Annotated in this window: 40 protein-coding genes, 1 pseudogene and 2 riboswitches (2 of these 43 running past the window's edge); of the genes and pseudogenes, 19 read left to right on the top strand and 22 right to left on the bottom strand. The window is 64.4% G+C overall.

The genetic code is table 11. The features are described from left to right. On the bottom strand, positions 1-677 hold the 5' portion of the coding sequence (locus KI242_RS19200; RefSeq protein WP_011061949.1) for an FCD domain-containing protein. Its footprint begins 94 nt before the window's first position; the window shows 677 of its 771 coding nt (coding positions 1-677); its start codon is at positions 675-677; its stop codon lies off the left edge, out of view. Positions 678-1,075: 398 nt separating this feature from the next. Next, positions 1,076-1,351: a hypothetical protein gene (locus tag KI242_RS19195; protein WP_169893492.1), complete on the bottom strand. Its 276-nt coding sequence runs from the start codon at positions 1,349-1,351 to the stop codon at positions 1,076-1,078. Positions 1,352-1,551: 200 nt separating this feature from the next. On the opposite strand from KI242_RS19195, the gene KI242_RS19190 reads away from it, so the two are divergent. Beyond that, entirely contained in the window at positions 1,552-4,179 is a 2,628-nt protein-coding gene (locus tag KI242_RS19190; protein ID WP_212805454.1) for a glucosidase, read from the top strand. Here KI242_RS19190 and KI242_RS19185 read toward each other — a convergent pair. The 4 genes from KI242_RS19185 to KI242_RS19170 all read right to left on the bottom strand — a co-directional run bounded on the left by KI242_RS19185 (position 4,170) and on the right by KI242_RS19170 (position 10,703). Beyond that, on the bottom strand, positions 4,170-7,451 hold the full coding sequence (locus KI242_RS19185; protein ID WP_212805453.1) for an AAA family ATPase: 3,282 nt from the start codon (positions 7,449-7,451) through the stop codon (positions 4,170-4,172). The genes KI242_RS19190 and KI242_RS19185 overlap by 10 nt on opposite strands. 186 nt (positions 7,452-7,637) lie before the next feature. After that, a complete protein-coding gene (locus KI242_RS19180) occupies positions 7,638-9,365 on the bottom strand; it encodes a hydrogenase maturation protein (RefSeq protein WP_053152498.1) in 1,728 nt (575 codons plus the stop codon). 261 nt (positions 9,366-9,626) lie between these two features. After that, positions 9,627-9,941: an SCP2 sterol-binding domain-containing protein gene (locus KI242_RS19175; RefSeq protein WP_011061945.1), complete on the bottom strand. Its 315-nt coding sequence runs from the start codon at positions 9,939-9,941 to the stop codon at positions 9,627-9,629. Positions 9,942-9,992: 51 nt separating this feature from the next. Beyond that, positions 9,993-10,703, bottom strand: a complete 711-nt coding sequence (locus tag KI242_RS19170) for a histidine phosphatase family protein (RefSeq protein ID WP_019094330.1) — start codon at positions 10,701-10,703, stop codon at positions 9,993-9,995. A 203-nt stretch (positions 10,704-10,906) separates the two neighbouring features. Here KI242_RS19170 and sohB point away from each other — a divergent pair, with 203 nt between their 5' ends. Beyond that, on the top strand, positions 10,907-11,941 hold the full coding sequence (sohB, locus tag KI242_RS19165) for a protease SohB (protein ID WP_053159294.1): 1,035 nt from the start codon (positions 10,907-10,909) through the stop codon (positions 11,939-11,941). A gap of 311 nt (positions 11,942-12,252) precedes the next feature. On the opposite strand, the gene KI242_RS19160 is transcribed toward sohB, so the two are convergent. Continuing rightward, the gene (locus KI242_RS19160) at positions 12,253-12,747 is read right to left on the bottom strand and encodes a DUF934 domain-containing protein (RefSeq protein ID WP_011061942.1); all 495 of its coding nucleotides are present in this window, start codon (positions 12,745-12,747) and stop codon (positions 12,253-12,255) included. Beyond that, the gene (locus KI242_RS19155) at positions 12,731-14,389 is read right to left on the bottom strand and encodes a nitrite/sulfite reductase (RefSeq protein WP_011061941.1); all 1,659 of its coding nucleotides are present in this window, start codon (positions 14,387-14,389) and stop codon (positions 12,731-12,733) included. The genes KI242_RS19160 and KI242_RS19155 overlap by 17 nt, the downstream gene beginning before the upstream one ends. A 596-nt stretch (positions 14,390-14,985) precedes the next feature. Between KI242_RS19155 and KI242_RS19150 the strand changes: the two genes are divergently transcribed. Further along, positions 14,986-16,071 (top strand): ABC transporter substrate-binding protein, encoded by a 1,086-nt coding sequence (locus tag KI242_RS19150; RefSeq protein WP_011061940.1) that lies wholly within the window; start codon positions 14,986-14,988, stop codon positions 16,069-16,071. 7 nt (positions 16,072-16,078) lie between these two features. Here the strand turns inward: KI242_RS19150 and KI242_RS19145 are convergent, their stop codons facing one another. Together KI242_RS19145 and metH are read right to left on the bottom strand one after the other, a co-directional pair. Continuing rightward, complete coding sequence (locus KI242_RS19145; RefSeq protein ID WP_015636084.1) at positions 16,079-16,300, bottom strand: DUF2970 domain-containing protein; 222 nt, start codon at positions 16,298-16,300, stop codon at positions 16,079-16,081. Positions 16,301-16,439: 139 nt separating this feature from the next. After that, on the bottom strand, positions 16,440-20,150 hold the full coding sequence (gene metH / locus KI242_RS19140; protein ID WP_212805452.1) for a methionine synthase: 3,711 nt from the start codon (positions 20,148-20,150) through the stop codon (positions 16,440-16,442). A 154-nt stretch (positions 20,151-20,304) separates the two neighbouring features. Here metH and KI242_RS19135 point away from each other — a divergent pair, with 154 nt between their 5' ends. Further along, positions 20,305-22,596, top strand: coding sequence for a fatty acid cis/trans isomerase (locus tag KI242_RS19135; protein ID WP_161467272.1), 2,292 nt, complete (start codon positions 20,305-20,307; stop codon positions 22,594-22,596). 142 nt (positions 22,597-22,738) lie between these two features. Then, positions 22,739-23,323, top strand: coding sequence for a Fe-S biogenesis protein NfuA (gene nfuA, locus KI242_RS19130; RefSeq protein ID WP_011061936.1), 585 nt, complete (start codon positions 22,739-22,741; stop codon positions 23,321-23,323). 173 nt (positions 23,324-23,496) lie between these two features. Here the strand turns inward: nfuA and cobM are convergent, their stop codons facing one another. From cobM to KI242_RS19110, 4 genes are all read right to left on the bottom strand, one after another. Then, the gene (gene cobM / locus KI242_RS19125) at positions 23,497-24,243 is read right to left on the bottom strand and encodes a precorrin-4 C(11)-methyltransferase (RefSeq protein WP_103289998.1); all 747 of its coding nucleotides are present in this window, start codon (positions 24,241-24,243) and stop codon (positions 23,497-23,499) included. A gap of 82 nt (positions 24,244-24,325) precedes the next feature. Then, on the bottom strand, positions 24,326-24,739 hold the full coding sequence (locus tag KI242_RS19120; protein ID WP_011061934.1) for a cobalamin biosynthesis protein: 414 nt from the start codon (positions 24,737-24,739) through the stop codon (positions 24,326-24,328). Continuing rightward, a complete protein-coding gene (locus tag KI242_RS19115) occupies positions 24,736-25,437 on the bottom strand; it encodes a CbtA family protein (RefSeq protein WP_041118891.1) in 702 nt (233 codons plus the stop codon). Before KI242_RS19115 ends, KI242_RS19120 begins: the two co-directional genes overlap by 4 nt. Before the next feature lie 11 nt (positions 25,438-25,448). Continuing rightward, the gene (locus KI242_RS19110) at positions 25,449-25,637 is read right to left on the bottom strand and encodes a CbtB-domain containing protein (protein WP_011061932.1); all 189 of its coding nucleotides are present in this window, start codon (positions 25,635-25,637) and stop codon (positions 25,449-25,451) included. 95 nt (positions 25,638-25,732) lie between these two features. Continuing rightward, a riboswitch (cobalamin riboswitch) is annotated at positions 25,733-25,960 on the bottom strand. Between the two features lie 141 nt (positions 25,961-26,101). Continuing rightward, positions 26,102-26,314, top strand: a riboswitch (cobalamin riboswitch). Between the two features lie 97 nt (positions 26,315-26,411). Between KI242_RS19110 and cobW the strand changes: the two genes are divergently transcribed. The 12 genes and pseudogenes from cobW (at position 26,412) to KI242_RS19050 (ending at position 42,439) form a co-directional block, all read left to right on the top strand. Continuing rightward, the gene (gene cobW / locus KI242_RS19105) at positions 26,412-27,482 is read left to right on the top strand and encodes a cobalamin biosynthesis protein CobW (protein ID WP_011061931.1); all 1,071 of its coding nucleotides are present in this window, start codon (positions 26,412-26,414) and stop codon (positions 27,480-27,482) included. A gap of 3 nt (positions 27,483-27,485) precedes the next feature. Next, positions 27,486-31,258: pseudogene (gene cobN, locus KI242_RS19100) on the top strand (cobaltochelatase subunit CobN). A 127-nt stretch (positions 31,259-31,385) separates the two neighbouring features. Continuing rightward, positions 31,386-32,393: an ATP-binding protein gene (locus KI242_RS19095; protein ID WP_041752348.1), complete on the top strand. Its 1,008-nt coding sequence runs from the start codon at positions 31,386-31,388 to the stop codon at positions 32,391-32,393. Positions 32,394-32,446: 53 nt separating this feature from the next. Next, entirely contained in the window at positions 32,447-33,043 is a 597-nt protein-coding gene (locus tag KI242_RS19090) for a VWA domain-containing protein (RefSeq protein ID WP_026020114.1), read from the top strand. A gap of 182 nt (positions 33,044-33,225) precedes the next feature. Beyond that, complete coding sequence (locus tag KI242_RS19085) at positions 33,226-34,872, top strand: phospholipase D-like domain-containing protein (protein WP_212805451.1); 1,647 nt, start codon at positions 33,226-33,228, stop codon at positions 34,870-34,872. A gap of 84 nt (positions 34,873-34,956) precedes the next feature. Continuing rightward, on the top strand, positions 34,957-35,859 hold the full coding sequence (locus tag KI242_RS19080) for a LysR family transcriptional regulator (protein WP_065364340.1): 903 nt from the start codon (positions 34,957-34,959) through the stop codon (positions 35,857-35,859). A gap of 161 nt (positions 35,860-36,020) precedes the next feature. Then, positions 36,021-37,133, top strand: a complete 1,113-nt coding sequence (locus KI242_RS19075) for a tartrate dehydrogenase (protein WP_210483745.1) — start codon at positions 36,021-36,023, stop codon at positions 37,131-37,133. 4 nt (positions 37,134-37,137) lie between these two features. Continuing rightward, positions 37,138-38,586, top strand: a complete 1,449-nt coding sequence (locus tag KI242_RS19070) for an aldehyde dehydrogenase family protein (RefSeq protein WP_077934423.1) — start codon at positions 37,138-37,140, stop codon at positions 38,584-38,586. Between the two features lie 48 nt (positions 38,587-38,634). Then, the gene (locus KI242_RS19065; RefSeq protein ID WP_011061923.1) at positions 38,635-39,393 is read left to right on the top strand and encodes an SDR family oxidoreductase; all 759 of its coding nucleotides are present in this window, start codon (positions 38,635-38,637) and stop codon (positions 39,391-39,393) included. 192 nt (positions 39,394-39,585) lie between these two features. Then, complete coding sequence (locus KI242_RS19060) at positions 39,586-40,560, top strand: cyclase family protein (RefSeq protein WP_053159283.1); 975 nt, start codon at positions 39,586-39,588, stop codon at positions 40,558-40,560. 81 nt (positions 40,561-40,641) lie between these two features. Continuing rightward, positions 40,642-41,154, top strand: a complete 513-nt coding sequence (locus KI242_RS19055) for a hypothetical protein (protein WP_072449957.1) — start codon at positions 40,642-40,644, stop codon at positions 41,152-41,154. A gap of 109 nt (positions 41,155-41,263) precedes the next feature. After that, a complete protein-coding gene (locus KI242_RS19050; protein WP_015636069.1) occupies positions 41,264-42,439 on the top strand; it encodes an acetyl-CoA acetyltransferase in 1,176 nt (391 codons plus the stop codon). A gap of 22 nt (positions 42,440-42,461) precedes the next feature. On the opposite strand, the gene KI242_RS19045 is transcribed toward KI242_RS19050, so the two are convergent. The 4 genes from KI242_RS19045 to KI242_RS19030 form a co-directional block, all read right to left on the bottom strand. Then, on the bottom strand, positions 42,462-43,673 hold the full coding sequence (locus KI242_RS19045; protein ID WP_019094340.1) for a hypothetical protein: 1,212 nt from the start codon (positions 43,671-43,673) through the stop codon (positions 42,462-42,464). Positions 43,674-43,790: 117 nt separating this feature from the next. Continuing rightward, the gene (locus KI242_RS19040) at positions 43,791-45,203 is read right to left on the bottom strand and encodes an amino acid permease (RefSeq protein WP_212805450.1); all 1,413 of its coding nucleotides are present in this window, start codon (positions 45,201-45,203) and stop codon (positions 43,791-43,793) included. Between the two features lie 160 nt (positions 45,204-45,363). Then, positions 45,364-46,425, bottom strand: coding sequence for an ornithine cyclodeaminase (locus tag KI242_RS19035; protein WP_212805449.1), 1,062 nt, complete (start codon positions 46,423-46,425; stop codon positions 45,364-45,366). 58 nt (positions 46,426-46,483) lie between these two features. Further along, the gene (locus tag KI242_RS19030) at positions 46,484-47,512 is read right to left on the bottom strand and encodes a histone deacetylase family protein (RefSeq protein WP_026020116.1); all 1,029 of its coding nucleotides are present in this window, start codon (positions 47,510-47,512) and stop codon (positions 46,484-46,486) included. A gap of 121 nt (positions 47,513-47,633) precedes the next feature. On the opposite strand from KI242_RS19030, the gene KI242_RS19025 reads away from it, so the two are divergent. Further along, positions 47,634-48,134, top strand: a complete 501-nt coding sequence (locus KI242_RS19025; protein ID WP_174394966.1) for an Lrp/AsnC family transcriptional regulator — start codon at positions 47,634-47,636, stop codon at positions 48,132-48,134. Between the two features lie 172 nt (positions 48,135-48,306). On the opposite strand, the gene KI242_RS19020 is transcribed toward KI242_RS19025, so the two are convergent. From KI242_RS19020 to KI242_RS19005, 4 genes are read right to left on the bottom strand one after another with little or no spacing between them, the layout of a single operon-like run. Next, complete coding sequence (locus KI242_RS19020) at positions 48,307-48,960, bottom strand: response regulator transcription factor (RefSeq protein ID WP_011061914.1); 654 nt, start codon at positions 48,958-48,960, stop codon at positions 48,307-48,309. Positions 48,961-49,017: 57 nt separating this feature from the next. Then, positions 49,018-52,170, bottom strand: coding sequence for a hybrid sensor histidine kinase/response regulator (locus tag KI242_RS19015; RefSeq protein ID WP_244868140.1), 3,153 nt, complete (start codon positions 52,168-52,170; stop codon positions 49,018-49,020). 5 nt (positions 52,171-52,175) lie between these two features. Further along, on the bottom strand, positions 52,176-53,450 hold the full coding sequence (locus KI242_RS19010) for an EAL domain-containing response regulator (protein ID WP_212805448.1): 1,275 nt from the start codon (positions 53,448-53,450) through the stop codon (positions 52,176-52,178). Between the two features lie 2 nt (positions 53,451-53,452). Then, complete coding sequence (locus KI242_RS19005) at positions 53,453-56,290, bottom strand: hybrid sensor histidine kinase/response regulator (protein WP_212805447.1); 2,838 nt, start codon at positions 56,288-56,290, stop codon at positions 53,453-53,455. Positions 56,291-56,539: 249 nt separating this feature from the next. Here KI242_RS19005 and KI242_RS19000 point away from each other — a divergent pair, with 249 nt between their 5' ends. Further along, on the top strand, positions 56,540-57,671 hold the 5' end (the start) of the coding sequence (locus KI242_RS19000; RefSeq protein WP_212805446.1) for an autotransporter outer membrane beta-barrel domain-containing protein. It continues 1,886 nt past the right edge of the window; only the first 1,132 of its 3,018 coding nucleotides appear in the window; the start codon lies at positions 56,540-56,542; its stop codon lies off the right edge, out of view.

Raw genomic sequence — 57,671 nt, 5'->3', positions numbered from 1 at the left:
ATCAGCTGGCGTACTGCGCGTTCATCTTCGGCGCGCAAGGCCAGCAGCAAGCGTTTGTGGTAATCCAGGTTGGCGGCGTCGAACTGCTTGCGCTTGGGCTTGTAGGCCTTCTTCAGCACCACCAGGTCGCGCAGCAAATCGTTGAGAAACTGCGCCATGAAACTCAGCAGCGGGTTGGGGCAGGCCCGCCCCAGCAAATTGTGGAACTCCAGCTCGGCGATACGCTGCTCGCGCTGACCGGCCTCGCTGTCCTCGGGGTGGCTGCAGAAGTCGATGTTGTCCTGCAGGGCCTTGAAATCTGCCTCGCTCAAGCGCCCGATCACCGACACCGCCAGCTCCACCTCGATCACCTTGCGCAGCTGATAGACCTGCTCGCCGTCCATGTGCTGAAAGTGCAGGTAGTTGCGCAGCGCGCGGCTGGCTGGCTCGGTGCCGGCCTGGTTCAGGTAGGCGCCGCCGTTTGGCCCGGTGCGAGTGTTGACCAGCCCCTCCACCTCCAGCGCCTTGAGCGCCTCCCGGGCCGAGCCCTTGGAGCATTGGAAGCTTTCCATCAACTCCTTCTCGGTGGGCAAGCGATCCCCGGGGCGCAGGGCATCGGTGACGATGGAACGCTTCACCGACTCGACAATCACGTCGGAAAGCTTCTGGCGTTTGCGGCGAACGGGGCGTTTCAGCATGGGCGGCTATTTATCGTATTAATGCGGATAAATAGTAATAAATAGAGATGAGGGCGGCGCGTCAACCGCCTGGGGTCAGGGGGTGTCGTTTTTGGTGTTGAGGGGTCGTAGCTGGATAACCGAGCGGCCTCCACCCCCGTCCAACCCTCACGAAACCCGCAGGAGCTGGCTTCAAGGTTTGCACAAGGCCTCAGGGCCTCTTCGCCTGCAGGCCGGTCCCTACGGAATTTTGCGCGATGCCGGACGCTTGTGTAGGAGCTGGCTTGCCAGCGAAGGCGGTCGCAAGGCTTGCACAAGGCTGCGGGCCACTTCGCCGGCAGGGCAGGACTTCCTGAGTTTGCTGTAGGACTCAGGAGCGCGAGTGTGGATCAAGCGCGTCGCAGGTTTAATGGCCGGGCTCAGTCGAAGTCGATGATTGAACTGTGGCGGGTTTCGCGGTCGTGCAACTGGTCGATATTGGTTTCGTAGGTGCATTGGCCGCTGCAATGGTGCTCGTAGCTGATGCCTGGCTTGAATTGCAGTTTGAAGGTGGGCATGTCGCTCTGGGGCGCCGGGGTCTGGATGGGGGTGGCCGGTAACGGGGGCTGCGGGTAGCTCAGGTCAAGGCCTTCAGCCTGGGTCGAGAAGGCTGCCGCGAGCAGTGCGCCCGGGAAAAACGCTTTGCAACTGAACATCATTGAATCCGCATTGCCATAAAAGGGTTGCCGATTATAACGAGCCAGGGGCGAAAAATTTAGCCGTAATGGCTCTGGCCCGGATGCCTCGTGGGTTTTTAGGCACCTCGGGCCTTCGTACCGTGAAACATTTGTCACGGGGCAGCGAGACGGGCTGCTCCTACACTGCAAGTCACCTCCATGGTCAAGGACACTCCCCGATGCCGGCAAAATCCACCACCAGCATTCTCGATACGGTTGAGGGCCGGCGCCTGCAAGGCAGTGAGGGCGAGCACTGGCGCCAGTGGGGGCCGTACCTGAGTGAACGGCAGTGGGGCACGGTGCGCGAGGATTACAGCGCCGATGGCGATGCCTGGAGCTACTTCCCCCACGAACATGCCCGCAGCCGCGCCTACCGCTGGGGCGAGGACGGGCTGGCAGGGTTCTCCGACAAGGCCCAGCACTGGTGCCTGGGGCTGGCGCTGTGGAATGAACACGACAGCATTCTCAAGGAGCGTCTGTTCGGCCTGAACAACGCCGAGGGCAATCATGGCGAGGACGTCAAGGAGCTGTACTTCTACCTCGACGGCGTGCCCAGCCATGCCTATATGCGCATGCTCTACAAGTACCCCCAGGCGGCTTTCCCCTATGCCGACCTGGTGGCGGAAAACGCCCGTCGCGGCCTGAACGACACCGAGTACGAGATCCTCGATACCGGGGTCTTCGAGGACAACCGCTACTTCGATGTGACGGTGGAATACGCCAAGCACACGGCCGATGACATTTTCATGCTCATCACCGTGCACAACCGCTTCCACCAGCCGGCGCGGCTGCGGGTGCTGCCCCAGGTCTGGGCGCGCAACACCTGGAGCTGGGGCGGCGACGCACCGCGGCCGAGCCTGCGCCTGGAGGGCGACAAGGTGCTGGCGCGGCATGGGCAACTGCCCGAGCGGCAGATCACCGCCTGGGGGGCCGAGCCCTGCCAGTGGCTGTTCTGCAACAACGACAGCAATTTCCCCAAGCTGGACGGGCTGGCGTCACCCGGGCCGTTCAAGGATGGTTTCAACGACTACCTGGTGGATGGACAGGCCAGTGCGGTGAGTTTCGATGGCGGCACCCGGGTGGCGGCGCACTTCGTCCTGGATCTGGCGGGCGGCGAGAGCAAGCGCCTGTTCCTGCGCTTTGCCCCGGCCGGTAGCGAACCGGTCAGCGCCCGCCACCTGTTCGAGCAGCGCCGGCGCGAGGCCGATGAGTTCTACGCGGCGCTGCAGCAGGGCATAGAAAGCGCTGATGCGCGCAACGTGCAGCGTCAGGCCCTGGCCGGGCTGCTGTGGTCCAAGCAGCTGTATTACTTCGACGTCAACCAGTGGCTCGATGGTGATCCCGGGCAGCCGGCACCGCCGACGGAGCGCGAGCACCTGCGCAATACCCATTGGCGCCATCTGTCCAACTGCGACATCGTTTCCATGCCCGATACCTGGGAGTACCCCTGGTATGCCTCCTGGGATCTGGGGTTCCAGGCAGTGGCCTTTGCCCTGATCGATCCCGGCTTTGCCAAGCAGCAGTTATTGCTGCTGGTGAAAGACCGCTTCATGCACCCCAACGGTCAGTTGCCGGCCTACGAGTGGCGCTTCGACGACGCCAATCCGCCGGTACACGCCTGGGCCTGCTGGCGGGTCTATCAGCAGGAAAAGTCCCTGACTGGCGTGGGTGACCTGGATTTTCTCGAACGCATTTTCCACAAGTTGCTGCTGAATTTTTCCTGGTGGGTCAACCGCAAGGACGCCGAGGGTCGCAACCTGTTCCAGGGCGGCTTTCTCGGCCTGGACAATATTGCCCTGTTCGATCGTTCCGCACCGTTGCCTGATGGCTTCACCCTGGATCAGGCCGACGGTACGGCCTGGGTCGCGGCCTATGCCCTGGACCTGATGCGCATCGCCCTGGAGCTGGCCAAGCGCAATGGGGTGTACGTGGACATTGCGGTGAAGTTCTTCGAGCACTTCCTGTATATCGCCGGTGCCATCAACCGGGTGGATGAAAGCGCCGAAGGGTTGTGGGATGAACAGGACCAGTTTTTCTACGACGTGCTGCACCGCCCTGATGGGCAGAACGAGCCGCTGCGCCTGCGCTCCATCGTCGGCCTGATGCCGCTGTTCGCGGTGCAGGTGCTGGAGCAGCACGAGCACCAGAACCTGCTGGGACTGGCTCAACGTCTGCTGGGTTTTTTGCATCATCGTCCGGACCTGGCGAGCCTGGTGTCGCGCTGGTACGAGCCGGGCAAGGGCAACCGCATGCTCCTGGCGCTGTTGCGCGGCGAACGCACCAAGGACCTGCTCAAGCGCATGCTCGATGAAAGCGAGTTCCTCTCGGACTTCGGTATCCGCTCCCTGTCCAAGGCCTTCGAGCAGCCGTTCGCCATGCAGGTGGACGGCAAGCAGTTGTGCGCCCGCTACGAGCCGGCGGAGTCCGATTCACGGTTGTACGGCGGCAACTCCAACTGGCGCGGGCCGTTGTGGATGCCGATCAACTACATGCTGATCGAATCCCTGCGCGAGTTTCACCGCTATTACGACGTCAACTTCTCGGTGGAGTACCCGCGGGGCTCCGGGTATCTGGCGTCCCTGGAGGAAGTGGCCGACGGCTTGAGCCAGCGCCTGACGCGACTGTTTCTGCTGGACGAGGACGGGCGCAGGCCGTCCATGAGCGGCTACCCGCAGTTGCAGGTGGAGGCCGAGGACCGCGAGCTGGTGCTATTCCATGAATACTTCCATGGCGAAACCGGGCGCGGCCTGGGGGCTAGCCACCAGACCGGCTGGACGGCGCTGGTGGCGTTGCTGCTTCAGCGCTGATTTTTACGCAGCAATGCTGTGCGCCGAATGTTCTGAGTGACGTGATTGTCGCAGTTGTGCATGCAAGCTAGATCCAGCAGACGTAGGGCTTCCTCAGGATTGTTCAGCTTCTCCATTTGGTAGCTCGCTTCATCTGCGTATAGCACCGGATCGCGAGTGCCTGCTTTGATTCTGGTCATTCGTAACGAGGAAGCTTCTGTGCCACGATTCAATTTCTCAAGCACCTTGCCACGAATGTTCTCGATGTAGTTATCAGGGATGCACTGGTGTTTGTTAGCAAGATCCAAAATGCGCAGAGCTTCTTCAGCGTCATTGCATTGGTCCAATTGGTATTGGGCTTCGTCGTTATAGATCACGGTGTTCTTGCTGCCACTGTCGATAACCTGACGACGTTGATCGGAGGCTTCTGCGGCACGATCTAGTTTCTCTAGCACTTTGCCCCGAAGGGTAATGCTGTAATCGTTGGAGCACTGGTGTTTGTCGGCAAGATCCAATAGGCGCAGTGCCTCGTTGGCATCATTGCATTGTTCCAACTGGTATCTGGCTTCTTCGTTGTAGAAAGCTGGGTTTTTGCTGCCATTGTTTATGGCTTGGCGGCGTTGAAGTGCTGCCTCATTCTCATCCCCTACCAGCTGCTGGCAGCGATTCTGGATGGACTGAACGTGGTGGTCGATTGCTTCCGGGTAGGCTTCTTGGTGCTCCTCAAGGCGTCGCAGGAACTCCTCAGCGCCACTTTTGCCTCGACCCAGAAGGAGTTTGCCGAGATTGGCCAGATAGGGCGGGAATTGTGGGCTGAGCTCCAGCGCACGTTCGAAAGCCTGTAAGGCTTCGTTGCAGCTTTTGCCCTTGGTCTTCTGCAGGCATTCGCCAAGGAAGCGCTGTGCCATGTGTTCGCGAGGATGAATGTTGGTCAGTAGCTGCAAGACTTCCTGCTGCCTTTCAATCGACTCATTGGCATTGCGACGACGGTGGTAGATGGCCCAAAGAGCTTCGTTGCTCCAGCCTGTATCCTTTCCGACCAGGTGATCGATCCACTCCTCGATGTTTCCCAGTTCGTTGCAACATAGCAGGTGGTAAAAGGTTTCATTGGCACGTTGGAAATTGATTTGCTCTTTCTGACGACCGATCTGACGTTGCCAGCATTGGGCGATCAATAGATGCATTTGCGCTACATTCTCCGGAATGTTTTCTGCGTAGTCGGGAGTGAGCTCTGCGTCTTTGATCGCCATTTTTTTTTGCCGCGTCCAACTGGCGATGAATCCATGAAGGTAGTGGTCTTTGTTGTTGTCGAGAGGAAGCAGGCCACGCCTTCTCAAGTTTTGCCAAGCGTCTTTGATACAAAGACGGTCTTCAAGATAGTCGGCATGGTCCTGTGGAATTGAGTTGCGGTAGAGGGCTAGTACCTTCAGCAATTGCTGCTCGGCACCACTGAGTACTTCATCGTGAATAATGCTCAGCAGCTTTTCATCCAGGCGTTCGATGACTTCCTGGCGAAGGTTTTGGTAGACCGCCAAGGGCGAGCTTTTCCTTTCTATCGCGATTGTGGCGAGCAATTCGATTGCCAAGGTATGGGCGGTGCCTCCTTGACCGCCACCTAGCCACTGGTAGAGCGCTTTCAAGTTATTGCCGGTATAAGTCCATTCGGCTTTTTTTTCATTGGGAGCCCTGGCTGCCAGAAGGGCTGCGAGACCTGCCCGGTCGAGTCCTGGTATTTCCTGTATCGTGCAATCGCGACCGAAGCTGCCTTCTTCCGGCTTTTCGCTGAGCTCATAGGCCCACCGCCAGTCAGGAAAGGCTTGCCTCAAGGCTGCTAGCAGCGTGTGAATCTGTGGGTTACGCCATTGCGCATTTTCAAACAGCAAATGGGCGCCATTGATCCAGATGAACGCAGTCTGGGCATGGGGATACAGTCGTTTGAGCTCTTTCGCCTGTTCCTCGACGCTTCCACTGGGTGGCTGTGGATCTTCACGTCGGTTACTCAGTGCGTCCAGCAAACGACGAAACAGTTCGCCGGCGGTCATCTGACGGCTTGAATGAATATCTACAAAAACGGTTCTTTGAAATGCTGCTTGCCGGTGCAGTGCTTTAATCAGCGTGGTCTTGCCGTTACCACTAAGACCGTGCAGCGCAATGCAAGGCTTTTCCTTGAGTGCTGTGGTGAGACTGGCGATCAGCTTGTCACGACCGAATAACTCCGTCGGCTTTGGAGATTCTTCAGCTGGAGGATTTTCCGGGGTGGGCAATGGCGGCGTTTCCGTGCTGTCCGAAACCTCTGAGCTCGGAGCTACCAGGGCCGAATGCTTGAAGTGCCAATGCCCGTCTTCCGCCATATCGGCAACCGTTTGTACCTTCCAGCCGTTCTTGTATTCGAACAGATGGGCGACTCCGCTGCCCTGTTGCAGGTCGAGACTGACAAGATTGAAGCCGAACTGGTCATCGGTATCGGCACCAATGGCGCCTGCTTCCAGCTTGATCAACCGTTGCCCAGGCTCGAGCCAGGGATTATGGCTATGTCCATGCAACCAGAACTGGAAGTCATGGGCCTTGCGCTGTTTGATGATCTGGGTTTCGGCCTGATTGAACCAGTCTCGGGGATGATGAATTAGACCGATTTTCAGGTCTGCGCCTTCCAGGGCTCCATGCATGTGGTTGAACTGCCATTCTGCTCCCAGCCACATCTGCCCTTTATCGCTGTCGTTGAAGCAGCTCCATGCGGAGTTGAAGCCTGCAATTCCGACCTTGATGCCATTCACCGTGACCTGCCGCGCGTAGAGGTGTCGCACGGGATCATGCTGATGCGGCAGGTACTCGGCGACAAAGACGCCATAGTCCTCCATTCGCCGCATGTCCTCTTTGAACTCTGCAGACAGGCTGGCAAATCGGGAACTGATTTCCCGGGTGTACTGCACGGGGTTTTTGGCCATTTCCCACAGGTGACGCTGTTGGCCCTGGAGTACTTTCTTGCGGTTCACATCATGATTGCCGGGTACCACGAACAGTCGATCCCGCTCCAGGCCGCAAAGAGCCAGCAACTGATCGAAGAACTGCTTTGCCGGCTGGTACTGCTCGGCCATTGGACAATCCGCTGTCTGCCCAAATGCGATATCGCCGGTGCAGAAAATCAACTGCGGCTTTGGCAGATCGTTGGCTTGGAACTTGCGCTCCAAGAAACTCAGCAGCCTGCTGTGGGTGTGGTTATCGGACCAGGCGGTATTTTTATGAAAGTGGATATCTGACAGATGCAGCCAATGCAGTTTGTTTTGGGTTGGCATAGTTTTGAGCAGGTAGAAGGAAGTTGATAGACGCTAGCATAGCTACGCAAGATCATGGGGCTCAATGCGCATCAGAGTCGCTGAACCATTGGCTGTTGCTGGTGGTGTTTGTGTTGCGTTTCATGTGACCGCACGCCACGCAGCCTTTGCGGCTGCGTGGCGTGAGTGGACGAGCAGATCCGACGGCTAGGCTGATCGGACGATCAAAGTGGCGGGCTGCGGCAGCGCCCAGGCTTCGATCAACCGCTCCGGGGTGCAGCAGGTCTTGCGCTTGTAGACGAAGTTGCTGCACTTCTCGGCGAAGCCCTTGCGGTTCTGCACCATGTCCATGTGCATCTCTTCCAGCTCGGCGTTGCGGCAGTGCTGCATCAGTTGCGGGTCGGCATCCAGCTTGCGCTGGCGCAGGTGCTGGTAGCGCGGGTCGTTGAGAACGCCGTTGGCCCGTTGCAGCAGCCACAGGCCGAACTCGTCCGGGCAGCGCGGGCCGATTTCCTGGACCATGCCCATCTGCAGGGCCTGGAGGGCGCTGATGGGCAGGCAGGCTTCGGTCAACTGCTTGGCCATGGCCTGGCCGACGGTGCGGGGCAGGCTGTAGGTCCAGTACTCGGAGCCGTACAGGCCCATGCTCTTGTAGTGGGGGTTGTACACGGTGTCGGCGCGGGCCAGGACCACGTCCGCGGCCAGGGCCAGCATCAGGCCGCCGGCGCCGGCATTGCCGGTCAGGCCGCTGACCACCAGTTGGCGGGCGGTGAGCAGTTCCAGGCAGACGTCGTCGATGGCCTGGATATTGGCCCAGGCCTCCAGGCCCGGTACTTCGGCGGCCTGGATCACGTTGAGGTGCACGCCGTTGCTGAAGGCGCCGCGGCCGCCACGCACCAGCAGCACCTGGGTGTCCCGAGCCTTGGCCCAGCGCAGGGCGCTGACCAGGCGCTGGCACTGCTCGGTGCTCATGGCGCCGTTGTAGAACTCGAAGGTCAGTTCGCCGACCTTGCCCGTTTCGCGGTAGCGGATAGGTTGGTAGGCCTCGGTGCTGAACGGGCTGTTGGCCACCGACCAGTCCAGCACCGGGACATCGGCCAGGCGCTCGCCGAGCACGTGGCGGGCGGGGCGCTTGAAGGTTTCTTCGCCAGGCTGGGGCTTCTGGCGCAGGGAGCCGATCCACACGCTGTGATCGCCACAGGCCACCAGTACTGCGTCGTCGTGCACCGCCAGCAGTTGCCCGGGCATGCCGGTGCGTGAATCCAGGTGGGCGTCGTAGACGTAGTACTGGCCGCCGGCGAGGCTGGCCAGGACGCCGGGCTGACCGTCGGCGGCATCGATGCTGCGCTTGATGAACTGGGCGCTGTCGTGCCAGCTGAAGGTGCGGTCGGATTGCTTCATGTTCGGTTGCAGGCGCCCGAGGACCGAGGGTTTGTCGTAGTCCAGGGGCTGGGGGGTGTAGCCGTTGCGGAATTTCTCCACCACGTCGCGGATACAGTGAATCGCCGCGTCGCTCACCAGGCCGTTGTACAGCTCGGACTTGCGCAGCCCGGCGGGCAGGTTGAATTCGTGGGTCGACCAGATCGGCCCGGCGTCCATTTCTTCCACCGCCTGCAACGCGGTGACGCCCCAGCGCTTGAGTTCCTTGCTGATGGCCCAGTCCAGGGCGCTGGCCCCACGGTCGCCGACGATACCCGGGTGGATGATCACCACCGGGCGCTTGGGATGGCTCCACAGTTGCTGGGGGACCCGGTCCTTGAGGAACGGGCAGATCACCAGGTCGGCCTCGGCCTCTTCGATCTGCCGGCAGACCTCTTCTTCGCTGGTGAACAGCACCACGCTGGGGCGGTGGCCGGCCTGGCGCAGGTCGAGCCAGGCGCGTTGGGTCAGGCCGTTGAAGGCGGTAGACAGCAGGATGATCTTCAGTGATCGCATAATGCAGACTCTTCCGTGAGTGATGGCGGTATGGCAGGTGGCTCCGGCTGAGCCGTCCCTGGCCGCGATGGAAGGCGCAAGAGTAGAGGGGCGTTGCGGGGTGGGAACTGACCGAGATCAATCAAGCGTCTCGCCTGAAATGCCAGCCGCCCAGCGGTATTGATTCAGGGCAAAGGCACGGGCCAGAGCGGTTGCGGCAGCCAGAAACGACGAATCCCGCCACAGGGGCGGGATTCGGGTACAGCCGGACCTTGCGCGGTCTTAGGCTGGGAACAGCTCGCTCAGTTTCATGGCCAGCATCATGTCGCCTTCGGCGCGCAGCTTGCCGCCCATGAAGGCTTGCATGCCGTCGGTCTCGCCGCTGACGATGCCGTCCAGGGTCTCGCCGTCCATCACCAGGGTGACCTGGGCGTCCGGGTTCTCGCCTTCCTTGAGTTCGCAGGTGCTGTCCTTGACGACCAGCGAGAAGTGCTTGGAGTCATCGATGCGGAAACCGAAAACCAGGTCCAGGCCGGCAGCGGCAGCTGGGTTGAACTTGGCTTGCATGGCTTGTACGGCGTCAGCTACGGAGGTCATGGTTCGATCCTTTTATGGGGTGGTTACAGCAAGGGTCACAGTAAGCCGGGCTCAACGGAAGGTGATGAGCTCCGGGGCCTTCAACAGTTGCAGATGGGCATGACCGTTGAAGGAAGCCAGGGACACCTCGCGACCGCGGAACTTCAGCTGGTTGAGCGAGGTGTTGACGATTTGCCAATTGAGTTCGAAAGCCTGCTGGGCGGGCATCCGGGTAATCAGGTGGAGCAGGGCGGTTATGGTGCCGCCGGAGGTGAACACGGCGATCTTCTGCTGGTTGTTGGCTGCTTCGAGAATCCGTTGCAGGCCGCCCTGGACGCGTTCGACAAAACCCAGCCAGCTTTCCAGGCCCGGCGGGTCGTAGGTGCCGGCCAGCCAGCGCTGGATGATCAGGGCGAAGATACGCTGGAACTCACCGCGGTTCTGCGCGGCGTTGCGCAGGATGTTCAGGGCTTCGGGTTCCTGGGGCAGCAGGTCGGGCAGCAGGGCGCGGATGATGGCGTCGGCATCGAATTCGTTGAAGGCGGAATCTATTTCCAGGGCCGGGCTGTCAAAGCCTGCGGCGCTCATCTGTTCCAGAGCGGCCTGGGCGGTGTGCTGCTGGCGCCGCAGATCGCCGGACAGACAGCGATCGAAGCCGATGCCCAGCGCTGCCAGGTGTTCGCCGAGCACCGCCGCCTGGCGCACGCCAGTGGCCGACAGCACGTCGTAGTCGTCTGCACCGAAGGAGGCCTGGCCATGTCGAATCAAGTAGATGCTGCCCACGTCCGCGTCATCCCGGTACGTTGAAAGTTTTGCGAGGTTATGAGGATGCCGGTGAGCTGTCAATGAAAAAACATACGCTTGTTTGAAATGATTGTTGGAGCTTGGTTACACAAGGTTTCCCGACTGGTGGCCGACCAGTCGCGCCGGTATGCTTTAGCCCATTACGCCGCTCGTTGGCAGCGGTCCATGTTTGAGGAGTCCCTGTGGAGTTTATCGCCGAATATGCCAGTTTCCTGGCCAAGACCGTGACCCTGGTGGTCGCCATCCTGGTGGTGCTGATCACCGCCGCTGCGCTGCGCAGCAAGGGGCGGCGCAAGGGTGTGGGGCAGTTGCAGGTCAGCAAGCTGAATGATTTCTACAAGGAACTGCGCGAGCGCCTGGAGCAGAGCCTGCTGGACAAGGATCAGCTCAAGGCCCTGCGCAAGGCCAAGAGCAAGAGCGAAAAGAGCCAGAAGAAGCACAAGAAACAGCCGGCCGAGGCCAAGCCCCGGGTCTTCGTGCTGGACTTCAATGGCGACATCAAGGCTTCGGCCACCGAAGGGCTGCGCCATGAAATCACTGCCCTGCTGAGCCTGGCAACGCCCAAGGATGAAGTGGTGCTGCGCCTGGAGAGCGGTGGCGGCATGGTCCACAGCTACGGGCTGGCTTCGTCGCAGCTGGCGCGTATCCGCCAGGCTGGCGTGCCGCTGACGGTGTGCATCGACAAGGTAGCGGCCAGCGGCGGCTACATGATGGCCTGCATCGGTGAAAAGATTATCAGCGCGCCGTTCGCCATCCTCGGTTCCATTGGCGTGGTGGCCCAGTTGCCCAACGTCAACCGCCTGCTGAAGAAGCACGACATCGATTTTGAAGTGCTCACCGCCGGTGAGTACAAGCGCACCCTGACGGTATTTGGTGAAAACACCGAGAAGGGCCGGGAGAAGTTCCAGGAAGACCTGGACGTGACCCATCAACTGTTCAAGAACTTTGTGTCCCGCTATCGCCCGCAATTGGCCATTGATGAAGTGGCCACTGGTGAAGTCTGGCTGGGCGTGGCGGCGCAGGAAAAACTGCTGGTGGACGAGCTGCAGACCAGCGATGAGTACCTGGCCGACAAGGCCAAGAATGCCGAGGTTTTCCACCTGCACTATGCCGAGCGTAAGAGCCTGCAGGAGCGCGTAGGCTTGGCGGCCAGTGGTTCCATCGATCGCGTGTTGCTGACCTGGTGGAGCCGTCTGACCCAGCAGCGCTTCTGGTAACCCCCCGGCCTTGTAGGCGCTGGCTTTTTGTAGGAGCTGGCTTTGTAGGAGCTGGCTTGCCAGCGAAGGCGGTTGCAAGATTTGTACAAGGCCTGAGGGCCTTTTCGCCGGCAAGCCGGCTCCTACAGGAGTGTGTCGTTTGCGGGCGTCTGCTGTAGGAGCTGGCTTGCCAGCGAAGGCGATCGCAAGATTTGCACAAGGCCCGAGGGCCTCTTCGCCGGCAAGCCGGCTCCTACGGTGAGAGTGGCAGGTCTGCACAAAAAAGCCCTGAACCGGTTTCCCGGTTCAGGGCTTTTTGTTGGCGCCAGGGCTTAGCGGCGACGGAACAGCGGCAGCGGTTCGTCGGTGGCGGCCTGGTAGGTCACCGAGAAGTCCTTGAGGCTTTCCAAGGCTTCGTAGGGGTCCTTGTCGGCCCGCAGTGCATAGGCGTCGAAGCCGCAGCGGTGCAGGTAGAACAGCTGGTCGCGCAACACGTCGCCAATCGCTCGCAACTCGCCCTTGTAGCCGTAGCGGTCACGCAGCAGGCGGGCGTTGGAGTAGTTGCGGCCATCGGTGAAGGCCGGGAAGTTCAGGGCAATCACCTGGAACTGCTCGACGTCGTCACCGATTTCCTCGGCTTCTTCGTCCGCATCCAGCCATACACCCAGGCCGCCATCGCGGGCCTTGAGGGCGTGAGCATGCTCGCGCCACAGGGCCAGTGGCACGATCAGGTCGTCGCAGTTGGAAATGCCGTCGAGGGTCGCGTCCTTGGGCAGCAGGTGCCAGGTTTCGTCGATGACCTCGTTGTTCTTAATGATTCGCTGCATAGACGCGCTCCTTGAAGAGGTCGATGCCAATACGTTGATAGGTGTCGATGAAGCGTTCGTCTTCGGTACGTTGTTCCACGTACACGTCGATCAGCTTCGAGATCACGTCGGGCATGTCGTCCTGGGCGAAGGACGGGCCGAGGATCTTGCCCAGGCTGGCGTCGCGGCTGGCGCTGCCACCCAGGGACACCTGGTAGAACTCCTCGCCTTTCTTGTCCACCCCGAGGATGCCGATGTGGCCCACGTGGTGGTGGCCGCAGGCGTTCATGCAACCGGAGATGTTCAGGTCCAGTTCGCCGATGTCGAACAGGTAGTCCAGGTCGTCGAAACGGCGCTGGATGGATTCGGCGATCGGGATCGACTTGGCGTTGGCCAGGGAGCAGAAGTCGCCGCCCGGGCAGCAGATGATGTCGGTCAAGAGGCCGATGTTCGGCGTGGCGAAGCCGTTCTCCCGCAACTCGCCCCACAGGGTGAACAGTTGGCTCTGCTCGACGTCGGCGAGAATGATGTTCTGCTCGTGGGAGGTGCGCAGCTGGCCGAAACTGTAACGGTCGGCCAGGTCGGCGATGGCGTCGAACTGCTTGTCGGTAACGTCTCCCGGCGCTACGCCGGTGGGCTTGAGCGACAGGGTCACGGCCACGTAGCCCGGCTTCTTGTGGGCCAGGGTGTTGCGCGTGCGCCAGCGGGCAAAGCCCGGGTGCTGCTGGTCCAGGGCGGCCAGTTCGGCGTCTTGGTTGCTCAGGGTCTTGTAGTCCGGGTCGACGAAGTGCTTGGCCACGCGATGCACTTCGGCATCGGTCAGGGTGGTCTGGCCGCCACGCAGGTGGGCCATCTCGGCCTCGACCTTCTCGGCGAACACTTCAGGGGTCAGGGCCTTGACCAGGATCTTGATCCGCGCCTTGTACTTGTTGTCACGCCGGCCGTAGCGGTTGTAGACCCGCAGGATGGCGTCGAGGTAGCTCAGCAGGTCCTGCCAGGGCAGGAACTCGTTGATGAAGGCACCGACCACCGGGGTACGGCCCAGGCCGCCACCCACCAGCACGCGGAAACCCAGCTCACCGGCGGCGTTGTACACAGGCTCAAGGCCGATGTCATGGACTTCGATGGCCGCGCGGTCAGAGGTCGAGCCGTTGATGGCGATCTTGAACTTGCGCGGCAGGTAGGCAAATTCCGGGTGGAAGGTGGTCCACTGGCGGACGATCTCGCACCAGGGGCGCGGGTCGATCAGCTCGTCGGCGGCAACACCGGCGAACTGGTCGGTGGTGACGTTGCGCAGGCAGTTGCCGCTGGTCTGGATCGCGTGCATCTGCACGGTGGCCAGTTCGGCGAGGATGTCCGGGATGTCTTCCAGGGCCGGCCAGTTGAACTGCACGTTCTGCCGGGTACTGATGTGCGCGTAGCCCTTGTCGTAGTCGCGGGCAATCTTGGCCATCATCCGCGCTTGGCGCGAGGTCAGTTGGCCGTAAGGCACGGCGACCCGCAGCATCGGGGCAAAACGTTGGATATAAAGGCCATTCTGCAGGCGCAGGGGGCGGAATTCTTCTTCGCTCAGCTCGCCTGCCAGATAGCGTCGGGTCTGATCACGGAACTGCTTGACGCGGTCCTCGATGATCCGCTGATCGTACTCGTCGTATACGTACATATAGGTCCAGTTCTCAGGCTACAGGCGGCGCTCAAGCGCACTTGGCAAATACTGCGGTGAACGGCTTCGGTACGCTGCTCGGACTGGCGTCCAGCGCGGTTTTCGCCGGTCTCACCTCGTCTTGCCTTCGTTCACGCTTCACGCCACCCATGTAAGCAAATCTGCGCGCACGGCCGCGCACTCCCAACGGAGCCGCCGAACGATACCAGTTTGCGGTTATGCGCAAAAGTGATGTTTGAGTATATGCACAGAACCAAAACGACTAACGGTAGGGGCGTGAGAGTAACCCCATTTGTGGTAGGGGCAATCCTGGTCTTAACTGTGGACGAGTCTTTGAGCAGTCACCGACAAAATCTACTAGAGGCGATGCTATGAGCCATCCAACCAAAGTAAGGAAAAGTGACAGTAGCGTTGATGCTTGGGCCATTCTCTTTCTGATCATACTGGTCGTGGGTACGGCCGTGTTCTGGGTCAGTCACCAGTAGTCGAGCGATAAAAAAGAGCCTGAATTGTCGGACAATCATGACAATTTGCCGCCGTTGGCCAGCACTTTGCCAGTTATACTGCCTGGGCGAAATTCTGGGGCTCTTCTCGTAATGTTCAAGCGTCTGTGCAAGTGGCTGTTGTGCCTGAGTCTGCCGTTCTGGGCGGTCGCTCATGCCACATCGGTGGTGTTTCTCAATCCCGGCAATTCCACGGAGACCTTCTGGGTCAGTTATTCGCAGTTCATGCAGGCCGCGGCCCGGGACCTGGGGCTTGACCTGCGCATCCTCTATGCTGAGCGCGATCCGCAGAACACTCTGCAGCAGGCCCGGGAGCTGTTCCAGGGCCGCGACAAACCCGATTACCTGATGCTGGTGAACGAACAGTACGTGGCTCCGCAGATCCTGCGTCTGTCCCAGGGTTCCGGGATCAAGCTGTTTATCGTCAACAGCCCTTTGACCCTGGACCAGCGGGAACTGATCGGGCAGAGCCGGCAGAACTATTCGGACTGGATCGGCAGCATGGTGGGCGACGATGAGGAAGCCGGCTACCGCATGCTCAAGGAGCTGCTGCACAAGCTTGGGCCGGTCCCGGCAGGGCACGGCATCGAACTGCTTGCATTTTCTGGGCTCAAGGTCACGCCTGCGGCGCAGTTGCGCGAGCGCGGCTTGCGCCGGGCCCTGGCCGAACATCCGCAGGTGCATTTGCGTCAGTTGGTCTATGGCGAATGGAACCGGGAGCGCGCCTACCGCCAGGCGCAACAGTTGCTCAAGCGCTATCCGAAAACCCAACTGGTCTGGTCGGCCAATGACGAAATGGCCCTGGGGGCCATGCAAGCGGCCCGGGAACTGGGCCGCAAGCCGGGAACGGATCTGCTGTTCAGTGGAGTCAACAGTTCGCCCGAGGCCTTGCAGGCCCTGATCGACGGCAAGTTGTCGGTGCTGGAGGCGGGGCACTTCACCCTGGGGGGCTGGGCCCTGGTGGCGTTGCACGATGATGCCCTGGGGCTGGACGCCCGGCGCCTGGGCGGGCCGGATTGGCAGCTGTCGCTGTTCCAGGCATTGACCCCGGCCCAGGCCCGGCAGTTGTTGCGCCTGGGGGATCAGGTGGGCACCAGGGTCGATTTTCGCGGGCTGTCCGCCCAAGGCAAGCCGGACAGCTACCGCTATCCCTTCGGTTTGCAGCTGTTGCTGCGCTGACGCCGCTTCAGACCCCCGCCAGGTGCATCGCCAGGTTGGCGATGCCCAGCAGCACCAGAACAAACAGGGTGGTGAACAGAATGCCCAGCACGATGAAGTGGCTGGGCTTGCCGTGGCTGAAGTCGCGGGCGCGGTTCTTCCCGCTCTGTACGCCGAAGGCGGCGGCCAGCACGCTTTGCAGCATCTGCAGGAAGGTCGGAGGCTGATTGTCCTTGCTTGGATCGTCCATAAATCCCTCGACACGATTGGGTGTCAACAGAGCATAGACAATGCCGCCCGGGGTGGCGGGCGGTTGCAGGAATGGGCTTGCCAGCGAAGAGGCCCCGGGGACCGCCTTCGCCGGCAAGCCGGCTCCTACCGCGTCTGGGTCAGTTGTCGTAGCCCAGGTTCGGTGCCAGCCAGCGTTCGCTCACGGCCAGGTCCTGGCCCTTGCGCTCGGTGTAGCTCTGGACCTGGTCCTGGTCGACCTTGCCCACGGCGAAGTACTGCGCCTGCGGGTGAGCGAAGTACCAGCCGCTGACGGCGGCCGCCGGGAACATGGCGAAATGCTCGGTAAGGAACACGCCGCTACGGCCGGCACGGCCTTCGCTGGCCTCGGGGTCAAGCAGGGCGAACAGGGTGCTCTTCTCGGTGTGGTCCGGGCAGGCCGGGTAGCCCGGGGCAGGGCGGATGCCGCTGTACTGCTCCTTGATCAGCGCCTCGTTGTCCAGTTGTTCGTCCTTGGCATAACCCCAGTACTCCTTGCGCACCTGCTGGTGCAGCCACTCGGCGCAGGCTTCGGCCAGGCGGTCGGCCAGGGCCTTGACCATGATCGAGTTGTAGTCGTCGCCGGCATCCTGGTAGGCCTTGGCCACTTCTTCGGCGCCGATTCCGGCGGTGGTGATGAAGCCGCCGACGTAGTCGGTGACGCCGCTGTCCTTGGGCGCGACGAAGTCGGCCAGGGAGAAGTTCGGCTTGCCATCGGTCTTGATGATCTGCTGACGCAGGTGGTGCAGGCGCGCCAGGGGCTGGCCGTCATCGCCGTAGACTTCCAGGTCGTCGTCCTGCACCTGGTTGGCCGGCCAGAAACCGAACACGGCGCGGGCGCTGATCAGCTTTTCGTTGATCAGCTTGTCGAGCATCTCCCGGGCGTCTTTGTACAGCGCGGTGGCAGCTTCGCCCACCACTTCGTCTTCGAGGATGCGCGGGAACTTGCCGGCCAGGTCCCAGGAGATGAAGAACGGCGTCCAGTCGATGTATTCGGCCAGCACCTTGAGGTCGATGTTGTCCAGCACCCGGGCGCCGGTGAAGGTCGGTTTGACCGGCTGGTAGCTGCTCCAGTCGAACTGCGGCTTCTTGGCGATGGCCGCCGGGTAGCTCAGGCGCTCGGTGCGGGCGCTGCGGTTGGCGGTGCGCTCGCGCACTTCCACGTATTCCTCGCGGGTCTTCTGCACGAAGCCGGCCTTGAGTTCCTTGGACAGCAATTGGGTGGCCACGCCCACCGCGCGGGAGGCGTCGGTGACGTAGACCACCGCGTCATTGCTGTATTTAGGCTCGATCTTCACCGCGGTGTGGGCCTTGGAGGTGGTGGCGCCACCGATCATCAGCGGCAGGTGGAAATCCTGGCGCTGCATCTCGCGGGCGACGTGGACCATCTCGTCCAGGGACGGGGTGATCAGCCCGGACAGGCCGATGATGTCGCACTTCTGCTCCTTGGCCACCTGGAGGATCTTCTCCGCCGGCACCATCACCCCGAGGTCGACGATGTCGTAGCCGTTGCAGCCCAGGACCACGCCGACGATGTTCTTGCCGATGTCGTGCACGTCGCCCTTGACCGTGGCCATGAGGATCTTGCCCTTGGCTTCCGGCTTGTCGCCTTTTTCCAGCTCGATGAAGGGAATCAGGTGGGCCACCGCCTGTTTCATGACCCGGGCGGATTTAACCACCTGGGGCAGGAACATCTTGCCGGCGCCGAACAGGTCGCCGACCACGTTCATGCCGGACATCAGCGGGCCTTCGATCACCTCGATCGGGCGGCTGAAGCTCAGGCGCGACTCTTCGGTGTCTTCGACGATATGGCTGGTGATGCCCTTGACCAGCGCGTGTTCCAGGCGTTTGTTGACCTCCCAGCTACGCCATTCCTCGGTTTCGGCTTCCTTGACGCTGCCATCGCCCTTGAACTGGTCGGCGATGGCCAGCAGGGCATCGGTGCCATTGGGTGTGCGGTTGAGTACCACGTCTTCCACGGCATCGCGCAACTGCTGCGGGATCTGATCGTAGATCTCCAGCTGGCCAGCGTTGACGATGCCCATGGTCAGGCCGTTGCGGATCGCGTACAGCAGGAACACCGAGTGGATCGCCTCGCGCACCGGGTTGTTGCCGCGGAACGAGAACGACACGTTGGACACACCGCCGGAGCTCAGGGCATAGGGCAGCTCGTCGCGGATGTAGGCGCAGGCGTTGATGAAATCAACGGCGTAGTTGTTGTGTTCCTCGATGCCGGTGGCCACGGCGAAGATGTTCGGGTCGAAGATGATGTCTTCCGGCGGGAAGCCCACTTCATTGACCAGGATGTCGTAGGAGCGCTTGCAGATTTCCTTCTTGCGCGCCTCGGTGTCGGCCTGGCCGACCTCGTCGAAGGCCATTACCACCACGGCGGCGCCGTAGCGCTTGCACAGTTTGGCGTGGTGAATGAACTGCTCGACGCCTTCCTTCATGCTGATGGAGTTGACGATGCCCTTGCCCTGGATGCACTTGAGGCCGGCTTCGATCACTTCCCACTTGGAGGAGTCGATCATGATCGGTACGCGGGAGATGTCCGGCTCGCCGGCGATCAGATTGAGGAAGGTCACCATGGCCTTCTTCGAATCCAGCATCCCTTCATCCATGTTGATGTCGATCACCTGGGCGCCGGCTTCCACCTGCTGCAGGGCGACTTCCAGGGCCTCGGTGTAGTTGTCCTCGCGGATCAGCCGGGCGAACTTGGCCGAGCCGGTGATGTTGGTGCGTTCACCGACGTTCACGAACAGCGAGCTGCGATCGATGGTGAAGGGCTCCAGGCCCGACAGGCGGCAGGCCTTGGGAATGTCCGGGATCTGTCGCGGGGCATAACCGGCCACGGCTTTGGCGATGGCGCCGATATGCCCCGGGGTGGTGCCGCAGCAGCCGCCGACGATATTCAGGAAGCCGCTCTGGGCGAATTCCTCGATGACCTTGGCGGTTTGTTCCGGCAGTTCGTCGTATTCGCCGAATTCGTTGGGCAGGCCGGCATTGGGGTGCGCCGAGACGTGGGTGCTGGCCTTGTTCGACAGCTCTTCCAGGTACGGGCGCAGTTCGCTGGCGCCCAGGGCGCAGTTCAGGCCCACCGAGATCGGCTTGGCGTGGGCCACGGAGTTCCAGAAGGCCTCGGTGGTCTGGCCCGACAGGGTACGACCGGAGGCATCGGTGATGGTCCCGGAAATCATGATCGGCAGCTCGACGCCCAGTTCTTCGAACACGCCCTGTACGGCGAAGATCGCCGCCTTGGCGTTCAAGGTGTCGAAGATGGTCTCGATCAGGATCAGGTCGGCACCGCCTTCGATCAGGCCCTTGGTGGCCTCGGTGTAGTTTTCCACCAGTTCATCGAAGGTGACGTTGCGGTAGCCGGGGTTGTTGACGTCGGGCGACAGCGAGCAGGTACGGCTGGTCGGTCCCAGGACGCCGGCGACGAAACGTGGCTTGTCCGGGGTCTCCTGGGTCTTGGCGTCGGCGATCTTGCGCGCCAGGCGTGCGCCCTCTACGTTTAATTCGTAGGCCAGTTCTTCCATGCCGTAATCGGCCATGGAAATGCGCGTGGCGTTGAAGGTGTTGGTTTCCAGGATGTCGGCGCCGGCATCCAGATAGGCTTTTTCGATGCCACCGATCACGTCCGGACGGGTGATCACCAACAGGTCGTTGTTGCCCTTGACGTCGCTGGGCCAGTCGGCGAAGCGCTTGCCACGGTAGTCATGTTCTTCGAGCTTGTAGCTCTGGATCATGGTGCCCATGCCGCCATCGAGAATCAGAATGCGCTCTTTGAGGGCTTGCTGGAGGGCGTGGAGGCGAGCACTGCGATCGGACATGAGAACTACCTGGTAAGGCCATTACGAAGGGCGGCGATCATAGCAAACCTGCATGGTTTTGCGGCATGCGTGGTTTTTGCATGAATATCGCTCATGTTGGTCGAGGGGTGAGACCGGTAGAATCGCGGCGTTTTTTTCTTTCGGGACCAGGGACATGCCGTTTCGTTTTATCGTCAGCAGCGCGCTGCTGCTTCTGAGTTCAGTGTGCCTGGCACAAGGTCCGGCGCCGGCGATTTCCTATACCCGCGACATCCAGCCGATCTTTACCGAGAAATGCGTGGCCTGTCATGCCTGTTACGACTCCGCCTGTCAGCTCAACCTGGGCAGTGGTGAAGGGGCCAGCCGCGGTGCTTCGAAGATTCCGGTGTACGACGGCGAGCGCAGCAAGGCCCAAGCGCCTACGCGGCTGTTCTATGACGCCACTGGCCAGCGTGCCTGGCAGCAGAAGGGCTTCTATTCGGTGCTTGACGCCCAGGGCAGCCAGGCGGCGCTGATGGCGCGCATGCTGGAACTGGGCCATCGCACCCCGCTGCAACCCAACGCCAAGTTGCCCAGCGAGATCGCCCTGGGCCTGAGCCGCGAGAACATGTGCCCGCAGCCGGCGGAGTTCGACGCCTATGCCGGGGCTCACCCCAAGGAAGGCATGCCCCTGGCGGTCACCGGCCTGACCGATCAGCAATACCTGACCCTGCAACGCTGGCTGGCCTCGGGCGCGCCCATCGACGAGCAAGGCCTGGCCCCCAGTGCCCGGGAAAGCCTGCAAGTGGCTCAGTGGGAAAACCTGCTCAACGCCCCTGGCGCCCGGGAGAGCCTGGTGGCGCGCTGGCTCTATGAACACTTGTTCCTCGCCCATCTCTATTTTGAAGGCGGCGAGCCGGGGCATTTCTTCCAGTGGGTGCGTTCCCGTACCCCCAGTGGCCAGCCCATCGACCTGATCAACACCCGTCGCCCCAACGACGACCCGGGCACCCAGGTGTACTACCGCCTGTGGCCGGTGCAAGGGGTGATCGTGCACAAGACCCATATCACCTACCCGCTGAGCGCGGCGAAGATGGCCCGGGTCAAGACCCTGTTCTACAGCGGCGACTGGCAGGTCACGGCCCTGCCGGGCTACGGGCCGGCGCGCCGGGCCAACCCGTTCGAGACCTTCGAGGCGATTCCGGCCAAGGCCCGCTACCAGTTCATGCTGGATAACGCCGAATACTTCGTGCGCACCTTTATCCGTGGCCCGGTGTGCCGCGGGCAGATCGCCACCGACGTGATCCGCGACAACTTCTGGGCGCTGTTCCAGGCCCCCGAACATGACCTGTACATCACCGACCCGGCCTATCGCGGCCAGGCCACGCCGTTGCTGGCCATGCCCGGGCAGAACGACGACGTCGGCAGCGTGCTCAGCCTGTGGCTGGCCTATCGCGACAAGCGCAACGAGTACGAGGCCCTGCGCCGCGATTCCTATGCCGATTCGCCGGCGCCCAGCTGGTCGACCCTGTGGGCCGGCAACGACAACGCGCTGCTGAGCATCTTCCGCCACTTCGACAGCGCCTCGGTGACCAAGGGCCTGATCGGCGAAGTGCCACAGACGATGTGGCTGTTCGACTACCCGCTGCTGGAGCGCACCTACTATCAATTGGCGGTGAACTTCGACGTGTTCGGCAACGTCTCCCACCAGGCCCAGACCCGGTTGTACTTCGACCTGATCCGCAATGGCGCGGAGCAGAACTTCCTGCGCCTGATGCCCGCCGGCACCCGCGAGGATTTCCTCGACGATTGGTACCAGAACAGCGGCAAGTTCAAGATGTGGCTGGATTACGAGTCCATCGACGACGACAAGCGCAGCGCGCTGAAGCTCGACCTCAAGGACCCGAAAAAGGACTTCGCCAACCAGTTGCTGGCCCGCTATGGCGACCTCAACGCCAAGCCGGATCCGATCAACCGCTGTGACAGCGCCTACTGCTCACGCCCGAACATCGACCCGGCGCTGCAGGATGCCGAGCAGGCCCTGAGCCGCCTGGCATCGCGCCCGGCGGCGGGCCTCAAGGTCATCGAACAGTTGCCGGAAGCGACCCTGCTGCGTGTCCAGACCGCCAGCGGCAAGCGCGAGTTCTACAGCATGCTGCGCAACCGCGCCCACAGTAACGTGGCCTTCATGCTCGGCGAGTCGCTGCGCTATCAGCCGGGGCTGGACACCCTGACCATATTCCCGGGGATTCTCAGCAGCTATCCGAACTTCATGTTCAACGTACCGGCCGGGCAAGTGCCGGAGTTCGTCGACGCCATGCAGGCGGCCCGGGACGCCGCCAGCTTCGAGAGGATCGTCGAGCGCTGGGGCATCCGCCGCAGCCATCCGCAGTTCTGGCAGTACTTCCATGACCAGACCCGCTACCTGCAGGAAACCGACCCGGTGGAAGCCGGGGTCCTGGACATGAACCGTTACGAAAACCTCTGACATAGAGCTGTCATCGCCCCCGGACTGCGCCTTGGCGCGGCCCGGGGACGCTCTATACCAAAGTCTATCCCGACAAAAATACTAGGACTTTGTCAGCGGCTTGGATTGGCGTAAACTGCGCCCACGTCTGCGAGGAACCACCATGAGCGCCATAACCATTACCGACGCCGCCCACGATTATCTGGCTGATCTGCTATCCAAGCAGAACACCCCGGGGATTGGCATCCGCATCTTCATCACCCAGCCAGGGACTCAGTACGCCGAGACCTGCATCGCCTATTGCAAGCCGGGCGAAGAGAAACCCGAAGACAAGGCCCTGGGCCTGAAAAGCTTCACCGCCTACATCGACGCCTTCAGCGAAGGTTTCCTCGATGATGCGGTGGTCGACTACGCCACCGACCGCATGGGCGGCCAGCTGACCATCAAGGCGCCCAACGCCAAGGTGCCGATGGTCAATGCCGACAGCCCGGTCAACGAGCGCATCAACTACTACCTGCAAACCGAGATCAACCCGGGGCTGGCCAGCCACGGCGGCCAGGTCAGCCTGATCGACGTGGTCGAGGACGGCATTGCCGTGTTGCAGTTCGGCGGCGGTTGCCAGGGCTGCGGCCAGGCCGACGTGACCTTGAAGGAAGGCATCGAGCGCACCCTGCTCGAGCGCATTCCGGAGCTCAAGGGCGTACGTGACGTCACCGACCACACGCAGAAAGAAAACGCCTACTACTAAGGCGTTCGCTGCGACTTGAAAAAACGGCGCCCCGTGAGCGCCGTTTTTTTATGCCCCCAAGCCAGCTCCCCCCAAAAGCCTCCGTAGGAGCCGGCTTGCCGGCGAAAGGGCCCTAGAGCCTTGCACCAATTCCCAGATCGCCTTCGCTGGCAAGCCTGCTCCCGCAAAGGGAGTCAAGGGCGGTAGAGGTGTGCGTGCCCGGCGCGGTACAGCGACGATTCGCTGAATGCATCCGTGGCCAGCACCCGGCCCACCAGGATCAGTGCCGTGCGCCGAAAACCCTTGGCCGCCACCTGATCGACGATGTCCGCCAGGGTTCCCAGGGCCCAGTCCTGATCCGGCCAGGTGGCGCGGTGCACCACTGCAATCGGGCAGTCTGCGCCGTAGTGGGGCAGCAACTCGGCAACGATCTTCGATAGGTGATTGACCCCCAGGTGGATGGCCATGGTGGCGCCGTGGGCCGCCAGGCTGGCGAAATCCTCGCCGACAGGCATCGCGGTCTTGTCCGCGTAGCGGGTAAGAATCACGCTTTGGGAGACGTCCGGCAGGGTCAGTTCGGCCCCCAGCAGGGCAGCGCAGGCGGCGGTGGCGGTGACCCCGGGGATGATCTCGAAGGGGATGCCCAGCTCCCGCAGGCAGCGGATCTGCTCGCCGATGGCGCCATACAGGCTCGGGTCGCCGGAATGCACCCGGGCCACGTCCTGGCCCCGGGCATGGGCCTGCTTGATGGCCTCGATGATCTGCTCCAGGTGCAGTTCGGCGCTATTGATCACCCGCTCCGCGCGGTGCCCGTCGAGCACTGCCTGGGGGACCAGGGAGCCGGCGTAGATGATCACCGGGCAACGATGGATCAGGCGCTGGCCCTTGACGGTGATCAGTTCCGGGTCGCCGGGGCCGGCGCCGATGAAATAGACAGTCATGGCTGTGTCCTGTGAAAAAAGGTCGGGAGCCGTGCTTCAGATGAAGATTGCTCATGATCGAAGGCGGGGATTATCGGGGATTCTACCGGGCGGCGACCAATGCCAGGGTGGCTTGGGCGTATTTTTGCCGGGGAACAAGCAGTGTGGCCGGGCCGGGTGACAGCTGTTCGGCCAGGGCCAGGGCGGCACTTTCGGCCACGCCGTAGCAGCCGGTACGTTCGAAGGCGATTTGCGAGCGGTGGCTCAGGCGCAGGGCAAAGGGGGCGAGCTGGCCGCTGCTGAAACAGGTCAGCGGCAGTTCCAGTTGCTCCGCCAGTTGCAGCAGGCCGGGTTCGTTGCGCTTGAGGTCGATGCTGGCCAGGGCCAGGACCTGCCGGGCCTGCCACTGGTGCGCCGCCAGGACCTGGTCGAGCAAGGCGCGCAGCGTGGTCACCGGGCAGCCTTTCTGGCAGCCCAGGCCGACCACCAGGGTCGGCGCTGCGCTTACTTCGATCATGCCGAGTACTGATCCGTGTTCCTGCGCCGGAACAACCAGGCGCTGATTAGCCCGAGGGCCAGCCAGAAGGCGGCGTTGGTCAACTGTGAGGCGATTTTGAATTGTGCCTCCAGTTCTTCCGGGGCCAGCATCGAATGCACTTCCGGTTGTGGCGCGCCGATCACGTGAGGCACGGCGATGATGGCCGCGCCCAGCAGTTTCAGCAGCCAGTTGCCGGCGAACACGATCAGGGCAAGGCCCACGGCGGTGGAGGCGGCGGTGCCGACCCACCAGATCTGCCGCTGTGCCAGGTCGGCTGCGGCGGTGCCTGGCAGTTCCGGCGGCAGGCCCAGGGTCGGCGCCAGGCAGAAGGTGGCGTAGCCGGCCAGGCCCCAGAGCAGCCCCTGGGACGTGCGGTTCGGCGCGCGCAGGGTGTAGAGGCCGGCCAGCATCAGGGCGAAGCCCACGGCCACCACCAGATTGCCTCCGGTGGTGGACAGCACACGCTGCCAGCCGTCTTCCGGCTCCCAGGCTTCGGCATCGTGGCTGTGGGCGGCCATGGCGCCTTCGGCGTGCTCATGGACTTCGGCCGCTGGGGCCTTTTCATAGGTTTCCGCCTGCAGGATCAACGGGGCGACCCAGAAGCTTTGCAGCAGGGTCAGCAGCAGGGCGGCCAAGAGGCCGGTGAAACCTGCGGTTTGCGCGATACGCTTGATCATGTCGGCAGGTCTCAATGGCAAGGGAAGGCGGCGCTGTGGCGGGTGTCGTGGGCCGCGTTGTGCACCGCCTCGATGTGGGAGAAGCCGGCGAAGTACACCAGGCACGCGCCGAGGATCGAGGCGCCGATGGCGGCCACCAGGCGCTGGCTCAGGGTGGAGGTCGTGCTGGCGGAGTGGCTGGTGCTGCTGATGATCGACATGGCGCTTCCCTCTGGAGTGTCAGCGGGGTAGAGGCGCAGGAAAACCCCGCGTGATGGCCACGCAGGGTTTGCAACAGCGCCCGCCCACCGCGGGTTGTTATGTAAGTGTTGCGGGCCGGTCTCCGGGCTTGCGAGGGGCAGGGCTGTGTCATGCCGTGCCGGCAAGTGTCGCCTTCCCATGCCTTGGCACAGTGGATCTGACACTTCGCTCGCTTACCGTTGCGGGGGCAGCACCGGACTGGCCACGGCTTTTGTAGTAAAGCACGTGATTCACCGGTTTCCCGTTTCACCCTGTAAGGGGCACCCGTAACAAGGTGTGTAGGAGATCATGGGCGGGGCAGGGGCGTCAATTGCCGTGACCGCTGCGCAGGTGTGCGCCGCGCTCGTGCAAGGTTCAATGGCCCTTTCGCCGGCAAGCCGGCTGCTACGGGCGCATTGTCGATTGACCGTCCCCCTGGCTCTGCGTAGCCTTGCGCTTTCGAGGTTCTTCGGCCACGGGTCGAAGCTAAGAAGGGAACGCGGTCGATGCCGCGGCTGCCCCCGCAACTGTGAAGGGTTCGATTGCTGCAAGGCCACTGCATGGGCGTCGACGACGCCGGTGGGAAGGCGCAGCAATCGCCGGTCCGACGACTGGCAAGCCCTCAGCCAGGAGACCTGCCTCGATCCAAGATTCTCACTACAACCGGGCGGGGTGATCCGGTGGCGAAATCTCCGCGCGCCCGGCGTTGCGGTTCTCGTCCCGTTTGCCCGCCTCCTTTTGCCAAAGGGCATCCGATGAAAACACTGGCCAAACTTCCCGTCACCATCGTCACCGGCTTCCTCGGCTCGGGCAAAACCACCCTGTTGCGGCACATGCTGGACAATGCCCAGGGCCGGCGCATTGCGGTGATCGTCAACGAATTCGGCGAACTGGGCATCGACGGCGAAATCCTCAAGCAATGCGCCATCGGCTGCACCGAGGAAGAGGCCAGCGGCCGAGTCTACGAGCTGGCCAACGGTTGCCTGTGCTGCACCGTGCAGGAGGAGTTCTTCCCGGTGATGCGCGAACTGGTGGCGCGCCGCGGCGACCTGGACCACATCCTCATCGAGACCTCCGGCCTGGCGCTGCCCAAGCCTCTGGTCCAGGCCTTCCAGTGGCCGGAAATCCGCAGTGCCTGCACCGTCGATGCGGTGATCACCGTGGTCGACAGCCCGGCCGTGGCCGCCGGCACCTTCGCCGCCTTCCCCGATCAAGTGGACGCCCAGCGCAAGCTCGACCCCAACCTGGACCACGAATCGCCGCTGCATGAGCTGTTCGCCGACCAGCTGTCCAGCGCCGACCTGGTGATCCTCAACAAGACCGACCTGATCAGCCCCGAAGACCTGGCCAAGGTGCGCCTGGAAGTGGCCGAGGAGCTGCCGCCGGCGGTCAAGGTCATCGAAGCCAGCAGCGGTCGCCTGCCCCTGGATGTGCTGCTGGGCCTGGGTGCCGGTTCCGAGGAACACATCGACGGCCGCCACAGTCACCACGACCATCACCATGACGGCGATGACGATCACGACGACCACGATCACGACGCCTTCGATTCCATCTCCATCGAGCTGCCCCAGGCCGACGAAAGCCTGCTGCTGGACGCCCTGACCCAACTGGTGGTCAAGCACGGCATCCTGCGGGTCAAGGGTTTCGCCGCCATCCCCAACAAGCCGATGCGCCTGCTGATCCAGGGCGTGGGCACCCGTTTCGACAAGCACTTCGACCGCAAGTGGGGCGCCGACGAGGCCCGTACCACGCGCCTGGTGCTGATCGGCCAGGAACTGGACGCCGCCCAGCTCGAAGCGCAACTGCGCGCCGCACTCAGCGTCTAAGCCATGCATCTGCTCAGGACCCAGCCCGGCGGTTTCGTGTCGGATGACAACATTGCCGACCTGGGACAAACCCCCGCCGAGCTGGTGATCCTGTGCAGCGGCGATTCCAGCCTGGCGCTGCTGGCGGACGCCGCCGAGCAATTGCCCGAGGACTACCCCAGCTTTCGCCTGGCCAATCCGATGCAGGTGCAGAACCACGCCTCGGTGGACCTGTATGTGGACCAGGTGCTGCGCCACGCCAAGGTCATCCTGATTTCCCTGCACGGTGGCATCGCCTACTGGCGCTACGGCGTCGAGCGGCTGGTGGAGCTGTCCCAGCGCGGGGTGCAGTTGATCCTGGTGCCGGGGGACGACCGCCCCGACCCGGAACTCGGCGACCTGAGCACCGTGGGCCCCATCGAGCGTGATCGCCTGTGGCAATACCTGCGCCAGGGCGGCCGCGATAACGCCTTGAACTTCTACCGCTGCCTGGCCAGCGGCCTGTTGGGGCGCGACTACCCCTGGAGCGAACCGCAGGCCCTGCCACGCACGGCGATCTACCACCCGCACAAAAGCCAGGCTGCCCTCAGTGACTGGCAGGCCGACTGGCAGCCGGGGCAAGCCGTGGCAGCGCTGCTGTTCTACCGCTCCCACCTGCAGGCGGCCAACACCGGCTTTATCGACCTGTTCTGCCAGCGCTTGCTGGCGGCGGGCCTCAACCCCTTGCCGATAGCGGTGGCCAGCCTCAAGGAGCCGGGCTGCCTGAGCCAGGTGGAAGACTGGCTGGATGAAACCGCGGCCGGGGTGATCCTCAACACCACCGGCTTTGCCCAGTCCAGCCCCGAAGCCCCGCACCTGCGGCCGTTCCGCCGCAATATCCCGGTGATCCAGGCGATCTGCGCCCAGGACAACGAACCGGGCTGGCGTGACAGCGAGCAGGGCCTGGGGCCGCGGGACCTGGCCATGCACATCGCCTTGCCGGAACTGGACGGGCGCATCATCAGCCGGCCCATCAGCTTCAAGGACCTGGCCTGGCGCAGCGAGCGCAGCCAGTCGGACGTGGTCTGCTATCGCGGCCAGCCCGAACGCATGGATTTCGTCGCCGAACTGGCCCGGCGCTGGGTCGAACTGGGGCGCCTGGACAACGGCCACAAACGCGTGGCCCTGGTACTGGCCAACTACCCGACCCGGGACGGGCGCATCGGCAACGGTGTAGGCCTGGACACCCCGGCGGCGGCGCTGAACATCCTCAAGGCACTGCACGCCGAAGGCTATCCGCTGCCGGCCGAACTGCCCGCCAGCGGCACCGAGTTGATCCAGCAGTTGCTGGGTGGGGTGAGCAACGACCTGGACAGCCTCGACCAGCGCCCCTGCCAGCAAAGCCTGGCCATGGCCGACTACCTGACGCTGTTCCAGGCCCTGCCCGAAGCCAACCGCCAAGCGGTGCTGGCGCGCTGGGGCACGCCGCAGCAGGACCCGATGTGCCGCAACGGGCGGATGATGATCGCCGGCCTGCGCTTTGGCCTGACCTTCGTCGGTATCCAGCCGGCCCGGGGTTACCAGGTGGACCCCAGCGCGGTCTACCACGACCCGGACCTGGTGCCGCCCCATGGCTACCTGGCGTTCTACTTCTGGCTGCGCCAGGCCTACGGCGCCCACGCGCTGATCCATGTCGGCAAGCACGGCAACCTGGAATGGCTGCCGGGCAAGGGCGTGGGCCTTTCCGAGCAATGCTGGCCGGATGCGCTGCTGGGGCCGTTGCCGAACATCTATCCCTTTATCGTCAACGACCCGGGGAGGGCGCCCAGGCCAAGCGCCGCACCCAGGCGGTGATCATCGATCACCTGATGCCGCCCCTGACCCGCGCCGAGACCTATGGCCCGCTGCGCAACCTGGAACTGCTGGCGGACGAATACTACGAAGCCCAGTTGCTGGACCCGCGCCGGGCCCGGGAGCTGCAGCGGGACATTCTCAAGCTGGTGCGCGAGACCCATATCGACCGCGAGCTGCAATTGGGCGAACAGCTCGACAGCGACGCCGACGCCGCGCTCTGGCTGCCGCGCCTGGACACCTACCTGTGCGACCTCAAGGAATCGCAGATCCGCGATGGCCTGCACCTGTTCGGCGAGTCCCCCGAGGGGCGCTTGCGCATCGACACCCTGCTGGCCCTGCTACGCATTCCCCGGGGCGACGGCAAGGGCGCCCATGCCAGCCTGCTGCGGGCCCTGGCCAAGGCTTTCGGCCTGGGCTTCGACCCCCTGGACTGTGCCCTGTCCGAGCCCTGGACCGGGCGCCGCCCGCCCGTGCTGCAACAGTTGAGCGAGGCGCTGTGGCGCACCGCCGGTGACGTTCGCGAGCGCCTGGAGCTCTACGCCGCCGGGTTGATCGAAGCGGCGCTGCAAGGGCCCGTCCCACAGCTGGACGAACCCGGCTGGGAGCCGGTGCAGAGCATCATCGACGGCCTGCGCGAGGTGGTCGCACCGCGTCTGGACGCCTGTGGCCCGGCGGAAATGCGCGGCCTGCTGGACGCCCTGAACGGGCGTTTCGTGCCTGCCGGCCCCAGTGGCGCGCCAAGCCGCGGGCGCCTGGACGTGCTGCCCACCGGGCGCAACTTCTACTCGGTGGATGTGCGCAACCTGCCCACCACCACCGCCTGGCGCATCGGTTTCCAGTCGGCCAACCTGATTCTCGAACGCCACTTGCAGGATCACGGCGACCACCTGCTGCAATTGGGCCTGTCGGTCTGGGGCACCGCCACCATGCGCACCGGTGGCGACGACATCGCCCAGGCCATGGCCCTGATGGGGGTACGCCCGGTGTGGGCCACCGGCAGCCAGCGGGTCGATGACTTCGAGATCCTGCCCCTGAGCCTGCTGGACCGGCCGCGGGTCGATGTGACCCTGCGTGTTTCCGGGTTCTTCCGCGATGCCTTCGCCAACCTGATCCGCCTGTTCGATGCGGCGGTGCAGGCGGTAGCGGCTCTCGATGAACCCGAGGACTTGAACCCGCTGGCGGCCAGGGTGCGTGCCGAGCGCGCGGCCCTGGAGGCGTCGGGGCTGGATGCCGACGCCGCCGCGCGCCAGGCCGGTTGGCGGATCTTCGGCGCCAAGCCGGGGGCCTATGGCGCCGGGGTCCAGGGCGCCATCGACGGTCGCCTGTGGCAGAGCCGCGAGGACCTGGCCGAGGTCTACCTGAACTGGGGTGGCTACGCCTATGGTGGCAGCGACGAAGGCACTGCCGCCCGCGAGCAGTTCGCCACCCGTCTGAGCCGGGTGCAGGCGGTGCTGCAGAACCAGGACAACCGCGAGCACGACCTGCTGGACTCCAACGACTACTACCAGTTCCAGGGCGGCATGCTGGCGGCGGTGGAAAGCCTCAGCGGCAACCAGGCCGCCAGCTACCACGGCGACCACAGCCAGCCGGACCTGCCGAAGATCCGTACCCTCAAGGAAGAACTGAACCGGGTCATCCGTTCCCGGGCGGCCAACCCGAAGTGGATCGAAGGGGTCAAGCGCCATGGCTACAAGGGCGCCTTCGAAATGGCCGCGACCCTGGACAACCTGTTCGCCTTCGACGCCACCACCGAACTGATCGACGATCACCAGTACGCCTTGCTGGCCGATGCCTATCTGCTCGATGGCTCGACCCGCGAGTTCGTCCGTCAGCATAATCCCCACGCCCTGCGCGACATGACCGAGCGCCTGCTGGAAGCTCAGCAGCGTGGCCTGTGGCAAGAGCCTGGCGATTATCGTGAAGCCCTGGAACACCTGCTGCTGGATATAGAAGAAGATTCCTGAGGCGGCGAGTGCTGCGCACTCGATCGCCAGCAAGCTCGCTCCTACAGGGCTGGCATTGCCGTTGTAGGAGCGAGCTTGCTCGCGAAAGCGTCCTGCGGACACCCCCCGACCCAAGCGAGACCCTGACATGAGCGACACCCCACATTTCCCGCTGTCCGCCGTGGTCGGCGCCGAAGCACTGAAACTGGCCCTGTGCCTGACCGCCATCGACCCGAAGATCGGCGGCGTGCTGATCGAAGGCCCACGGGGCATGGCCAAGTCGACCCTGGCCCGGGGCCTGGCGGACCTGTTGGCCAGCGGGCAGTTCGTCACCTTGCCCCTGGGCGCCACCGAAGAGCGTCTGGTGGGCACCCTGGACCTGGACGCCGCCCTGGGCCAGGGCCGGGCGCAATTTTCTCCGGGGGTACTGGCCAAGGCCGACGGCGGCGTGCTCTACGTCGATGAAGTCAACCTGCTGCCTGACCACTTGGTGGACCTGTTGCTGGACGTGGCCGCCAGCGGCACCAACCTGATCGAGCGCGACGGTATTTCCCACCGCCATTCGGCGAAGTTCGTGCTGATCGGCACCATGAACCCGGAGGAGGGCGAACTGCGTCCGCAACTGCTGGACCGTTTTGGCCTCAACGTCGCCCTCAGCGGCCAGCCCGCGCCCCAGGAGCGCGGGCAGATCATTCGCCGCCGCCTGGATTTCGACAGCGATCCCCAGGGCTTCTGCGCCCAGTGGGCCGAACCCCAGGCGGCATTGCGCGAGCGCTGCCAACAGGCGCGGGCCGCGCTGGCCAGCATCCCGCTGGACGACCAGGCCCTGGCGCTGATTACCGAGCGCTGCTTTGCTGCTGCCGTGGACGGCCTGCGCGCCGACCTGGTCTGGCTGCGCGCGGCCCGCGCCCATGCCGCCTGGCGTGGCGCCCCGGCGATTGCCGAGGAGGATATCGATGCCGTGGCCGAGTTCGCCTTGCGACACCGGCGGCGGGAGACACCGCCCAGCGCGCCACAGTCCGGGCAAAGCCCCCAGGCACCGGCGCCAGCCAACGCCAACCCCAGCGAAGGCCAGGGCCAATGGGGCGAAATGCCGGCCCAGGCCCTGCCCACCGGCGCCCGTCGTGAAGTGCCCAGCTGGCCAAAAAAGCCCTAGGCATCCGCCCCCGCACTGACCGGGGGGCGGATGCCAAGCCCCGGGCGGGGCACCTGGATCACGGCCGGCAAGGCAAAAGCCGCGAGGCCAGCGCCGGTTCGGTCAACTGGCCCGGCACCTTGCTCAAAGGCCGTCCACGGTTGCGTGCAGACCTGCTGTTTCGCTTGCGCAGCCGCTCGCCCCATGAGCTGTGGCTGGTGATAGTCGACGCGTCGGCCTCGACCCGCCGGCACAGCGCCCTGAGCGATGCCAAGGGCCTGCTGGCGCAACTGTTCGACGACGCCTACCGCCAGCGTGCACGCCTGGCCCTGCTCACTGCCAGCGGCCGTGCGCCGAGCTGGCAGGTCCAGGGCCTGAAGGCCTCCAGGGACCTGCGGCACTGGCTCGACGGCCTGGGTGCCGGCGGCGGCACGCCCTTGCCCCAAGCCCTGAACGAAGCGGCCCAGTGGCTGGAACAACGCCAACGGCGCCTGCCGGCGGAGCAGCAGCGCGTGCTGCTGATCACCGATGGCCGGCTGAAGAACCTGCCACCGCCCAGGCCCCTGAACTGCCCGACCTTGCTGCTCGACATCGAACGAGGCCCGATCCGCCTGGGCCGCGCCCGCGAACTGGCGACTCTCCTCAACGCTGTCTACCAGCATATCGACTGACTACCTCCCCGACACACCGCACATCCCCCGTAGGAGCTGGCTCGCCAGCGAAAGCGTCCGGCCTGGCGGTGCAAGTCTTCAAGGGCCTCTTCGCCGGCAAGCCGGCTCCTACAGGGATTTGCCTTGGCATGCCGGAGCGGGAAGCGGCTACGCTTTGCGCTGTCTTTCACAGGAGTGACTTCATGCGGGTACTGGTGCGTAACGACAAGGACGATTTCCGGGTCAAGGCCTATGCCGGAACCAACGGGGTGCTGCTGGCCATGGACCTGGATGCGTCGCGGCGCCAGGGCCTGTTGGGTTTTGCCATCGAAAAACAGACCGGCAGCAAGCCCTGGCTGTTTCTGTTCAACAGCCTGACTTTCCCCGGCAAGGCCCATACCTTCCCCCAATACAACGCCACCTCCAGCGATCAGGCGCCCCTGCAGAAATTCCGCTGGGCCGACTACGCGGTCAACCCCGGTGCCACCCTCAACTACCGGGTGCACCTGGCCTATGGCAGCCCGGACGCGCCGCAACTGGGCGAGTCCCTGCAGTTGAGCATCACCGCCGACAACGGCCAGCCTCCCGGCCAGCGGGTGATCTTCAACCGTGCGGTGGCTGCCAGCCAGGCGTTCTCGCGCAAGTTTCCCGAGCTCGATGCGTTGCTCAGCGCCAACAAGAACCTGCCCATCGAAAAGTGGCCGGACGCGCCCCGCCAGTGGCTGGAAAACGGCCTGCTGGAGGCGCTGCTGGGGTTCATTCAGCGCGCCACGGACGCCAGCTGGAGCCTGGACATCGCCATCTACGAGTACCAGTTGCAGGCGATCATCGATGCCGTCAACGCGGCTTTCGACCGCGGCGTACAGGTGCGGGTGCTGTACCACGCCGCCCCCGGCGATGCCGACACCACGATGAACCAGGCCAGCCTGCAGCACCTGCCCGAGGCCAATAAGTGCGGGCGGGTGACCCACGCGATCTTCCACGACAAGTTCATCGTCCTCGGCCGCCTCGACGCCGCCGGCCAGCGCCAGCCGCAATCGGTGCTGTGCGGCAGCACCAACTTCACCGCCAATGGTGTCTACCGTCAGGCCAACGTGTTGCACAGCCTCGACCACGTGGACATCGCCACGCGCTACCTGGAGGTGTTCGAGCAGGTCTGGGCGACGCCGGCGGATGTCGGCGCCACGCGCACCTGGCTGACCCGGAACAACCCGATGCAGCCGCAGGCGCCGCTGTTCGCCGGGTTTTCCCCGCGCAGCGGCCAGGGCGACCTCGCGGAGTTCGTCGATATCATCAACGGCGCCCGCCGCGACCTGCTGTTCGTCACCGCCTTCGCCTTGCCCGACAGCATTCTCGATGCCTTGCTCGGCCAGCCCCACGACGATGTGTTGCGCTACGGCCTGCAGAACACCGCCAGCCGCATCACCGGTTTTCACGCCGACCGCACGGCCGAGTTCGCCGCCACCGCCTTGCTCAACAATGGCCTGGAGGGCTGGCTCAAGGAGGGGCTCAAAGGCCAGAAGGGCAACCTGCTGGTGCACACCAAGGCCATCGTCACCGACTTCACCAGCGAGGCGCCGGTGATCATCAGCGGCAGTCACAACCTCAGCGTCGGCGCGAGCCAGAGCAATGACGAGAACTTCCTGATCATCCGCGGCGACACCGACCTGGCGGACCGCTACGGCCTGGAGCTGCTGCGGTTCTACGAACACTACCGCTTCCGCTACTTCGCCAGGCAACTGGCCCTCAAGCAGGTCCAGCCCCTGGCGGTGGACGACAGCTGGAGCAACGCCTACTACCTGGAAGGGGATCTGCGCCAGCTGTCGCGGCTGCGTTTTTCCGGGCGCTGACCGGGGCTGCGAGCAGCCGCCACAAGGTTGGACAGGGCGCGCCCGACTGGGTAGTTTTCACGGACCGCGCACAAGGACCCTGCCATGGCCCCGGACCTGACCTCCATCGAGCTGTTTCTCAAGGCCCTGACCCTGGGCAACCTGTCCCGGGCCGCCGAGCAGTCGCACCTGTCGCTGTCCGCCGCGAGCCGGCGCCTGTCGCTCCTGGAGCAGCATTTCAAGGTGGCGCTGCTGACCCGCACCTCCACCGGGGTATTGCCGACGGCGGCGGGGCAGGCCCTGGCCGAGCACGCGCGAAGCCTGCTGCGGGCGGTGGATGTGATGCACGCCGACCTGGCCGACTTCGCCAAGGGTGCCACCGGCCGGGTCAGCCTGTACGCCAACAGTTCGGCCATGAGCCAGGAACTGCCCCGGCAATTGACCCAGTGGAGCGACCTGCACCCGGGCATTCGCGTGGACATCCGCGAGGAGCGCAGCCGCGAGATCCTCCTGGCGGTGCGTGACGGCGTGGCCGATGTGGGCATCGTCACCACCCGGCCACGGGGCCAGGACCTGCATTTCATCCCTTATTGCCGCGACCGGTTGTGCCTGATCGTGCCCCAGGACCACCCGTTCAAGATGAGCCGCGCGCGCTTTCAGGACCTGTTGGGCTATGACTTCGTCGGCCTGGAGGACAACGCCGCGATCACTCCCCTGATCAGCGAGGCGGCCGCGGCGGTGAGCATGCCCTTGCGCCTGCGGGTGCAGGTGCGCAGCTTCGAGGCCGTGTGCCGGCTGATCGCCGCAGGGCAGGGCGTGGGGGTGCTGCCCCAGGGAGCGGTGCAGATCTTTCGCAAGGAGATGGCCTTGCGTTTTATCGAAATCGACGACCCCTGGGCCGACCGCCAGATGTACCTCTGCCGGCGCCAGGAACAGCCGTCCCTGGCCAGCCGCGAGCTGTTCGACTACCTGGCCGGTTGCGAGCAGGCCGCGGCAGCCGCGGGCTAGCCGCCGGTCATGGCAGGACTCTTCCCGCGTGCCTTCGAATTTTGCGAAGGCGGTTTCCATAATGAGCAATTCCCACTGATCCCGCGCTGTGGCCAGAATGGGCTCGCCCGTGCGCTTGACCTGCCTCCATAACAACAACACGTCAGACCAGGAGAGACGGCTTGTCCAGGATCAATCCCGCTGTAAAACCTCCCCATCGCATTGCGGTGATCGCCGGTGACGGCATCGGCCGCGAAGTGGTCCCCGAAGGCCTGCGTGTGCTGGAAGCCGTCAGCCGGCGCTTCGGCATCGCCTTGCAATTCGATCATTTCAACTGGTGCAGCGAGCACTACCAGGCCCATGGCAGCATGATGCCCGACGACTGGGCGCAGCAGATCGGTGGCCACGAGGCGATCTTCTTCGGCGCCGTGGGCGCGCCGGAGATCGTGCCCGACCATATTGCGGTCTGGGATTCGCTGCTGAAGATCCGCCGCCAGTTCGACCAGTACGTGAACATCCGCCCGGTGCGGCTGATGCCCGGGGTGCCGTGCCCGCTGGCCGGGCGGGCGCCCGGGGACATCGATTTCATCGTGGTGCGGGAAAACACCGAGGGCGAGTATTCCAGCGTCGGCGGGCGCATGTGGGAGGGCACCCCGCGGGAGATTGCCCTGCAGGAGTCGGTGTTTTCCCGCCATGGTGTGGACCGGGTGGTGAACTACGCCTTCGAACTCGCCAGCCGCCGGCCCCGGCGCAACCTGGTGGCGGCCACCAAGTCCAACGGCATCGCCATCACCATGCCGTTCTGGGACGAACGGGTGGAGGCGCTGGCCCAGGCCTACCCTCAGGTCGCGACCCGCAAGTTCCACATCGACATTCTCTGCGCGCACTTCGTCCAGCACCCGGACTGGTTCGACGTGGTGGTGGCCTCCAACCTGTTCGGCGACATCCTCTCCGACCTGGGCCCGGCCTGCACCGGCACCATCGGCATTGCGCCCTCGGCCAACCTCAACCCGGAGCGCCTGTACCCCTCGCTGTTCGAGCCGGTGCATGGTTCGGCGCCGGATATCGCCGGTCTCGGCGTGGCCAATCCGATCGGCCAGATCTGGTCGGCGGCCCTGATGATCGAACACCTGGGGCAGGGCGATGAACTTTACCAGCGGGCCGCGGCGGCGATTGTCGAAAGCATCGAGACGGTGCTCGCCGAAGGGCCGCGCACCCGGGAAATGGGCGGCACCGCCAGCACCGTGGAAGTCGGGCGGGCGATTGCCGAGTGTCTGGCTGGAAACAGGAGCTGAACAGATGACCCTCGAACACTACATCGACAACCAATGGCAAGCCTCATCCTGGGCCGAAGACATTCCGGTGCAGGACCCCAGTACCGGCATCAGCTATGCGCGTATCGCCCGGGGCACCGCCGAGGACATCGACCTGGCGGTGCAGGCCGCGCAACGGGCCCTGGGGGACAACTTCGACGGGCCCTGGGGCAGCCTTTGCGCCCTGGAGCGTGGGCGCCTGCTGGCCCGCCTGGGCCAGGCGGTGCTGGAGCACCATGAAGAGCTGGCGCAGATCGAAGCCCGGGACACCGGCAAGGCACTCAAGGTGGCCCGCGCCGACGCCACCGCCCTGGCGCGCTATTTCGAGTACTACGCCGGGGCCGCCGACAAGCTCCACGGCGAGACCTTGCCCTATCAGGCCGGTTACACCGTGCTCACGGTGCGCGAGCCCCATGGCGTTACCGGGCACATCATTCCCTGGAACTACCCGATGCAGATCTTCGGCCGCAGCGTCGGCGCCGCCCTGGCGGCGGGCAATGCCTGCGTGGTCAAGCCCGCCGAGGACGCCAGCCTGTCGCTGCTGAGGCTGGCGGAGCTGGCGGCCCAGGTCGGCTTCCCGGCGGGCAGCCTGAATGTGGTCAGCGGCTATGGCCACGAAGCCGGTGCCGCGTTGTGCGCCCATCCTGGCGTCGCGCATATCTCGTTCACCGGTTCCACCGGCACCGGCGCCCTGGTGGCCAAGGCGGCGGCCGAACGGCATTGCCCGGTAACCCTGGAGCTGGGCGGCAAGTCGCCGCAGATCGTCTTCGCCGATGCCGATGTGGAGCGGGCGCTGCCCGTGCTGATCAACGCCATCGTGCAGAACTGCGGCCAGACCTGTTCCGCCGGCAGCCGCCTGCTGGTGCAGCGCAGCCTGTATGAACCGCTGCTGGAACGCCTGGCCCAGTGCTTTGGCCAACTGCGCGCCGGGCCCTCGGAGCTGGACCTGGACATGGGCCCGTTGATCAACCAGAAACAGCTGCGCCAGGTCCGGGAGTTCGTCCGCGAGGCCGAGGCCGCCGGTATCCCGGTGGCGGCGCGTGGGCAGGTGGTGGCCGAGGCCGGCAGCGGCGGCTACTTCCACGAAGCGGTGCTGTTTCGCGATGTGCCGCCAGACAGTCGCCTGGCCCGGGAGGAAGTGTTCGGTCCGGTGCTGGCGGTGATGCCCTTCGAGGACGAGGCCGAGGCCATTGGCCTGGCCAACGACAGCGCCTTCGGTCTGGTGGCCGGGGTCTGGACCCGGGACGGCGCGCGTCAGTTGCGCATGGCTCACAAGCTGCGCTGTGGCCAGGTGTTCATCAACAACTACGGCGCCGGTGGCGGCGTCGAACTGCCCTTTGGCGGGGTCAAGGCCAGCGGTTATGGCCGGGAGAAGGGCTTCGAGGCGCTGCTGGGTTTTACCGCCTTGAAGACCATCGCCATTCGTCACGACTGAGGGCCGCCACTACGGCGGCCAATAACAACAAAAACAGGAGTCACTAGCATGCGTCTAGCCCATAAAACTGCCATCGTCACCGGCGCCGGTTCCGGCTTTGGTGAAGGCATCGCCAAGACCTTCGCCCAGCAGGGCGCCCGGGTTGTAATCGCCGACATGAACGCCACGGGCGGCCAGCGGGTGGCGCAGGAAATCCGCGATGCCGGCGGCCAGGCCCACTTCATCGAGGTCAACGTGGCCCAGGACGCCAGCGTTGCCGCGCTGCTGCGCAACACCCTGGAGCAATACGGCGGCCTGGACATCGTGGTCAACAACGCCGGCACCACCCACCGCAACCGGCCGATGCTGGAAGTGGACGAGGCCGAGTTCGACCGGGTGTTTGCGGTCAACGTCAAAAGCATCTTCCTCAGCGCCAAGCACTTCGTGCCGCATTTCCGTGGCCAGGGCGGCGGGGTGTTCATCAACATCGCCTCCACGGCGGCGATCCGGCCGCGTCCGGGGCTGGTCTGGTACAACGGCAGCAAGGGCGCGGTGGTGGTGATGAGCAAGACCATGGCCGCCGAGCTGGGGCCGGACAACATCCGCGTCAACTGCGTCAACCCGGTGGTGGGCGCCACGGCCCTGCTCAGTGAGTTCATGGGGGTGCCGGACACCCCGGAAAACCGCCAGAAGTTCATGGCCACCATTCCCCTGGGGCGCTTCTCCACCCCCCAGGATGTGGCCAACGCCTGCCTGTACCTGGCCTCTGACGAGGCGGCCTTCATCACCGGCACCTGTCTGGAAGTGGATGGTGGACGTTGCGTCTGATGATCTGTAAAACCCTCCAGGCCAGAGCCCCGGCGCGCGTGATCCGCGCTTCGTGTAGCCGCTGCCGCAGGCTGCGAACGGCCCGCAGGGCCGCAAGGTTCCAGGGGGCGCCGGGGCTTGACGGTTGATCGCCAGGCAAGGCCACGCGAGCATTTTCGCCCGTTTCAACCCAATCAATGGAGTGCATTCGACATGTGTGGGATCGAGAACGACAAGAACCACCCCAATACCCGGCAACTGCTTGAAGGCCTGCCAAAGAACTGGGGCAAGTGGGGCCCGGACGACGAAGTCGGTGCCCTCAACTACCTGCAACAGGCCGAGGTACTGCGGGGCGTGGCGGCCGTGCGCCAGGGCAAGACCTTCACCCTGCAAGTGCAGATCGGCCATCCCGGCGGCGACCCGATGTGGCCGGCACGCAACCCGTCGATGCGTTTCAATACCCTGGACCGCAGCCACTATCAGGCCGGCAAGCAGCCCTCCATGACCGGTGGCGCCGAGTACTGCGACGACGTGATCTTCATGCAGCTGCAGGGCTCGACCCAGTACGACGCCCTGGGCCATGCCTGGTACGACAACCAGCTGTGGAACGGCTACGACGCCAGCAGCACTGTCGGCGGCATGGCCAAGGCCAGTGTGTTGCCGATTGCCGAGCGCGGCGTGGTGGGCCGTGCGGTGCTGATCGACATGGCCCGGCACCGCGGCAAGAAGTACCTGGGGCGCGGCGAGACCTTCAACCACCTGGACCTGCTGGCCGCTGCCCAGGCCCAGGGCGTGGCCATCGAGAAGCGCGACATCCTCATCATCCGCACCGGTTCCATGGGCGCCTTCTACGAGTACGGCAAGACCGAGTTCTTCAAGGACCTGGTGGAACCCGGGCTGACCTACAGCCGGGAACTGGTGGACTGGTTCAACCAGATGGAGATCCCCAATCTGGTCACCGACACCATCGCCAACGAGGTGATCACCGACCCGGTGTCCGGGGTGCAGATTCCCCTGCATTGCGCGCTGATGCGCAACCTGGGGATCGCCTTCACCGAGATCGTGCTGCTTGAAGAACTGGCCGAGGATTGCGCCGCCGATGGCCAGTGGACCTTCCTCTACACCGCCGCGCCGCTGAAGATCGTCGGCGGCAGCGGAGCGCCGGTGAACCCCATCGTCATCAAGTAACCGCTGTTTGCTGGTGGCGAGGCAGGCGCAGGGTTTATCCTGCGCCCCCTCACCAAGACCGATAGGGATCATCGACCGATCATGCATGACGATTCACATTCGCCGGACTGCAGCTGCTGCCTGGATCACGCCAATGCCCATCAGGGCGTGCTCGATACCCTGGGGTTGATGGCCGACCACCCCGAGGCCAGCGAGGACGACATCGTCCAACTGCTGCAGGCGCGTGGCTACTCGGCCATCGCCGCGGAAAAACTCAACGCCTTCGTGCCATCGGCCCTGGCCTGGATCGTGCTCAAGCGCCTGGGGGTGAAACACCTGCCCAACCACTTCATCGCCCTGGATGAGAAGGGTGAGGAGGTCCGGGTTCCAGTGGCCGGCCAGCACTATTTCACCGCCGCGCTGACCCTGGCCTACAACACCTTTGAAAACGGCTGGAGCGAGGTCCTGCCGCGCAAGACCTACGAAATGGTGGCTGGCCGCAGCGCTGAAATGGCCATGGCCAACGAGGCGCTGTATGCCGGGGAATCTTTGCAGGGCTCCACTCTGGAACCCTTGCAGCTGCTGCGCCTGGATGCCCAGGCCGCGCTGACCTGAGCACCTGGCGCAACACTACCTACACTGATGGGCAGTCACCCCGGCCGAGGGCCCTTGCGTATGCGGGCCGCTGGCCGGGACCACCCGCCTTCAGTACAGGAGAACCCCCATGAACCATGAATCCGTTTGCATCGTCGCGGCGGCCCACACCCGCTTTGGCCGCCTCGATGGCAGCCTGGAAGACCTGATTGTCCAGGTCACCCGCGACGTGCTGGTGGACGCCGCCATTGACGCCGGGGCGATCGATGCGCTGTTTCTCGGCCAGTTCAACTCCGGGCTGGTGCCTGATGGTTTTCCCGCGTCCCTGATGCTCCAGGCCGACCCGCAGTTGCGCTTCAAGCCGGCCACCCGCTGCGAAAACGCTTGTGCCTCCGGCTCGGCGGCGATCCAGGCCGGGATCAACGCGATCCGCAGCGGCGCCGCCGAACTGGTGCTGGTGGTGGGGGCGGAAAAGATGACCGGCAACAGCACCGCCGAGGTCACCCGGGCCCTGGCCGGGGCCGGCTACCAGAACGACCCGCAAGAGGCCGGCCTGAGCTTTGCCCAACTGTTCGGCCAAGTGGCCCAGCGCTACACCGAGCGCTACCAGAGCCCCCTGGCTGCCATGGCGGCGATTGCCGTGAAGAACCACGCCAACGCCATGGCCAACCCCCTGGCGCAGATGCATCGGGCCATGGATTTTGCCCACTGCAACAGCGTTTCGCCCGGCAACCCGCTGATCGCCGAGCCCCTGCGCCTGACCGACTGTTCGCTGATCAGCGATGGCGCGGCGGCGATCCTCCTCGCGTCGCCGCGCCGGGCCCGGGAGTTCCGCCGTGAAGTGGCGATCCGCGCCCTGAGCCAGGTGAACGACTTCCTGCCCATGGCGCGCCGCGACGTGCTGGCCTTCGAAGGCCCGCAACTGGCGATCCAGGGCGCCTTGCACGAAGCCGGCCTGGGCCTGGACGACCTGGCGTTCGCCGAAGTCCACGATTGCTTCACCATCGCCGAACTGCTGATCTACGAAGCCATGGGCCTGGCGCCCAAGGGCGAAGGCCATCGAGCCCTGGACGAAGGCTGGGTGAATGCCGACGGGCGCCTGCCGGTGAACCTCTCCGGCGGGCTCAAGGCCAAGGGACATCCGGTGGGCGCCACCGGTGTGTCGATGCATGCCCTGGGCTTTCGCCAGTTGACCGGCGAGCCCATTGGCCTCGCCGCGCGCTCGCCGGAGTTCGGCCTGCTGTTCAACATGGGCGGCATGGCGGTGGCCAACTACGCCTCGGTGTTGCAGGCCGTGAGGGTGTAAGGGGTTCCGGCCACGCCGGCGTTCAGAGTGCCGGCGTAGCGCCCAGGGGCCCCCAGTCCAGTCTGCGGGCCACTCTCCAGTACCCCGGTTCCTGGCACATGCCAACGTAGAAGGGTTTATGAGCGAGCAATGGCTTTGGCGGCTTGTGGGTCACTTTGCTGTCGCGCACCTTGATGCAGTAGCGGGTGTAGTTGCGGATCTGGTTGAGGCTGACGTCGATCAGGTCCTGGGGGCAGATCAGCAGTGCATCACCGAACAAGAACTGCTGGAATCCCTGGATCTCCAGGCGGCCCTGAGGGCTGAGTCGGGTTTTCCACATCAGCGGGTCGAGGTCCTGTAGCTCAAACTCCTGCTGCACCGAGTAGCGTTCCACGGCTCCCTGGCGAACCTCCAGGCCGCCTGCGGCCTTGTAGGTGATCTGGCTCATGGCCCCGGGCAGCATCAGCAGGAAGGTGCAGGCCATCAACAGTGCGCAGGCTACCGAGTAGGCGATGCGTTTGTAGAGGTCCGCGTTGAGGCAGTAGAAAATCACGACGGGTAGCAGGGTAAAGGCCAGCACCAGCAGGTTCAGGATTGCCGGGAAATGGGGAGCTTCACTCAGCACCTCGTTGCTATAGGCATTGAGCAGCAACAGGCTGGGAAAGACTCCCGATATCACCGTGCTGGTCAGGCAGAAGGTGATGAGGTAGGTAAAGCCGATCCTTGAGGCCCGTGTCGCCTTGCCTGGTTTGTTCACGTTGCTGTCGAGCACCTCCTTGAAGGCCGGGCGCGAGAGCACCCCCCAGCAGGCGAGCAGCACCAGTGTCACCACCAGCAGTATGGCCAGGCCCGGATCAAGCCATTCGCTGAGGTAGTAGCTGATCAGAATGAAGCCGCCAAAGCCCGCCAAGACCGGCAGGGTCAGCCATACCACGACGTTCTTCAGGTGTTCGGGCGTTGAGTGGAACAAGCTGCACGCCAGTCCGAAGAGCAAGGTGGTGGTGGCCAGCAGTATCAGATAGAGCACCATCAGTACCAGCACGATGACCAGCCACACCGCCAGCGCCGATTTGGCATCAATGGCGGCCATGAACAGGTCGGTGCGGCCTATTGCACGGGTGTACAGGTACAGGCTCAGCAGGCCCTGGCCGGCTGCGCCCAGTCCGATGAGGGTGCCGATCGGTCCCCAGTACGTGAGCACGCGCTTGAAATTTCTCCTGAACACTTCTTCAAAGGCGGGTCCTGCGACTTGCATGTGGGCACTCCCTGGCGACGTTGATGGCGCGGGAGTAGAGCAAGACCTCACGGGCTGTGTCGATGCTTTTGCACGCTGGCCCGCTGGCAACCGCGCCCTCCCTGGCGCGTTCCTGCATCATCGCGGGTATACCGCCCGGCCATGAACCCGCCCCTTGCGCCCCGCCGTCAGGCGATAGGCGATTCCCAGCCAGATAAACCACGCCGGCATCACGCACAGCGCCAGGCGGGTGTCCGGGCGCAGGGCCAGCAGGCACAGGACAAACAGCAGGAAGGCCAGGGCAAACCAGGCCATGGGCACGCCGCCGGGCATCTTGTAGCGCGAGCGGGCGTGCAGTTGTGGGTGCTTTTTGCGGTAGGCGATGTAGGACGCGAGGATGGTCGACCAGGTGAAGATCACCAGGATCGCCGACACCGTGGACACCAGGGTGAAGGCGGTCATCACCTCGGGAACCACGTACAGCAGCAACACCCCCAGCAGCATCAGCAGGGTGGTGAAGCTCAGGCTGATGACCGGCACGCTCTGGCCCGACAGGCGCTTGAACAGGCGCGGCGCATTGCCCTGGTCGGCGAGGCCGAAGAGCATGCGGCTGGCCGAGAACACGCCGCTGTTGGCCGAGGAAGCGGCGGAGGTCAGCACCACGAAGTTGACGATGCCCGCCGCCGCCGGGAAGCCGGCAATCAGGAACAGCTCGACGAACGGGCTCTTGTTCGGCGACACCTGCTGCCAGGAGGTCACGGCGATGATGCAGGCCAGGGCCAGCACGTAGAACAGGATGATCCGCAGCGGTATGGCATTGATGGCCTTGGGCAGGGTGCTGTGAGGGTCGCGGGTTTCCGCGGCGGCGGTGCCGATCAGCTCGGTGCCGGCGAAGGAGAAGATCGCCATCTGGAACCCGGCGAAGAAGCCCAGCAGGCCGTGGGGAAAGGCCGCTTGCCGGTCCAGCAGGTGGCCCAGCGAGGCGGTCACGCCCGAGGGCGAGACGAACGAACTGGCGATCAGCACCAGGCTGACGCCGATCAGGGTGACCACGGCGATGATCTTGATGATGGCGAACCAGAACTCCACTTCGCCGAACAGCCGCACCGTGAGCACGTTGAGGGCGAACAGCGTCAGCATCATGCTGACCGCGGGCATCCAGGCCGGCACCCCGGGGAACCAGTACTGGAAGAAACCGCCCACCACCACGGCGTCGCCCACCACCGCCACGCTCCAGCTCAGCCAGTAGGACCAGCCGAGAAAAAACGCCGCGCGCGGCCCCAGGTAGGCGCCGGCAAAGTCGGCGAAGCTCTTGAATTGCAGGTTCGACAGCAGCAGCTCGCCCATGGCGCGCATCACCAGGTACACGAACAGGCCGATGATCATGTAGATCAGGATGATCGAGGTACCGGACATGGCGATGATCTTGCCCGAGCCCATGAACAGCCCGGTGCCGATGGCGCCGCCCATGGCCATGAGCTGGATATGACGGTTATGCAGGGTGCGTTGCAGCACGGGGCGCGCAGGGGCCCCGAGGGTATCTGGAGTCATCACAAAACCTCTTGATTTTATAGTTGTCGAGTTTTGGCAGTGCAGGGTGGCTGGGGCTGCGCGCTGTGGTTGTAGGTCGGGGTGGCGCAACCGGTTCGGGTTGGGCCGCTGCACAGGGGCACGGGGCGTTTTCCCGTGCAGCGGCCATGGGGGTATTGCCTCAGCCGCTGGCCAGCCGGCGCGGGGCGCCTGTGGCGGCGTCGGGGCCCTGGCCGATCAGTTGGTACAGGTCCTTGATGTTGGCCGGGGTCGGCACCAGGTGGATCCGCTCGCCAATGCCGTGTTCGCGCGCCTGGTCGTGCAGGTAGCGCAGGGACGAGAAGTCCTCCAGGGCAAAGCCCACCGAGTCGAACACCGTGACCTGCCGGGCATGCTCGCGGCCCGGTTCCAGGCCCTGGGCGATGCGGAAGTATTCGGTCACCGCAAAGTCCGCCGGCAACTGCTGGATATCACCCTCGATGCGCGTTTGCGGCTCGAACTCGACGATCACCCGGGCATTGCGCAGGATCTCTGCGTGCAGCTCGGTCTTGCCCGGGCAGTCGCCGCCCACCGCATTGAGGTGCATGCCGGGCTCGATCAGCTCCGGGGTGAGGATGGTGGCGTAGGCCTTGTCCGCGGTCACCGTGGTGACGATGTCGGCGCCCTTGACCGCATCGGCCACCGACTCGGCGATGCGCACCTTCAGGCTCGGCCAGGCTTGCAGGTTGTGCTTGAGCTTGCGGGAGGAGGCCGGGTCGATGTCGAAGATCCGCAGCTCGTCGATGCCGAGCATGTCGTGGAAGGCGATGGCCTGGAACTCGCTCTGGGCGCCATTGCCGATCAGCGCCATGGTTCGGCTGTCCGGGCGCGCCAGGGCACGGGCCACCAGGGCCGAGGTGGCGGCGGTGCGTACCGCGGTGGTCAGGGTCAGTTCGCTGAGCAGCACCGGGTAGCCGCTGTCCACCTCGGCCAGCACGCCGAAGGCCATGACCGTGAGCAACTGTCGGGCCGGATTGCCAGGGTGGCCGTTGACGTACTTGAAGGCGTAATGCTGGCCATCGTCGGCGGGCATCAGTTCGATGACTCCGGTGGGCGAGTGGTTGGCGGTGCGCGGGGACTTTTCGAAGGCTTGCCAGCGCAGGTAGTCGGCCTGGATATAACCGGCCATTTCACGGATCGCCCTGGCGACACCCAGGCGCTTGTACAGCGCCGCTGCCTGATCCACATCGATAAACAAGGTCATGGTGATTTCCCTCTCGGTCGGAACGTTGAACACTGCGGGGGAGCGCGCCTGGCGCGCGCTAGCGGTTGGCATGGCCGTGCAGCACATTGACCGCATTGATGCCGATCTCATCCACCATGTAGCCGCCTTCCATCACGAACAGGGTGGGCGTGCCCACCGTGGCGATGATCTGGCCCATGCCGAGAAAGTCTTCGCTTTCCAGCAGGAAGTGGCTGATGGGGTCGTCCTTGAACGTGTCCACGCCCAGGGACACCACCAGCAGTTCGGGAGCGAAGGCCCGCAACTGTTTGCAGGCCAGCTCCAGCGCTTGGCGGTAGTGCTGCCAGGTGGTGTTCTTCGGCAGGGGCAGGTTCAGGTTGCAGCCTTCGCCGGCCCCGCTGCCGCGCTCGCTGGCATGGCCCGAGAAGTAGGGGTAGGACACGGCCGGGTCGCCGTGCAGCGAGACGAAGAGCACGTCGCCACGGTCATAGAAAATGTTCTGGGTGCCATTGCCGTGGTGGAAGTCCACGTCCAGCACCGCCACCCGCCTGGCGCCCCGGGTGATGGCGTGCTGCGCGGCGATGGCGGCGTTGTTCAGGTAGCAGTAGCCGCCCATGTATTCCCGTGCGGCGTGATGCCCCGGCGGGCGGCACAGGGCGAAGGCGCTGTCCTGGCCTTCATCGATCAGGGCCAGGGCAGTGAGGGCGATATCGGCGCTGGTGCGCACCGCATCCCAGGTGGTGGCGGTGATCGGCGAGCCGGCGTCCATGGCGAAGAAACCCAGCTTGCCGTCGATGAATTCGGGCACCTGCTGGTTGGCCAGGTCGCGCACCGGCCACACCAGGGGCAGGGCGTCGTGGCTGCGGCCGGTGGCGGTCCATTCGCTCCAGGCGTTTTCCAGGAAGCTGACGTAACGTTCGCTGTGGGCGGCCACGTAGCAGGCGCGGTCGAAGCGCCGCGGGCCGATGATCTCGCCAAGCCCCACGTGGCGCACCCGGTCTCGCACCGTGTCGGCGCGGCTGGGTTGCTCGAAGGAGGGCTTGAGCACGCCATCCTTCAATTCGGTGCCATGGTGCAGGCGGTGGGATTCGCTGAAGACGGTAAGCATGCTGAACGCATCCATTGTTATTGTCCGGTGCAAATAGTTTGTTCCGGCATGGCTGCGAATTCTTTGCTTTTTGTTCGGGTGCAATTAGAGTTTTGGGTAATATTTTCCCCGTTGGTGGCTGATTGTGAAAAAAATGACTCGCAGCGTTAACCTCGACGACACCGACCTGGCGATTCTTGCGCTGTTGCAGCAGGACGCGAGCATTTCCAACGCCGAGCTCAGCGAGCGCCTGTCCCTGAGCCTTACCCCCTGCTGGCGGCGGCGCAAGCGCCTGGAGGAGGAGGGGGTGATCAGGGACTACCAGGCCAACCTCGACCGGCGCCTGCTGGGGCTGGACATCCTGGCCTTCGTCCATGTGCGGTTCGCCACCCACTCCGACCAGACCCCGGACGATTTCGAGACGGTGATCATGCGCCTGCCCGAGGTCCAGGCCTGCCACAAGATCACCGGCGACGCCGACTACCTGCTGCAGGTGCTGGCCCGTGACCTGGACAGCTACAGCGACTTTGTCGAGCACGTGCTCAGGCGCCAGCCGGGCATTGCCTCGATCCAGTCCAGCCTGGCGCTGCGCGAGGTCAAGGCCACCAGCCGCCTGGCGATTCCCCAGCCGCTACCCAGGTAGGGCGGCATCAGATTTCCGATTTTTTGTGCCGGGCTATTCAATGATTGCCCTGCAGGTACTTTCGGCGCGGTCGTGCGCTCGCGTTCCAGCGAGGCAGGCAACAGCAGTGTTGAGCAGGCCATGGATGCAGAAGCAGCAGCGCCTGGCCGCGGCGCTGCCCCGGCCCCAGGGCCTACTGAAATTCGCCGGACTCCAGGCAGAAGGCGACCAGGGCCTGGTCGCTGTCCAGGTTGAGCTTGCGGATCGCCGAGATCTTCTGCGCACTGACGGTCTTCACGCTGCGCTTGAGGTTGGCGGCGATCTGCATCATTGATTCGCCGCGCACGAAATGCCGCAGCACTTCGTATTCCTTGGGCGTAAGGCTGCTCAGGCCGTCGGCCATGGAGCGCAGCGGGCTGCTGTTGAGCTCGTTCTGCACCAGGCTCGGCGGGTGGTGGATGCGCCCCTGGCGGACGTTCTCCAGGGCGCTGAGCAGCTCGCTCATGTCATGGCGCTTGGGCAGTACCGAGCGCACGCCGATGTCATACAGCGCGGCCACGATCATCGGGTTGGACATCATGGTCAGCACCAGCACCTGGACCCTGGGGAAGTGCCGGATCAGGTAGGTCACCAGGCGTATGCCATCGCCGAAGGTCGGGTCGCCCTCCATGAAGTAGTCGGTGATGACCACGTCGATCCGCGGGTCATCCGAAAGTTGCTGGACCAGGGCACTGGGGGTGGTGACAGCCGCCACCACCTCGTACTGGCGGGTCTTTTTCAACAGGTCGCTGACGGCAGCGAGCACCAGGGGATGATCGTCGGCCAGGGCAACGCGTATTTTTTTCATGGTGGACACGATCCATTGTCAAAAGGGAATGCGCAGAAATGCGGGTACTAGGAGCGTTCATTCGAGCTGGCTGATGTCTTGCAAGGCGTGCAGCAGCATCAGGCTATGCGTGCGCGTGGTAGCCGTCAAACCGCTCTGGCGCAAGCTCTGCCCCAAGTCGTGGACCTGCAGGATCAGCGCTTCCTGGCCAGCCACCGCCAGCGACCCGCGCACCCGGTGCAGCAACTGGAAGATGCGCTCGTAATCCTCCTCGTCCAGGGCCTGGCGCAGGTGTTCCACGTCCTGGCCCATGGTGCGGGCAAACAGTTCCCGCAGGTTCGGCGGCAGGCCATCAACTGGCGCGTTGCCAGGCGCGGCTGCCGGATCGGCGAGCGGCTCCGGGGCGAGGCTGGTGAGCCGTGCCAGGCTGGCCCGCAGGGTCTGCAACGGCACTGGCTTGACCAGCCAGGCGTCCATCCCGCAGGCCTGGCAGCGGGCCTCTTCGTCGCACATGGCATTGGCGGTGATGCCGATGATCGGCCGGTCGTCCCCGGCGGCGCGCAGGATGCAAGTGAGTTCGTAGCCGTTCATGCGCGGCATGTTGACGTCGGTCAGCAACAGGTCGTAGTCGCCGATGCGCCACAGGTCCAGGGCTTCCGCGCCATCGGCGGCCAGGGTATTGCGGCAGCCCAGTTGCTGCAGCTGATGGCTCAGGGTCGCCTGGTTGATCGGGTTGTCCTCGGCCACCAGCACGTTCAGGCCCAGGGGGGCCAGAGTGGCGATGTCCCGGGCCGGCAGTTCCGGTTCGGCAGGAGCGTCGGGCGCGCCGCCCAGGGTGCGTTCCAGCAAGCGGCCGATGGCATAGTAGTCGCCGGCCTCGGCCAGGCCCGCACCGGGGGTGCGTTGCTGGCCGCCCAGGTCGATGCGCAGCAGCCCGGGGGGCAGGGCCTCGGACGCTTCGGGGCGGTCATCGAACAGCCGCAGGAGAACGCCCTGGCCCTGGGGAGGTGGGGCCGTAGCGTCCACGGGGGTGGCCTGGGCGTGCCACTTCTGCAGCCACTGGCAGAGGTTGTCGGTGAGTTCGTGGTGCGGGCTTTGCACGTAGATCCGCGCGCCGCCCAGGTCGGGCTGGCGCTCGGCGTCGGGGTCGCTGGCCACCGGCAGTTCCAGCTGCATGGAGAAACTGCTGCCCAGGCCCAGCTCGCTGGTGAGGTGGATCTGGCTGCCCATCAGCGCCGCCAGCTTGGCGCAGATCGACAGGCCCAGCCCCGCGCCGTGCACTGTGTGGGAGTGGGCGTCGATCTGATAGAAGGGGATGAACAGCTGCTGCTGTTCTTCCTTGCCGATACCGATACCGGTGTCCGCCACCTGCAGCGACAGCAGCACCCGTCCCTGGCTGCCGGGCTCGGCCCGGGCGCGCACTATCACCTGGCCCGAGTGGGTGAACTTGACCGCGTTGCTGATCAGGTTGGTGAGGATCTGGCTGATCCGCCCCGGATCGCCGAGCAGGGCTGGAGGCAGTTCTGGATCGACCCAGGAAAACAGCAGCAGGCCCTTGTTCCGGGCACTGTCGACAAAGCTTGCGGTGCAGCGCTGGACCAGGGCCCTGGGATCGAACAGCTGATCCCCCAGGGACAGCTGGCCGGATTCGATGCGGGTGATGTCGAGGATATCGCTGATGATCTGCAGTAGCAGCCCTGACGACACCTGGATGCGTTCGAGCAACTGGCGCTGTTCGCGGTCCAGGTCGGTCAGGCCCATCAGTTCCAGGGAACCGAGCACCCCGTACAGCGGCGTGCGGATCTCGTGGCTCATGGTGGCGAGGAACACCGACTTGGCGCCGTTGGCCTTGTCGGCCGCCTGTTTCGCCTGGGTCAGTTGCTGTTCCATCTGGGCCCGCGCACTGAGGTCGGCAAAGGCGCAGATCAGCACATCCTGGTTGCGGTAGCGGGTGGGGGCGAAGGCGATGTAGAACGAGCGTCCGTCGAAGCTCTGGAAGTTTTCGATCTCCCCCGGCTCCCGGGCCCGGGCGATGCGCTCCAGCAATGCCGGGTCCAGACCGCTGGCGTCCAGGCTCTGGCCGACCTGGGTGGTGAACCATTTGAGGGCCAGGTTGTTGGCGAAGACGATCCGCCGGTCTTCGCGGCTGAGCACGCACAGGGCCACTGGCGTGGTCTCCAGCAGGGTGCGGCTGAACTGATGGTTTTCCACCAGCTCGGCGTGAGCCTGTTGCGCCGGCGCTATGACCCGGCGCTGGTACCAGCGCGCATAGACCCTGGCGGCCAGGGGGCTGAGCAACAGCAGCAGGAAGATCGCCGCCAGGGACCAGGAGTGGCCGAGGAACAGGGTGCGGTAGCTCAACAGGTAGTAACCGCTCCAGTGGCCACTGGCGTCGTTGATCCGGAACAGCAGGCCGTCGCTGCGTACGTTGGCCCCCTCGTGCAGCGCCAGGGGCGCCGGTTCATCCCCCAGCAGCAGGCCGTCGAGCCGGCCCTGCAGCCAGAACTTGTCGTAGAAGTGCCGTCGCTGCGGCGTGGTAAAGACGTTGATGCGGTCCCTGTAGGTCAGGCAGGCAGCATAGGTGCCGGAACTCTGCAGGCCGCTGCCGGGGGCAAGGTTGTGCAGGGCGATGAAGGCGATCATGTGCTGGGGAAAGTCCTTGAGACGGATCCAGCGGATCGCGTCGCTGTCGCTGCCGGTAGCGCTGGCGCGCACCGCATGCAGGCCTGCCAGGACCAGGGGTGTGGTCAGCCGCGGCCAGCGGCTGCCGATGGTGGGCACGGTAAAGCTGCTGCCGGCACCGGCGTCCACTACCAGCAGGGCCGAAGCGGGAAAGCTCGAGCGCACCCAGAAGCTGGAGTAGAGATCGGCCAGGTAGCGCCCAAGGCCGGCTGCTGCGCCGCTCTGGTGGGGGCATTGGGCCTGGTCCTGGCAGACCAGGGTGAAGGGGGTTTCCACTGAGGAGGGGTTGCCTTGGAACAGGGTCGCGCCCACCGCCTCCTGTTGCTCCATGAGGTGGAAGAGCTGCGCCGGATCCTGGTCCGTGTCCCTGTATTGCAGGCGCTTCTCGCCGGCCAGCCGCTGGAGCAGGGCTTGCTGCTCGCTCATGTAGCGGGTCAGCAGTTGGAAGTCCACGGCAATCCGTTCCTGTTCCTGGCGGATGATCCGCTGGCCGCCCCAGAACAGCGCGCCGCCCATGACCAGCAGCAACGGCAGAATGAGGAACAGCACGAGATTCAATCGTCGGAAGTTTTTCGCGATGCGGCGTAGCGGGATGTCTGGCATGGGAGAGAGGAGGCGGGCCGGGTAGGTGACGAAAAGGGTGGAGTAGCAGTGCATCCCAGCAGTTGTGTGAAGGCGTCCAGCTCCAATGCAGCGGAAATAAGATACCCCTGGGCACTGTCGCAGCCAATCTGGCGCAGAAATTCCAGGTCACGGGCCGATTCCACGCCCTCGGCCACCACTTCCAGGCCCAGTTGCCGGCCCAGTTGCACCGCCGCCACCAGGGCTGCGGCGCGGGCATCGTCGGCTGCGGCGCCATGCACGAAGTGGCGGTCGATCTTCATCTCGGTAAAGGGCGTGGAGATCAGGCTGTACATGGAACTGTAGCCCATGCCGAAGTCGTCCTGTGCCAGGCCGAAGCCTTTGAGGCGCAGGCGGCTGGCGCCCATATGATACTGCCCGGGGGACAGTGGCCGCTCGGTTTCCAGCAGCTCGAAGCAGATATCGCTGGTGGCCAGCCCCGAGGCGAGGGTGATCTGCTGCAACTGGTCGGGCAGGCCGGGGTCGTCCAGCAGTCCGGTGGGCAGGTTCACCGATACGCTGAGGCGGTGGCCCAGGCGTCGCCAGTGCTGCTGCGCCTGGAGGGCGTCGTCGAGCATCAGCAGCAACAGCGCATGGTCCAGCTGGCAGCGGCTGATGGAGGCAAGGAACGAGTCCGGCATCAGCAGCCCGAAGGACGGACTGTTCCAGCGCACCAGGGCCTCGGCGCCGACGATCCGGCCAGTGCTCAGCGAGCGCCGGGGCTGGAACCGGGCCTTGAGCTCGCGGCGTTCGATGGCCCGCTCAAGGACCTGGCGGTCGAACACCGCCTCGTGCTCGGGCCGGGCTGCCAGCACCGGGTCCTGGCTGTTGCCGATAATGGCGCTGATCTGCTCGACGTGGATCGCTTCCAGGGGCTTGGGGAAGGTGCCGAGTACCGCCAGGCCCTTCTCCTTGGCCATCAGGCTGACGCTGTTCATCAACCGCCGCGAGCAGGACGAGACGATGGCCAGGATCGGCACCTGGTCGACACCGGTCAGGGCATGGATGAACTGCACCCCATCCATTTCCGGCATGTGCAGGTCCACCAGCACCAGGTCGTAGACCTGCCGGTGCAGCATGGCCAGGGCCTGGCGCGCATCTAGGGCGCTGTCCACCCGGCCGAACCCGGCCGCCTGCAACAGGTGCCGGGCCTGCAGGCAGTGGATCGGATGGTCGTCCAGCACCAGGACTCGCAGGGGCTTGAGCATGCTCAAATGACTTTCCTCTTGATGGATTGCAGTACCTCGCTCAAGGCGTCCAGGGGTACCGGCTTGATCAGCAAATGACGTATTCCGGCCGACTCGCAGTGGCTGCGCAGCGCCGGGGAGAGTTCACCGGTGATACCGATGATGGGGCCGCAATACCCCCGCTCGCGCAGGGTGCGGGCAAACGACAGACCGTCCATGTGTTCCATCTGCAAGTCGGTCAGCACGCCGTCGAAGGACAGCAGGTCGGTGCGTTTCAAGGCATCGACGGCGCTGGCGCAGGCCACCATCCGGTTGCCCAGGTAGCGGCCCTGCTGAAAGATCACCTGCAGCGACAGGGGGCTGTCGTCCACCGCCAGCAGCTTGAGGTCCAGGCTCGGGGCCAGGGCTTCGGGGGAGGCGAAGCACCGTTCGGCAACGATGCCGGACTGGGCCTGGGCCACGGCGTTGCGCAGGCTGTCGAGGCTGAAGGTGCGGGCCACCCAGCTGTCGCCGGCCTGGCGCTGCGGCGGGCCCATGCCGGGGGCGTGCATGAGCACCCGCGGGCCGCTCCAGGCCACTGGCCGCGAGGGGCCGAGAAAGGCTTCCACCAGCACCGCCTTGCGGGTCGGTGGGTCGCGTTCGGCCACATAGGGAATGGCCAGGGCGCCCCAGCGGCGCAACCAGTGGCAGAGGTTGAGATTCACTTCCTGGATATCCCCGCGCACATACACCGGGGTCACCCCCAGGCGCGGCAGGTCCGGCGCCGGGGCGGCGGTGCAGGGTTCCAGGGCCAGGCTGAAGCTGAAGCTGGAGCCCAGGCCCGGTTCGCTGATGGCGCTCAACTGACCCTGCATCATCGTCGCCAGCCGTTGGCAGATGGCCAGGCCCAGGCCGGTGCCCGGCGCCTTCTGGCCCAGCCAGCTGGGCACCCGGTAATAGGGTTCGAACAGGTTGGCCTGGAACTCCGGGGCGATCCCCGGGCCGCTGTCCACCACCTGAAAGCGCAGGCGGGGCGCCTGGCTCGGGCCCGCCTCGGCATGCAGGCGCAGCACCACATGGCCGGACTCGGTGAACTTGATGGCGTTGCTCACCAGGTTGTTGAGGATCTGGCGAATGCGTTCGCCGTCGCCCACCACTCGCTCGGCGACATTCGGGTCCAGGGTCACGTACAGGCGCAGGCCCTTGCTGCGGGCCCGGGCCGAGTAACTGAAGGCCACTTCTTCCACCAGCCGCACCGGGGAGAAGGGGGCGCTGGTGAGGCTCAGGCGGCCGGACTCGATCAGTGACATGTCGAGGGTGTCGTTGATGGTTCGCATCAGCGCCGAGGATGCTTGCTGGGTGGCTTCCAGGTAGTCGCCCTGCTGGGCGCTGAGGGCGGTGGTGCGGAGCATTTCCAGAGAGCCGAGGATGCCGTACATGGGCGTGCGGATCTCGTGGCTCAGGGTGCTGAGGAACAGGGTCTTCTCGTGGTTGGCCTGGTCCGACAGCAGCTTGGCCTGCAGCAGCGACTGTTCGGCCACCTTGAAGTCGGTCACGTCGCTGATGCAGCACAGCACCGCCGCCACGCCGTTGTAGCCGGTGGGGGCACAGGTCAGCTGGATGAAGGTGCCGTCGTCCAGGGCATGTTCGATGGCATGCACCCGGGCAGGCGGCTCGTCGAGGATGCGCTCGCGCAGGCCGGGCACCGAGGCCAGCCAGCGGCGCCCGGATTCATTGCACAGGATCAGCCGGCCGTTGTCGCGCCGCATCAGGCACAGGCCCACCGGCGCCACCTCGATGAAGCGCCGGTTGAGGGACACGCTGTCTGCCAGGGCGCTGTAGTGGCGCACTGCGGGTTCCACCAGGCGCAGGCGGATGTAGCGCGCGCCGAGAAAGATCACCGCGAACAGAAGCAGGGTCACCAGCAGGGTGGTGTACAGCGGGCCACGGCTGTCGCGCAGCAGTTGGCTGACCGGTGCGTAGTACACCAGGCGCCAGCCGGCGTTGCCCACGGATTTATTGAGCACGATGTAGTCGGGCAGCCCGCCCAGGCGGTGCAGGCCGAAGGAGTCCTCGTCGGCCTGCAGGCGCGACAGGCTGCCGGGCACTTGCCAGTTGGCGCTGTGCAGCACCAGTGCGCCGTCGGCGTCATACAGCAGGTATTTGCCCTGGTGCAGGCCCAGGGGGTCCAGGGCCAGGTCGATCTCGGTGAGCTCCAGGCCCAGCCAGCCCTCGCTGGCGTGATGCTCGTCCACCGGGCGCAACAGGTACACCTGCTTGTTGCCGTCGATGCCGGCCCAGTACCACAGGGTCCGGGCCTCGGGGTGTCGGGCCAGCAGGTCCTGTACCGCACGCTGGTCGAGTTGGCGCAGCCAGGGTGCGTCCACGGCCTTGCTGGGGGGCTGGCCGGTGCCGGTGGCCGTTGGCTCGTAGAGAGTGCTGACCAGGCCCTGGTCCGGCACCAGGTACAGCAGCTGGCTGTGGGTGCTGTCCACTTCCACCAGGTCGCGGGCAGTCAGCACCAGGGCCCAGCGCCGGGAGGGAGTACTGCCGAAGGGCAGTACCCGCAGTTGCTCGTTACTTGCCAGAAAGTTGCGCGCCGTTGAACTAAGGCGCTCATCGCTAGTGCGCACGGCCGAAGAAGAAATGGCCTTCAAAAGGCTTTCCCGTTGATTGAAGAATTGTTGTGCGTTAAATGCCGCTGCGTTCATTTGCCGGCGGTAGTTGGAGAGGGTTTCATTAAGTGACCAGTGGACCACGAAACCGGCAATGATCAGGATGCAGGACAGCAGGCTGTACATGAAAAGGCGCAGCAGGACCACCGGGATATAGGCCCCGGAGAAGTGGCTGGTAAATGCTGGGAAGTGGGCTTGTGTATGCATCGGCCCATAGTAAGGAGAACTATCTATATCCCTCTTCAGAATATTCTTAATGCCAGGGGCTTTAAGAAGATTCTCATTTTTTAGTTCACCTATTGACTTCAGGCTTTCGACCCTCTTGTGCTCTAACGCAAAGGTTTGAAAGTTATGGTTCTGGTTAAGAAAACGATAAGCCTCGCCGTTAGCTCCGCGCTGTCGTTGATGACGCTTGTTACTCAGTCTGCAACCGCTGCTGATTATGAAAAAATCGATTTGTCCTCGCCCGAAGGTGAATCCCTGACCCTGGATGAGGCGTCTGTCGATTACACCGGCCGTGGGCCGGCGGTGCGGGTCAGCGGCGCTCAGAACCAGTTGCAGGGCCAGGGCTACGATATCCGGGCCACGGCGGACAGCCCCAACAGCGCGGTGGTGGGCGTGCAGGTGGACGCCGGCGGCAAGGCCGAACTGAGCGGCGTGACCATCAGCACCGGCGGCTCGGATTTCGCCACCGGGGCCCAGGCCACCGGCGCCGGCAGCCAGTTGACCCTGAACGATGTGCAGATCACCACCAGCGGCAACCAGAGCCGCGGCGTGGTGGCCAGCGTTGGCGGCCAGGTGCAGGTGGCCGGGGGCTCCATTACCACCTCGGGCAACCAGGCCGATGTCTTGTCCGCCTCCGGCAAGGGCTCCAGCATCCTGGCCTCGGACCTGACCCTGACCGCCACTTCGACCGGCTCGGTCAATGCGGTCCGCGTCGCCGATGGTGCGTCCATCGAGCTGCAGCGCGTCAGCATCCAGTCCAGCGGCTTCATTGGCGCGGTGGCCGTGGAAGGGGTCGGCTCCTCCCTCAGCGCCGATGGCGTCGACATCACCGCCGAGAATGGCCGTGGCATCGGTGTGACCAGCGCCGCCCTGACCTTTCGCAACGGCAGCATCAATGCCAAGGGTGACGGCATCACCCTGAGCAGCCTGTACCAGAAACCGGGCGGCACTGCGGTGATCAGCCACAGCCGGATCACCTCGCAGAACGGCGACGGCATTAACGTCAACGCCGACCAGGCCACGGCCGATCTGGACAGCGTGCAGGTCACCACCCTGGGCGACTATGGCGTGGCGATCTGGATGCCGGGCAGCAACACCCGGGTGGACGTCAAGGACAGCATTCTGCAAACCCGTGGCCAGAGTGCGGTGGCCATCGACAACCGTGGCGGCGTGTTCACCATGGACGGTGGTTCCATCAGCACCCTTGGCGACAACTCCCATGCCCTGTACGCCTCGCCGGACACCACAAACAGCCCCGGTGCGGTGTTCAACGTCAGCCGCGTGCTGATCGAAACCAGCGGCCGGGGCTCCGTGGGGGCGCTGGCCCGCATGGCGGGGGCGAGCATCAGCCTGAGCAACAGCA

The sequence above is a fragment of the Pseudomonas sp. Eqa60 genome (genome assembly GCF_018326405.1).
Taxonomy (GTDB): Bacteria; Pseudomonadota; Gammaproteobacteria; order Pseudomonadales; family Pseudomonadaceae; genus Aquipseudomonas; species Aquipseudomonas protegens.
The sequence above is the reverse complement of the archived record's forward strand: the minus strand, read 5'-3'. Positions and strand labels throughout refer to the sequence as shown.

Excerpts from the sequence above, each read along its gene's own strand:
- cobW (WP_011061931.1), top strand. The coding sequence starts at position 26,412 with ATGAAAACACTGGCCAAACTTCCCGTCACCATCGTCACCGGCTTCCTC.
- KI242_RS19050 (WP_015636069.1), top strand. The coding sequence starts at position 41,264 with ATGAACCATGAATCCGTTTGCATCGTCGCGGCGGCCCACACCCGCTTT.
- nfuA (WP_011061936.1), top strand. The coding sequence starts at position 22,739 with ATGAGCGCCATAACCATTACCGACGCCGCCCACGATTATCTGGCTGAT.
- KI242_RS19095 (WP_041752348.1), top strand. The coding sequence starts at position 31,386 with ATGAGCGACACCCCACATTTCCCGCTGTCCGCCGTGGTCGGCGCCGAA.
- KI242_RS19070 (WP_077934423.1), top strand. The coding sequence starts at position 37,138 with ATGACCCTCGAACACTACATCGACAACCAATGGCAAGCCTCATCCTGG.
- KI242_RS19055 (WP_072449957.1), top strand. The coding sequence starts at position 40,642 with ATGCATGACGATTCACATTCGCCGGACTGCAGCTGCTGCCTGGATCAC.
- KI242_RS19155 (WP_011061941.1), bottom strand. The coding sequence starts at position 14,389 with ATGTACGTATACGACGAGTACGATCAGCGGATCATCGAGGACCGCGTC.
- KI242_RS19060 (WP_053159283.1), top strand. The coding sequence starts at position 39,586 with ATGTGTGGGATCGAGAACGACAAGAACCACCCCAATACCCGGCAACTG.
- KI242_RS19045 (WP_019094340.1), bottom strand. The coding sequence starts at position 43,673 with ATGCAAGTCGCAGGACCCGCCTTTGAAGAAGTGTTCAGGAGAAATTTC.
- KI242_RS19035 (WP_212805449.1), bottom strand. The coding sequence starts at position 46,425 with ATGACCTTGTTTATCGATGTGGATCAGGCAGCGGCGCTGTACAAGCGC.
- KI242_RS19085 (WP_212805451.1), top strand. The coding sequence starts at position 33,226 with ATGCGGGTACTGGTGCGTAACGACAAGGACGATTTCCGGGTCAAGGCC.
- KI242_RS19010 (WP_212805448.1), bottom strand. The coding sequence starts at position 53,450 with ATGCTCAAGCCCCTGCGAGTCCTGGTGCTGGACGACCATCCGATCCAC.
- KI242_RS19110 (WP_011061932.1), bottom strand. The coding sequence starts at position 25,637 with ATGTCGATCATCAGCAGCACCAGCCACTCCGCCAGCACGACCTCCACC.
- KI242_RS19145 (WP_015636084.1), bottom strand. The coding sequence starts at position 16,300 with ATGGACGATCCAAGCAAGGACAATCAGCCTCCGACCTTCCTGCAGATG.
- KI242_RS19190 (WP_212805454.1), top strand. The coding sequence starts at position 1,552 with ATGCCGGCAAAATCCACCACCAGCATTCTCGATACGGTTGAGGGCCGG.
- KI242_RS19175 (WP_011061945.1), bottom strand. The coding sequence starts at position 9,941 with ATGACCTCCGTAGCTGACGCCGTACAAGCCATGCAAGCCAAGTTCAAC.
- KI242_RS19150 (WP_011061940.1), top strand. The coding sequence starts at position 14,986 with ATGTTCAAGCGTCTGTGCAAGTGGCTGTTGTGCCTGAGTCTGCCGTTC.
- KI242_RS19120 (WP_011061934.1), bottom strand. The coding sequence starts at position 24,739 with ATGATCGAAGTAAGCGCAGCGCCGACCCTGGTGGTCGGCCTGGGCTGC.
- cobM (WP_103289998.1), bottom strand. The coding sequence starts at position 24,243 with ATGACTGTCTATTTCATCGGCGCCGGCCCCGGCGACCCGGAACTGATC.
- KI242_RS19160 (WP_011061942.1), bottom strand. The coding sequence starts at position 12,747 with ATGCAGCGAATCATTAAGAACAACGAGGTCATCGACGAAACCTGGCAC.
- KI242_RS19005 (WP_212805447.1), bottom strand. The coding sequence starts at position 56,290 with ATGCATACACAAGCCCACTTCCCAGCATTTACCAGCCACTTCTCCGGG.
- KI242_RS19020 (WP_011061914.1), bottom strand. The coding sequence starts at position 48,960 with ATGAAAAAAATACGCGTTGCCCTGGCCGACGATCATCCCCTGGTGCTC.
- KI242_RS19135 (WP_161467272.1), top strand. The coding sequence starts at position 20,305 with ATGCCGTTTCGTTTTATCGTCAGCAGCGCGCTGCTGCTTCTGAGTTCA.
- KI242_RS19080 (WP_065364340.1), top strand. The coding sequence starts at position 34,957 with ATGGCCCCGGACCTGACCTCCATCGAGCTGTTTCTCAAGGCCCTGACC.
- KI242_RS19040 (WP_212805450.1), bottom strand. The coding sequence starts at position 45,203 with ATGACTCCAGATACCCTCGGGGCCCCTGCGCGCCCCGTGCTGCAACGC.
- KI242_RS19180 (WP_053152498.1), bottom strand. The coding sequence starts at position 9,365 with ATGCGATCACTGAAGATCATCCTGCTGTCTACCGCCTTCAACGGCCTG.
- metH (WP_212805452.1), bottom strand. The coding sequence starts at position 20,150 with ATGTCCGATCGCAGTGCTCGCCTCCACGCCCTCCAGCAAGCCCTCAAA.
- KI242_RS19185 (WP_212805453.1), bottom strand. The coding sequence starts at position 7,451 with ATGCCAACCCAAAACAAACTGCATTGGCTGCATCTGTCAGATATCCAC.
- KI242_RS19030 (WP_026020116.1), bottom strand. The coding sequence starts at position 47,512 with ATGCTTACCGTCTTCAGCGAATCCCACCGCCTGCACCATGGCACCGAA.
- KI242_RS19065 (WP_011061923.1), top strand. The coding sequence starts at position 38,635 with ATGCGTCTAGCCCATAAAACTGCCATCGTCACCGGCGCCGGTTCCGGC.
- KI242_RS19115 (WP_041118891.1), bottom strand. The coding sequence starts at position 25,437 with ATGATCAAGCGTATCGCGCAAACCGCAGGTTTCACCGGCCTCTTGGCC.
- KI242_RS19195 (WP_169893492.1), bottom strand. The coding sequence starts at position 1,351 with ATGTTCAGTTGCAAAGCGTTTTTCCCGGGCGCACTGCTCGCGGCAGCC.